The organism is Acinetobacter sp. 148 (genome assembly GCF_031196675.1).
GTDB lineage: Bacteria > Pseudomonadota > Gammaproteobacteria > Pseudomonadales > Moraxellaceae > Acinetobacter > Acinetobacter baumannii.
Window position 1 is genome coordinate 1 of record NZ_JAVIMT010000078.1, and the last position, 57,671, is coordinate 57,671.

A 57,671-nucleotide genomic window follows, 5' to 3' on the forward strand; every position below is an offset into this window, starting at 1 on the left:
TCAATCAATAGAGAATTATTTAAATATAGAACTACAAATCATTTTTGGATGCTTACTCGATTCTATGGATATAATGAGGAAGTTTTTTATTTTTGGTGTCCCCGTGAAAATTAATTCTTTCTCTCCCATACCTGAAGATGATGAAGAACTCTCTCTTCCAGAACTGATTTATTGGGCATCTTTAGGTGATCTAGAGCAAGTAAAACAATTATTAATAGATAGAGAAGACCCTAATCAGACTGATGATGAAGGGTATACTGCTCTACAAGCAGCGGCTGAGAATGATCATTTAGAGATAGTGAAGCTATTAGTTGAAAAAGGGGCGCATGTCACTTATAAAAGCGAATATACAGCACTACAGCTTGCAGAAATGGCGGGTAATACTGACATAGTGAATTATTTAAAAAGTTTATAAAATTAAAAAGCCCCTTTTATTTAAAAAGGAGGCTTTTTGTTCAATTTAAGACAAATGATATTTCTGTAGTTTCTCAACAATTGATTGAAGTCCTTTTACTTCAAATTCATTGGCTTCAAACTTTTCATCTTTATTGCGTTTGAAGATATCTCGTATTTCGATCACAGCATTTGGGTCAACAATACTTAAACTTGAAGTGACTTGGCGTATTTGGCTAATAGAACGAGAACCATTTGTTGAGCCATAACCTATAAATGCGGCTGGTTTGCCGCTCCATTCCTTACCGACATAGTCCAGTGCATTTTTTAAAGCTGGGCTGTAACCGTGGTTGTATTCTGGGCTAATAAAGATAAATGCATCAGCTTGGGCAATTTTATCAGCCCATTCTTGTTGTTTAGGTTGATCATAAATACCTGTAGCAGGTGGGTGAGAACCTGAAAATAAGGGTAGATTCCATTCTTTTAAATCAATTACTTCTGTTTGAAAATCTTTTAGATTAAATGAGGGTATTGTTGTTTCTAACCAATTGGCAATTTTAATAGCTGTGCGCCCTTCGCGAACACTTCCGACGATAATATAGACCAGCATATGTTTTTCCTAAGGATTTTTATCTTTATAACTTAATTCATTATATAGGTGCGTGAGAATATAGAATTTGTAAGGATTCTTATGTCATCAATAAAAGTTAAATAATAAAAAAGCCCTCAATCGAGGGCTTTTTTTACATGATCTTAATGCCTTGCTGACCAGCTGGAGTCACTTTAAATATTTCTACTTCAAAAGTAATATTTTTGCCGGCTAGAGGATGGTTGAAATCAATTTCAGTAATATCATCATTTACTGACTTCACAACTCCAAATAAAGTTGCTTTTGCTTTATCTTCAAACTCGATCATATGACCAGGAATAGGTCGTTGTTCGAATTTAACCGTATCAAAAGTTTGTATATTTTCAGGATTCCATGGACCAAAAGCATCTTCTGGTGGTAGATGTACTGTACGTCGATCGCCTGCACGTAAGCCAAGAAGCGCTTTCTCAAAACCTGGTAACAAGTTACCGTCGCCAATAGTCAAGCTAACAGGCTCTTCACGGCTTCGTGTATTGTCAATTTCTACGCCATTTTCAATAGCAACAGAAAAGTGTAGGTCAACTTTAGAACCGTTAGTAATACGAATTTCTTCATTAGGTTGAATAATTTCGGTCATATTATGCATCCGAATTTTTAGGTCTTTGCTTCTCAAGGAAGAATGTATCGATGAGTAGCAAAATGGTACCTAGAGTAATGGCACTGTCCGCAATATTAAAAGCTGGAAAGTGATGATTTTGGTAATAAACATGAATAAAATCGACCACATACCCTAAAGTAATACGGTCAATTAGATTACCAAGTGCTCCACCTAAAATTAAAGCGATAGCTACAGGTAGCACCACCATTTTTTTAGGCATACGTAGCAACCAAAATACAAAAAGTATTGAAACTAAGCCTGCCAAAGATGTGAAGAAATAGCGTTGCCATCCTCCAGCATCAGATAAAAAGCTAAAAGCTGCACCATAGTTATGTAATAGTGTCCAGTTTAAAAATGGAAGCACAGGTACAGGATCTGCGTAGTTCAGATGTGTACTCGCAATCCATTTTGTCCATTGATCCAACACAATGGCAAGGACAGAAAGTCCAAGCCAAATGAGGTTGTGAGGATAAAACTGGAATAAGCCTTTTTTAGCTTGTGAATTAGGCATATTTTCTCACTTCGCCACGACCAGTGACGTTCACAATACAACGACCACATAAACCAGGATGATCGGCATGTGTATTTACATCCGGAAGGACATGCCAGCAACGTGCACATTTTTCACCTTCAGCTGCAGATACTTGTACACGTAAGCCTTCCATTTCAGTTGCTTCACCTTGTTCAGCAAATGGATGTACTACTACTTGCGAAGTAATAAGAACAAAACGGAGCTCATCAGCCAGTTGGTTTAAAACTGTTTGTAATGATTCATTTGCCCAAAGTTCAACTTTGGCTGAAAGATTACTACCGACAAGTTTAGCGTTACGAGCTGCTTCAATCTGTTTATTTACTGCAGATTTTACGCTAATCAATGTTTGCCAGTCTGCTTCAGAAAGCAAGTTTGCTTTTGATGAAACAGGTAGGTCATACCATTCAGCTGTAAATACATACTTGTCAGTTTGTTCTGGGATAAGTGGCCACGCTTCTTGAGCTGTGAAGCTTAGAATAGGGCTCATCCAGCGAACAAATGCTTGTACGATATGGTAAAGCGCTGTTTGTGCGGAACGACGTGCTTGTGAGTCAGCCTTAGTGGTGTATTGACGGTCTTTGATGATGTCTAGATAGAAACCACCTAAGTCATTAATACAGAAGCTTGTTAACGCACTACACACGACGTGGAAGTTCATTTCTTCATAGGCCGCGATAATGGTCTGTTGTACTTCATTAGCACGTTGCAAGATGTATTGATCAAGAGCAATAAGATCATCTACTGCCAGAGCATCCGTACTTGGTTTGAAACCATTTAAGTTTGCAAGTAAGAAGCGTAGCGTATTACGAATACGACGGTAGCTATCACTTACACGGCTAAAGATTTCTTTCGATGCTGCAATTTCATAGCGATAGTCGCTAGATGCTACATATAAACGTAAACCATCGGCACCAAGTTGTTTGATGATTTCTTCAAGTGGAATATAGTTGCCTAAAGATTTTGATAATTTACGGCCATTTTCATCCACTGTGAAACCATGTGTTAACAAGGCTTTGTATGGCGCGCGGTTATGAATCGCCATAGACGTTAATAAAGAAGATTGGAACCAGCCACGGTGTTGGTCTGAACCTTCTAAATATAAGTCAGCAGGGCTTTCTAATTCTTCACGTTGCTCAAGTACAGCATAATGCGTTGTACCTGAGTCAAACCATACATCAAGCGTATCGCGAACAGCATTGTACTGTTCAGCATCTTCACCAATGAAGTCTTTCGCATCACGGTTAAACCATGCATCAATACCTTCTTTCTCGATAAGTTTGGCAACTTCTTCGATGAGCTCAGGCGTACGAGGGTGCAATTCGTTCGTATCTTTATGAACGAAGAAAGGAATTGGTACACCCCAAGTACGTTGACGTGAGATACACCAGTCTGGACGGCCTTCGATCATTGATTCAATACGGTTTTTACCCCAGTTCGGTACAAACTCGATATCGTTTTCAATGGCATTAAGCGCACCGTCACGTAAACCTTTTTGATCCATGCTGATAAACCATTGTGGTGTAGCACGGAAAATAATCGGAGTCTTATGACGCCAGCAGTGTGGGTAGCTGTGTTTAATCGGTTGATGAGCCCATAAGCGACCTACAGCACCTAAAGCTTCAATAATCTTTGGATTGGCTTTATAGATGTGCTCGCCAGCAAAGATTGGTGCGGTTGGTAAGTAAACACCGTTACCACCCACTGGGTTTTCAACTTTAAGGTTGTATTGAAGACCTACTTTATAGTCATCTGCACCGTGGCCAGGAGCAGTGTGTACAGCACCTGTACCGCTTGTTGCGATAACGTGTTCACCTAAAATTACCGGAACTTGGCGATCGGTAAGTAAAGGGTGTTGTAGGGTAAGATTTTCAAGAGCTGAACCAGTAAAGTCAGCTAAAATAACTGGATTTTCAAGCTTGTAACGCTCGATTGCAGAAGCAACTAAGTCTTTAGCAAGAATAAAGTTTTGCTTACCACGTTCAGTAGTCACTTGTACCAATTGATATTCAATTTCGGCATGCAATGCAACTGCTTGGTTCGCTGGTAACGTCCAAGGTGTAGTGGTCCAGATCACAATATCAGTTGGATCTTGAACGTCTACATTTACACGAGCACTTAAGTCTTTTAAATCTACAACGCCAAAACCAACGTCAATTGCGTCTGATTTTTTATCTTCGTATTCAACTTCAGCTTCAGCAAGTGCTGAGCCACAGTCCATACACCAGTTCACTGGCTTTAAGCCCGGCTGGATATGGCCATTTTTTTGGATTAAACCTAAAGCACGAACGATATCGGCTTCTTGTTTGTAGTTCATGGTGAGGTAAGGATTATCCCAGTCACCTAAAATACCAAGACGTTTAAAGTCAGTACGCTGTAAATCAATTTGCTTTAGCGCATATTCACGGCAGTGTTTACGGAAAGTGGCTGCGTCAACTTTCTCGCCCACTTTGCCTACTTTTTCTTCAACTTTTAGTTCGATTGGCAAACCGTGACAGTCCCAACCTGGTACATATGGCGCATCGAAACCTGCCAAAGTACGGCTTTTTACGATGATGTCCTTAAGTACTTTGTTAACCGCATGGCCCAAGTGAATTGTACCGTTCGCATATGGAGGGCCATCATGCAAAATATATTTTTTCTTGCCAATACGCGATGCACGAATCTGCTGATAAATGTTGTCGGTATACCACTCTTCTAACCATTTCACTTCACGTACTGCCAAATTTGCTTTCATTGCAAATTGAGTATCCGGCAGGTTTAGCGTGGCTTTGTAGTCCACTGCATTTTCAGTAGTTTGCTTATCGCTCATGCAAGTTGTCTTCCAGTTTAATCAGCTTGGGAGCCGACATGTTTTACAATCAAAATTCGAATTAAAAAGGAAATTGTGTCGTGTCGTTACGATATTGTCGTAATTGCTGCACGTCATTATCAATTCCTGCCTTAAGTGCTTCAAGCGAAGGGTAGTTCAATTCACCATGAAGATAGTGAAGAAAAGTCACCCGCATAAATAAGCCATACAGATTAGCAGAAACATCAGGGAAATGTACTTCTAATCTCCACTCTGGATGTTCTTGCTGAATGGCTGGACGAGTACCGACATGACCTGCACCATAGAGGCTGTTTTCATGATATCCGGCAATTCCTGGCTTTTCAGGATTATCCTGAAGCACTTTTTGAGTTAGCGAAGTTGTTTCGCAAATGACTTCAACGCCATAAATACCATTTAAACAAGGCTTATGGCGGTTGAGACGAACATTAATCGTTGGGAAATCTAAAGTTCGCCCAATTTGGTCGCCATATTGAACACGACCGGTAATACTGTACGGACGGCCTAATAATTTAGCTGCTAAAGCGAGATTACCCACTTGAAGCACTTGGCGAATACGAGTTGAACTGACGCGTTCACCTTCGAGTTCAATCGTATGTAAATTTGTGACTTGAAAGCCGTAATTCTTTAAAAATTCGCTATTGCCTTGACGGTCTTTGCCGAAATGAAAGTCATCTCCTAAAACCAAAGCTTGAGCATTTAATTTGTCTTTTAATAAATCTGCAAACTCAGAAGCACTCATGCTACGGAAATGCTGGTCAAACTTGGCAACCGCGATGTAATCCACCCCAAGTTCAGCTAGATATTCAACTTTTTCCCGTAATGAATTAATACGAGGTGGGGCATCGTAGCCTTTAAAGAACTCAAGCGGTTGGGGCTCAAAAATCATGACCAATGTTTTTAAGCCTTGTGCTGCAGCAATTTTTTTGAGTTGAGCAATCATCGCTTGGTGACCTAAATGGACACCATCAAAATTACCAATAGTTACCGCTGTTTGTGGTAACTGGAAATTGGGCGATAACGCATTAAGACGAAGCAGTTTCATGAACTTAAAATATGGCTATTTTTGCAAGGGCTATATATTGCCATAATCTCACAGATTCGTCTTGTTGTTGTGTTTTTACTCAGGTATTTTTCAATACGAATACTTTTTATATCTAAAAAATTGATGAATTAAATAAAAATAAATCAATTTTTCTTATTATTGGTTTATCCTACTATAGCCTCATCCACTCTTTGATTAGAGACTTAAGATGAAAAGACCCTTTTACCAATTAAATCAAAGTAAAGATGTTATACGGCATTTTACCCCAAATTGGTTTACAGCAACTATGGGTACTGGCGTGGTCAGTATGATTTTAATTCAGCTTCCATTTGCCAAATCATTTTTATTTATGCTGGCTACGCTGTTATGGCAATTTAATATTGTTCTATTTAGTGTTTTTTCAGTTCTCTATTTATTGCGGTGGTTACTCTTCCCGCATGAAGCGAAGCAAATATTTAATCATCCAAATATGAGCTTGTTTTTAGGTGCTATACCGATGGGGCTTGCAACCATACTAAATGGCTTTTTAAGCTTCGGAATCGGGCTTTACGGCGAAGTGGCAGTTCATATCGCCCAAGCTTTGTGGTACATCGACGTCTTTTTAGCACTAGCAATTGCGTGGATCATCCCATTTTGCATGTTTAACCGTCAGAATCATCAGCTACATACCATGACTGCAATTTGGCTTTTACCTGTAGTTGCATGTGAAGTCGCAGCAAGTTCTGCGGGCATGTTGGTTGCACATTTACCAGCAGATGTGCATGGCTTTCATTTATTGTTAGCAGGTTACGTACTTTGGGGAACCTCTGTTTTACCTGCATTTGCCATTTTAACGATTTTAATGTTACGTATGGCTTTGCATCAGTTACCAGAAAAAGAAGTCGCGATTTCTAGCTGGCTTTCTTTAGGTCCGATTGGGACAGGTGCTTTAGGTCTATTATTGCTAGGTGAGCAGGCACAAAGAGTATTTGTAAATGTTGGCTTTCCTGAGTTTGCCTATGTATTTCAAGCCTTGGGCGTTGTGGGTAGTCTAGTACTTTTAGGTTTTGGGTTATGGTGGCTTGGTCTTGCGATTTTAACAACACTTCGTCATGCAAAGACAGGTATTCCGTTTAACTTGGGTTGGTGGGGTTTAACCTTCCCATTTGGTGTGTTTATTTTGGCTTTATTTAATTTAGGTCATCAGATTGAAGTTGTATTTTTACAATACGTCGCTGTGGCATTCAGTATTTTATTATTAGTGATGTGGAGCGTGGTAATGAAGAAAACCTTAGCCGGAGCATACAGTGGCAAGCTATTCTTCTCTCCATGTTTGGTGGCTTTACAACAAAGAATGCAGTAAAGGTGAAAAGGTGCAAAAAGCTTTTGCACCTGATTTATACTTACTTTCTAATTTTGTTAATTCTGATTTGAGCTTTTTGAATGAACACAGATACCGCTTTAATTATGGCACTTCCCAACGAATCTAAAGGTTTATTCGAGCAAGCAGGTATCGAAGTCCATTACAGTGGTATTGGTAAGATCAATGCTGCTTTTAAAGCGTTTGAAGTTATTCAAAAAACAGGCTGTAAAACTTTAATTAACTTAGGTACAGCAGGAAGTTCATCTTTTAATCGGCACGATTTAGTAGAAATAAAAACTTTTGTACAACGTGATATGGACGTTTCACCTTTAGGATTTGAAGTTGGGGTAACGCCGTTAGATGACCACTTGGCGGCTGAAATTCATCTCCAAACGCATTTTGCGGATTTACCAAAAGGAATTTGTGGGACAGGGGACTCATTTGAAACGGGTCAGCCGAAGGTCGCTTGTGATGTAGTCGATATGGAAGGTTATGCGTTAGCAAAAGTTTGCTACAAGTTAGGTGTACGTTTAATTTCGGTGAAATATATTACTGATGGAGCAGATGATACGGCTCATTTGGATTGGGAAGAAAACTTATTATTGGGTGCACAAAAGCTTTTAGCACTTTATCAAAATCATTTCTAAAAAAAGATCGGCAAATTTGCCGATCTTTTTTATTTTAGCGAGGTAATACGCCGTATAGCATCATATGTACCGTATGCTCAATCGAACGCTGGAACATACTGCGGTTACGAAGCGTTTTCCCGGTTACCATTTCCATTTGAGTTGCAAAATCGGCATAGTTTTGCGTAAGACCCCAAATATTGAGAATTAAAAGTTCCGGGTCGATATCCGGTGAAATTTTTCCTTGCTCTTGCCAAGTTTGAATGACCTTAGCTTTGCGCTTAAATAGCTTTTTCAAGGGCCCTTTCAGTATAGGCAAAATATGCGGTGCCCCTTGAATAATTTCTAAAGCAAATAGTCGCGAAGCTTTTGGTTTGCTACGAGAAAGTTCGATTTTTTGAATTAAATAATGAGACAAGGCTTCGGCTGGTTCTAACTCAGCTTCTAAGGTTTGTAAGGGAGCTAGCCATTTTTGTAAAACTGTGGTCAGCACTTCCACATATAAAGACTCTTTATTTTCATAGTAATAGAAAATATTCGACTTATGCATGTCAGCGAGTTGGGCAATTTCATCCAGACTTGCGCCACTGAACCCATATAGTGAAAACACATCAAGGGCGGCAGCAAGAAGCTGATTGCGCTTTTGGGTACTCTTCTTTTGTTCCATTTGCTGCATAAATTAAAAAGATAGTGTTCCCATTGTAAGGTAAATCGTTTGATTTGTGCACAGGTGTCTCACTTTTTTAGTGAAAAAACGGATAGTTATTTGAGCAATAGATATACTATTGTGCAAAAAATAGAGAGATTCACTAGTTTATTGTTATTCTTAAAAATATTTTTTAATCTTCGCCCTAAAAAAGAGCAATAAATCATCAGTTTTATTGCTCGTTAATTGGGCATTTTTCGGTTGAATGGTTCTCATTACTCATCTCAACCTTAAGTGGCTAAGACTGCGTCGAGTACTTGTTGTTCAAGCTGAGCAAAAGTAATGCTCTTTTTCCGTGGGCGCGGCAAATTAACTTGAAAACTTTGAGCAATCTGACCTTTATCTAACAATATAATGCGGTCAGCCAGTTGCACTGCTTCACTTACATCGTGTGTAACTAAAATGGCAGTAAAACCTTGCTCTTTCCATAAACGTTCAATCAAGCTTTGCATCTCAAGACGAGTTAACGCGTCTAATGCACCCAAAGGTTCATCTAACAATAAAATACGGGGAGTATGAGATAACGCACGGGCTAGGGCGGTACGTTGTCGTTGTCCACCAGAGAGCTGTGAAGGCCATTGTCCCGCTTTTTCTTTTAAACCTACTTTCTCTAATAATTCTTCTGCCAAAGCATGTTGCGATTTTGGTAGCCCAAGTTGAACGTTCTGAAGAATATTTCTCCAAGGCAGTAACCGTGGGTCTTGAAACATAACCCGTATGTCATCGTTAGTAATACCTTCACGCAAATGTCGGGCAGATTTAAATTTGATTTCTCCAAAACTGGCTTTTTCAAGTTGGGCAATTAAGCGCAATAAAGTACTTTTACCGCAACCACTACGTCCAACAATAGCTAAAAATTCGCCCGGTTGAATATGAAGGTTAAGATCTTCAAGAACTTTAACTTCACCATAAAACTTATAAAGCTGTTCAATCAGAATCTCTGCGCCTACCACAGGTTCTTGTGACTCTGGATGGTTTTCTGGAATGAGCTCTACGTCATTCTGATTAATATTTAAATTCAGATTTGTCATATTTTAAGCTCCTTTATTTTTGATAACCAGCATGCCAGCGTAGTAAATAACGTTCCAAAAGTTGCGCTAGAACATCGGCTAATTTGCCTAATAGGGCATAAAGAAGAATACCGACCAGAACCACATCTGTTTGTAAAAACTCTCGTGCATTCATGGTCATATAGCCAATACCTGCTTGTGCTGAAATAGTCTCAGCTACAATGAGCAGCACCCAAACCAGACCTAAAGCAAAACGTAAACCAACTAAAATCGAGGGCATCGCACCCGGTAGAATAATTTCTTTGTAAAGCTGCCAACGTGAAAGACCATAGCTTTTACCCATCTCAATTAATTGTGGATCGACTGAACGGATACCGTGATAGGTGTTGATATAAATAGGGAAGAAGACTCCGACCGCCACCAAAAATAATTTGGCTGTTTCATCAATACCGAACCACAAGATAACCAGTGGAATAAGTGCTAATGCTGGGATGTTACGAATCATTTGCAAGGTTGTATCGAGCAGGGTAGAGGCGAAACGTGAAGACCCATTGAGCAGACCCAATAGCAAACCTAAACCACCACCAATAAATAGTCCGAGTAAGGCTCGTCCTGCACTGACTTTAACGTGTTGCCAAAGCTCGCCGCTAATGAGTAGATGCCAAAAAGCAGAAACGACAGCCGTAGGAGCCGGCAGAATACGATTTTCTAAAAGCCCTGAACTCGATGCAATTTGCCAGACAACCAATAGAACAATCGGAAAAATCCAAGGCAGCAGACGCTGCCCGACTTGTTTCGTTCCACGTGAAACAATATTTATATCTTTGCTCATGCAGGCTCCTTGACGGAACTATTTTGTTTCTTCTCGTCTGGAACATAGTTGTTGGCAATGATTTCACCGAATGGACCGGTTAAGTTTGGTTGAGCAAGTTTAGCTCGGGTCTCGATTGGTAATAATGGGAATACTAACTCTGCAAAACGGATTGACTCTTCAAGGTGTGGATAGCCTGAGAAAATAAAGGTATCGATACCTAAATCCGCATATTCCTGAATACGTGCAGCAACGGTTTCAGGATCGCCGACAAGTGCTGTACCTGCACCACCGCGGACTAGACCGATACCTGCCCAAAGATTTGGGGATACTTCAAGTTTGTCTCGATTACCGCCGTGTAGAGCCGCCATACGTTGCTGACCCACTGAGTCCATTTGAGCAAATTTTTTCTGTGCTGCAGCAATAGTTGCATCATCCAGATATTGGATAAGCTCGTTAGCTGCTGCCCATGCTTGTTCATTGGTTTCACGAACAATGACATGCAAACGAATGCCATAAGTTAATTTACGGCCCTTAGCCTCAGCTTTGGCACGAACATGTTCGATCTTTTCTTTCACGGCTGCAGGTGGTTCACCCCAAGTCAGGTAGGTGTCGACTTGCTCAGCCGCGAGTTCAACAGCAACATCTGAAGAACCACCGAACCAAAGAGGTGGATAAGGCTTTTGTACAGGTGGGTAAAGTAGCTTTGCATCATCTACTTGTAAGCGTTCACCGTGGAATGTAAAAGCTTCACCCGTATGTGAACGCGTCAAAATTTCACGCCAGATTTTTACGTATTCATTGGCTGTTTGATAACGCGTTGAGTGATCTTCATATAAACCATCCCCACGTAGTTCTGCTTCATCACCACCAGTCACTAAGTTGAGTAGAACACGACCATTCGACAAGCGGTCAAATGTTGCAGCCATACGAGCTGCCAACGCTGGTGTTGTTACCCCTGGACGTAATGCAACTAAAAACTTAAGGTGTTGAGTTGCATCGATTAGGCTAGCCGCCGTAATCCAAGGATCTTCACATGAACGACCTGTTGGAATAAGTACTCCTTCGTAACCCAAGTTATCTACTGCCACAGCAATTTGCTTCATATAGGCATGGTCAACCTGACGAGCGCCTTTACTTGTACCTAAATAGCGACTATCACCGTGGGTAGGAATAAACCAGAAAATTTTCATGTGCATTACCTATATATCTATTGAAATTACTTGGCACCCCAAACAGCTTGTTTAATGCTGATTGGTTTAGGGATGATGCCTTGTTGAGTAAAGATGTCTGCAAGCTGCTGTTGTTCAGCAATGACTTTGCTGTTAAGTGGAGCTGCCGATGATGGACGTGGACGGCGTTTAATAAATAAGTCACTGGTCGCAGGTTTTAGGCCTGTACTTTGGCCAATCGCACTTGCAGTTTCTGCTTGATGGCTTTGGACCCATTTGTCAGCTTGATTGATCTGCTTGATGAGTCCTGGAACAGCTTTTGGATATTGCTTAACAAAATTTGGAGCGGCTAAGTAAAAGGTATAGTTCGGGCTTAGGCCTTTACCAGATGCAAGAACACGAGCTTGGTCTTCTAGTTGTGCTGAAGCGTAGTACGGATCCCATATTGCCCATGCATCAACAGCACCCTTTTGGAATGCAGCGCGAGCATCGGCAGGTGTGAGCCAAATTGGGGTAATGTCGCTCCATTTTAAGCCTGCTTTACGTACGGCCTGTACAAGTAGGTAATGTGAGCTAGAACCTTTCTGTAGCGCAATACGTTTACCTTTTAGGTCCTTAAGCTGTTTTAGTTGTGAGTTTTTGGGAACTAAAATTGCTGAGGCCAATGGTTTGGCTGCTTCATAAGCAATGTAATATAAAGGCTTGCCAGCGGCTTGAGCGTAGACCGGGGGCGTGTCTCCAGTAACGCCAACATCGAGTGAGCCAACAGCTAAGGCTTCTAAAATTTGAGGGCCAGCGGGGAACTCATTCCAAGTGATTTTGGCATTTGGAAATTCTTGTTCAAATAGTTTTTGCTGTTTGGCAATCGCGAAGTTAATCGAACTTTTTTGAAAACCAATACGAAGTTCTTTCACTGTTGGGTCAATTGCCCAAGCAGGTGCTGCGATTGTTAAACCTAATACAGCGACCGCGCTAAAGCGCTTAACTAACTGAGTCCATTGACTCTTATTAAATAATGACTGATGTTGCATATTGATATCCTTGTTCCCTTAACACAAGGCACAGCATTTATATCGTTATTTAAGCTGTGCCCAAGCTGGGTTTATTTCAGTTTTAAAATGGCTTCTTGAATGGTGAGCTTGTTGGGAATGAGCTTTTGCGCGTAGAAGGCATCAGCTACATATTGTTGTTCTTGGGCTACCTTGTCAGATATTGGCTGAACTCCAAAACCCATACGTGAAATGGATGTTTTGAGTACATCAAACTCAAGTGCCGTAGGTTTTTCGAGTAGCTTGGCAGCCTCATCTTGGTGTGTGCTGACCCATTCAGTTGTCTGGTTTAGCGTTTGTACAACCGTGTTCAGAACTTTTGGATTATTTTCTGCAAATTTACGATCAGCTAAGTAGAACTGATGATTGCTTACCAAGTTTTCACCTGTTGCCAGAACGCGGGCCTGAATTTGATGTTCAGCTGCTGCAAAGAACGGATCCCAAATCACCCATGCGTCGACAGCTCCTTTTTCAAAGGCAGCACGCGCATCTGATGGTGGTAAATAAACAGGTTGAATATCACTTAAGCTCAAGTGATTTGCTTCTAAGACTTTTAATAAAAGGTAGTGAACATTCGAACCTTTATTCAGTGCGACACGTTTTCCTTTTAAGTCTTTAATAGACTGGATTGGAGAATCTTTTTGTACCAATAACGCTTCTGCTTTTGGTGCAGCAGGTTGATTTGCGACATAGACTAAATTTGGATTGGCTGCTTGAGCAAAAATAGGTGGTGCTTCACCTGCTTCGCCTAACGAAACACTTCCTACATTTAGGCCTTCAAGTAATTGAGGTCCCGCAGGAAACTCGACCCATTTCACTTGTACGCCTTGATCTTTGAGCGCTTTTTCTAAGTCACCACGTGCTTTTAGAATAGGAAGGATGCCATATTTCTGATAGCCGATATTTAAAGTTGTCGTGGTGTGCTCCTCTTTTTTGGCACAACCACCTAGCATCATCACTCCCGCAAGGCTGGCAGCAATGACTGAATATTTTGCCCATGAAGTGGAATTAAAAAGTGCCATGTGGTTTCGTGCTCCCCGAAAGAGAAAAAGAAAAATAATTGGATGAGCAGATACCCTAAAGGGATTTTTATTTCGTAAAAAATAAATATTCAGTCTTTATTTATGCAAAAAAAAGCTAAAAACTTTCGGCGATAAACTTATGCAAAAAAATGATTTATTGAACAGAATAATATTTATAAAAAGATATTTAAGTATATGTAAATAAAATAAAAATTATTAAAATAGCAAAATTTAAAGATTTAAAAAAAGTACAACCATACATTAATTACCTTTATGGTTGTACTTTTTAGACTAAGCTTATCTGAAATAAGAATATCTTAAAAAATGCATAGTCTAGGGAAGCAATTTTTTAAAGACTAAAGAATTTCTTTGATAGTTATAAAGTGCCTGACGGGCATTTGGTAAGTCATCCACACTCACCTGATGGAAACCGTGTTCTAAGAACCAGTGCGCGGTACGGGTGGTTAAAACGAACAATTGACGAATACCTTGTTGTTTGGCCTTTTCTTCGAGAAATTGCAGAATTTGGCTGCCACGGTTCGATTTACGATAACTTGGGTGTACTGCTACACAAGCAATTTCTGCTGAACGTGTCTCATTAAACTCAGTCGGAATTGGATAAAGGGCAGCGCAGGCCAAAATCATACCGTCTCGTTCAATGACAGCGAACTGGTTAATTTCTTGTTCTAAACGCTCACGTGAGCGATACACCAAAATGCCTTCTTCTTCTAATGGGCGTAAAAGGTTCATTAACCCGCCGACATCTTGAATATGTGCCATACGAACTTCTTCATAATGCGCATCGGTAATCATGGTACCCACACCATCACGCGTAAAGAGTTCTTCAATAAGTGCGCCATCATAAGAATAAGAAATTAGATGGACACGATGTACACCCGATAAAGATGCTTTTTTTGCTTCTTGCAAATGTAGGGTTAGGGTTGGGTGTGTGGTTTGGTATTGTTGAATATAGTAATCAAGCTGGTGTGGGCTTAATTCACGCAGTAATTGTCCATCTTCGTTAGGTAAACCTTGTTGCTCACCTAAAAAGATTAATTTATCTGCCTTTAAATAAGTCGCAGTTTTGGTTGCAACTTCTTCAGCTCTTAAATTAAATACTTCACCTGTGGTTGAATAGCCCGTTGGGCCAAGTAAAACAATATTATTGTTATCAAGATGACGTTCAATCGCGTCTGTATCTATTGAACGAACTTCGCCTGTAAGCTGAAAATCCATTCCTTCACGAATACCATAAGGTTTAGCGGTTACAAAATTACCTGATACGACATCTATTCGAGCGCCATACATTGGAGAGTTGGCTAAGCCCATAGATAACAATGCTTCGATTTCTAACCGAATAGATCCTACAGCACTCATAACACAGCTTAAAGATTCGCGTGTAGTAATACGGCAGTTATCATAAAAAGGGGTTTCAATCCCTTTTTCTTTAAGGTTGTGATTAATTTGTGGACGTGCGCCATGCACTAAGATTAAGCGAATGCCAAGAGAATGTAATAAGGCAATATCGTGAATAATATGTTCGAAATTAGGATCGCGGACTGCTTCACCGCCAAACATTAAAACAAAAGTTTTGTCACGATGCGCATTGATGTAGGGTGCTGAATGTCGGAACCAATGTACATAATGCTGGGTATTATTATGTGATTTCTCTAAAGACTTAGTTGGCATACCGATCTCGAATCAACAGCAAAAAGATATAAAGAGGATTCTAAACAAAAAAGCTCAAAGTCGCATGTTTTAGATAAAAAAACACCCAAATTAGCTTTGGGTGTTAGATGTTTTATGAACTTAACGAATTACTTTAATAATTTTATGGCTTTGCTCATTTACGAGTACATAATTTCCGTTCACCTTATACCATTTTTGATAACGACCTGGCTTAGTCAATTTCTGGTGTGAGCGGTAGTCAATGACATAACGTGGATGTTGGTATTGATGCGGTACGACTTGGCCTGCACGCCAGATATTCGCGTGGTCATCTTTATGAATGACTTTAACGGTTTTTGTCTCATATCCTTGGTGGTGATAATGGTCGTGAGGCGCAGCCATTGCTGTTGTTGCGATTAAACCACTCATTGAAAGAACAATTGCTGTTGTTATCTTTTTCATCGTAAACCTCGAATGATCTATTAAATTTCGATAATTGAAGATTAGTGAAAAATTACAGATAAATCGTGAAGGCGAAGAATAATAAATGTGAAAATTTTCTATGAAATAAGAAGAAATTTAGAAGATTTAAATTTCTATATCATATTGATATAAAAATAAAAAAAGGATAAAGCCGATCAGCTTCATCCTTTCCTACTAAGTGATAGTGAGGAGCTATCTATCTTAGAAACCGCGAATACTCACAATACTGTTAGAGTCCGTGTCGACTAAAATATAGTCATTGTTAATTTTGTACCACTGCTGGTTACGATCGGGTTTAGGTAAGTTATTGTCTTTATAGTCGACTTTATAACCATTACCACGATAGTGCTGTGGCATCACATAACCTGGCTGCCAACGATGTTGTTTCAGACGCTCAAAGCCACGTTCCTCACGCATACGGCGTTCATCGCGAACACGATCACCATTATCGTCACGGTCAAATTTATGCCCACGATCATTCCATTCACCACGAGGTCCGCCTTTAGGACCTTTCGGGCCATGTCCTCGGTCAAAAGGAGGATCAGCAAAGCTTGCCATACTGGTGGTCAGTACAGTGATGCAAAGGGCTAAGATGGTGAACAACTTTTTCATGATGCATCCTCGTTTACATCTGATGTCTCTCATGTTGAATACTGTACGCGCAAAATGCAGAGAAACTGTGAAGATCATTTAATGCTTCAATTAAAATTACGGATAAATCCAGCGTTTTTCTCAATAATAAAAAAGGCTTGTATATATCTTTTCAGGTATAGCCAAGCCAGATGTGATGATCGGCTATAAATTATTTTAGCTTTTCATCTGTAATTATTTAATCCTGTGCATCAATACTTTGTCCATTGAGCGTTAAGCTATCTTCACCCATTAAATAAAGATAAGCCGGCATGATGGACTCAGGTGTTGGTAATGTTTTCGGATCTTCTTCAGGATAAGCTTTAGCACGCATGGCAGTACGTGTAGCTCCTGGGTTAATACAATTAAAGCGAATATTTGGATAAGTATGCTCAGCTGCAAAAATCTTGCTCACCGCTTCTATCGCGACTTTCGAGACAGAATATGCCCCCCAGAGCGCGCGTGCCTCACGGCCTACACCTGAGCTGGTAAATACAACAGAAGCGTTTTCTGACTTTTGTAATAGCGGTAATAAAGCTTGGGTTAAAGCAAAAGGTGCACGTAAATTGACGGCCATCACATCATCCCATACTTCTGCTGGATAATGTGCAAGTTCTACTCGCTCACCCAAAATACCTGCATTATGCAAAATGCCATCCAGACGACCAAATTGTTTTTCTAGCGTACTTACTAAGAAATCATAATCGCGATCGGAAGCACTCGAAAGCTGGAGGGGTAAAATAGCAGGCTGAGGTGCGCCTAATCCTTCAATTTCATCATAAATTACTTCAAGTTTATTTAAGGTTCTACCATGCAAGACTACAGTTGCACCATGTAAAGCATAACTGAGGGCCGCAGCTCGCCCAATTCCATCACCAGCACCAGTGATTAAAATAATTCGATCTTTGAGTAGATCCGGACGAGGTTGATATTCTGAATATTTCATTGGTAAACCTCCTTCTTTTTATATTGATATAAGTAACCGTTAAAAAAACTTATAAAACTCTTGTGTTAACTTATCATACGCTGATTTTCCTGTAGAGCAGGAAGCTTTTGACGTAACAACTCGTGTAATTCTGTCACCGTATTTACAATCGAATCGGCTTGCCAAGCGTTTAAATCATCCCGATGTTCGATAGGTAAATAGCCATAAGCTGCCAAGATGGTATACATATCAGCATTGCGACCAGCATCGATATCACGTGGGTGATCCCCCACATAGATGATCTCATTTGCCGGGATATTTAACTGCTTTGCAGCCAAATACATTGGTTCCGGGTCTGGTTTAGTTTTACTGACATCTTCAGGACATACCAAAACCGCACAGCGTTCTGTCAGGTTTAACTTTTCTAGAAGAGATTCACTTAAACCACGTGGTTTATTGGTGACAATACCCCACGGAATTTGCTGAGCTTCTAACTCTTCTAAAAGTGGATACATCCCTTCAAATAGGTCAGTATCGACAACAATATTATTGCCATACAAATCTAAAAAATTTTGTCGATGTGCCAAGAAAATTGGATTGGTCACATCCAGCTCTGGGTAGACCAATTTGACCATCGCACGGGCACCTTCAGACACTTGTGTACGAATAAGATCGGCTTCTACAACAGGGCGTCTTGCATCACGGCACATTTGTTGAATAATACGAATAAAGTCGGCAGCCGTATCGATGAGCGTGCCGTCTAAATCAAATAAAACAGCCTTCATCATGCACCTGTCTTTACTGTATGAACCATATAGTTAACATCAACATTTGGCGCTAACCAATAACGCTTCGTAATTGGGTTGTAGTGTAAGCCCGTCATTTCTTTTAACGTTAAGCCTGCATTACGAATATCATGTGCCATTTCAGATGGGCGAATAAACTTGTGATAATCATGCGTACCTTTTGGCAGCATGCGCAGTACATATTCAGCACCAATAATGGCGAATAAATAAGATTTCGGGTTACGGTTGATGGTCGAGAAGAACACATGGCCCCCTGGTTTAACCAAAGTCTGACATGCTTTCACAATGGATGCCGGGTCTGGAACATGTTCCATCATTTCCATACAAGTGACCACATCATATTGGCCTGCTTGTTCTTGTGCCAACTCTTCAACTGGAATTTGACGATATTCAATATTTTGAACATTTTCTTGTTGAGCATGCAAACGACCTACGGCTAAAGGTGCTTCACCCATATCAATGCCCAGGACATCTGCTCCACGACGTGCCATGCTTTCAGCCAAAATACCGCCGCCACAGCCGACATCAAGTACTTTTTTACCGGCAAGGCCACCTGCGCGTTCATCAATCCAGTTCAAGCGTAAAGGATTGATTTGATGAAGTGGGCGAAATTCAGAATGTTGATCCCACCATTTGGCAGCAAGTGCTTCAAATTTTGCGATTTCTTGTAAATCAACATTCAATTGCGACATGGTGTCACCTCTAAACTTGGGTTATCTTTTTGATGTAGTTCGCCGTTAGTGTAGCGATTATTGGGAAAAAAGCGATAAACCCAATAAAAAACTTCACAGAAGCAAAACGAATTTAGCATATTTGTTTTATATTTAGGGCATAAGCTAATGCATAACAACTTAGAGGAAAAGCTGTAACAATGAAAAAATTGGTTTTGGGTGGTTTGAGTGCAGCAATTATGGCCGTATCGGGTAGTGCAATGGCAGCAGATTTTGTTGCTGGTAAAGACTACACCGTAATCGCCAATCCAGGCAAAGTGGAAGTACCGGGGAAAATCGAAGTTCGTGAGTTCTTTTGGTATGGCTGTCCGCACTGTTTTAAACTTGAACCACATATGCAAACGTGGTTAAAACAAATTCCGAGTGATGTACGTTTTGTGCGTACGCCAGCAGCCATGAACAAAGTATGGGAACAAGGGGCACGTACTTACTATACATCTGAGGCATTAGGTGTACGTAAGCGCACGCATTTACCATTATTCCATGCAATTCAGGTGAATGGTCAGCAGATTTTTGACCAGGCTTCTGCGGCTAAATTCTTTACTCGTTACGGTGTGCCTGAACAAAAATTTAATAGCACTTACAACTCATTTGCTGTAACTGCAAAAGTTGCCGAGTCAAATAAACTTGCTCAACAGTACCAATTAACAGGTGTTCCTGCTGTAGTGGTAAATGGTAAATATGTTGTACAGGGTGAAGATGGTAAAGTTACCCAAGTCCTTAATTACTTAATTGAAAAAGAACGTAAGGCAAAATAAAAGTTTATTGCTTTAAAAAGGGCTTCTTATGAAGCCCTTTTTTATAAAATTTATTTCATAATCACGAAATAATTCAATTAATTTTGAGAATTCTCGTCTTCTATCTGAAAATTTAGCGCATCAAAATTGGTGGTTTGGGTAGGTAGTGATAAGGCTTGGTTAATATATAAATTAATTAATTTTTGGCGAGAACCAATCGAGCGCTGATAATAAGTTGAGTTTAAAAGCAACGATGCACCGTAAGTGAGTGACCAGATATAAGATAAATAGTCACGAATCGACATATCATAATTTAATGATTTTAAATAACTTTCTGTAATGTCTTTAATCGCTAGAATACGTTGTTGACGAACTTCATAAAGCTCTTCAAAAAGATGCTTCAACTTAGACTCTGTCATCGTCAGATTTTCTTCAAGTTGATGCAATAAAATCGTTTTTCCCGGTGTGAGCAAATGGTGGAGCATGTACCGTGGTGCATACTCTTTAAAATCAGTATTATATTTTTGAGAAATTTCTAAAATTTGTTTTTCATTTTGAATAATCAATTCAAGCAGAAGTTCATTTTTACTTCTAAAGTGCTTATAAAGCGTACCTTTTGCAATATCTAGCTCGGCCACTAATTCATCTAGAGTAATTTCCTGATTGTTTTCTAGTAACAATTTTTCTGCAACGCTTAGAATTTTTTCTTTGCGCATCAAAAACTGTGTATGACGATCAAGATTCATAGGTATTCCCACACCAGTTTGGCCTAACGAATAGTTTACTTCCTGTAAAAAGAAAAAGACTTTTCTCGAAATTTTCGCCTTTTTCTTTCACTCTTTACGTATTAACACATAACCTGTTTTTTGTCATTTGCCAGTTTTACCGTTCCCAGTTAGCAATACCTCTAAACAGTAAGCGAACTTGTGTAGACGCATTTTCAATAAATGCAGTTTGTTGCTGCTTAAGTTGCTCACCTTGATATTGTTTGGCGAGGTTGAGCCACGTCATTGCCCATGTAAATGACATATTGGTCAAAATGGTAGATAAGACATTTAAGTCTTGAGGATTTTGAATATGTTTAAAATTTTCGAGTTTAGTCAGATCTGTTGTGAGATCTTCAATCAAAAATTCAATTTCTCTAGCAATGGCTGTACGGACCGTTTCTGAACCACCCCAACGTTCAGCAATCATAAATTGCCACTGTTTAGGGCTATGGTTCACTGCCTGTACAAATAGTTCAATACTGGTTTGGGTTTTTGCAGACTTGTGCTGTAAATAACTCTGGCCGAGTTGATGTAAAACGCTTTTTAAATGTAGGGCAACTTGGTCAACCAACTCTTTCCCGAGTTCATCCATGTCTTGAAAATGACGATAGAACGCTGTTGGCACTAAACCCACTTCACGTGCAACTTCACGCAAACTGATACTACTGAACGAACGCCCAGACGTGCTCAGATGCAAGGCTGCATCGAGAAGTGCCTGACGACTTTGCTGTTTTCGTTCATCCCGTATCGACATTAAAAAAACCTATTTAAACCGTGAGCCAAAGTCTAACAAAAAAGAGCAAACTTTCATAAAAAAAATAGTGAACAAGTGTTGACTGAGTGAACACTTATAAATATAGTGTACATATGTTCACTATACGAACATGTGTTCACTCAAATAAATAGCCAGAAACAAAAGAGGAACGTATGAACGCAACACTTAACTATCAACCACATTGGGTACGAGAAGATTTCGTTGATTTTGTTTTGCAGAAAATTAACGCGACTTGGGCTTGGAAAAGGGTACTTGCAGAAGTTACCGCTGTTCAGCCGCTTCATACCGATATGGTACTGATCAAGCTTAAACCAAATCGTAATTTTAATTTCGAACAGGTTTGTGCGGGACAAAGCATTCTATTGACGTTGCTTATCGATGGCGTTTACCAACAACGTAGCTATTCGATTATTGAAGTAACCACTCAAGGTGAAATCGCTTTAGGTATTAAAGTACAAGGCTTGGTGTCTCGTGCAGCTCAACTATTACATGTGGGAGAGTGTGTTGAAATTTCACAGCCACAAGGTGATTTTACTTTGCATCAAGGTCAGCAGCCTGCAATTTTAATTGCCTCAGGAAGCGGTATTACTGCAATTTATTCACTCTTGCAGCAAGCTTTGAAACAGCAGCTTGAACAAATCCATGTCATTTATTTTAATCGTGCGGAAATTTTTCATGCTGAATTAAAAGCTTTGGCAGAACAGCATCCACAGCTTCAATATCATTTTTTTAATACCAGCGAGCAAAAGCAGCATTTAACTGAAAGCTTACTGCAAAAGTTGGTTCCAGATTTTGCGCAGACTGCGACCTATATATGTGGGCACCACGGCATGATGCAGCAGGCGAATGAAATTTATGTGCAAAAAGGTGCTCAGTCTCAGCTTCATCAAGAATATTTCCAACCACTTCAAGTGACTGGTACACATGCAGCACAGCCTGTTATTTTCCGCCGTGCTCAACACGAATTTTTAGCTGAAACAAATTTACTGAGCAGTGCAGAGCAGGCGGGACTACGCCCGCAACATGGCTGCCGTATGGGTGTTTGTAATAAATGCAGTTGTACCAAAGTGAGCGGAGTTACTCAAAACCTGTTAACAGGTGAAATTGAAGACCAACCGAACCGTCCAATTAAACTATGCGTGAGCCAGGCATTAAGCCCAGTCACAATTGATCTATAAAAAGAATTAAAGAGGATTAACCCTATGAATATGGCATTAGAATTTTCTACTGTTTCTAAATCTGCTCATTTAACACCTGAACAGACTGAAGAGTTTGGTCGCCGTGTTGAGCAGATTCGTCAAGATGTTATGCAAAGTCTTGGTGAGCAAGATGCAAAATATATCTACAAAGTACGTAATTTTGTTCGATATACCGAAATCGCATCGCGTGGCATGTTGATGTTTGGTGGTTGGATTCCGCCAGTCTGGCTACTAGGCACAGGCTTATTAGGTATTTCTAAAATTGTAGAAAACATGGAACTTGGTCATAACGTCATGCACGGTCAGTTTGACTGGTTAAATGAACCAAGTTTGAACGGTAATACTTACGATTGGGATACCATTGCATCGGGTGATGACTGGCGTGAAACACATAACTATGTGCACCACACCTATACCAATATTGTCGGTAAAGACCATGATGTCGGTTATGGTATTTTGCGAGTAAGTGATCAACAGAAGTGGGAACCCCGCCACCTGTTTAATATTCCTCTAGGTCTACAGTTAATGTTTTTCTTTGAATGGTATGTGGGTGTACAAAACTTACATCTTGAAGATGCATTAGTTTATAAAACCAAGAGCTGGAAACAAGTTTGGAAAGATTCGGCTAAAGTCCGTAAAAAAGCCACACGCCAAGTTTTAAAAGACTATGTGTTTTTCCCTGTGATCTCTGGCCCTATGTTTTTACCAGTTTTTACAGGAAACGTAGTTGCGAATATTATTCGTAACTTGTGGTCATCTGCTGTGATTTTTAACGGACACTTTACAGAAGATGCAGAAACGTTTGAGCCTGATAATACCGACACTGAAACCAAGGCAGAGTGGTACTTACGTCAAATTCGTGGTTCAAGTAATTTTAGTGGTACAGAATGGCTGCACTTTATGAGTGGTAACTTAAGTCATCAAATTGAACACCATTTATTTCCAGATATGCCAGCTAATCGCTATAAAGAAGTAGCACCGAAAATTAAGGCACTTTGTGCAGAATATGGCATTAACTACAACGAAGCAAACTTTATGCGCCAGTTCTGGAGTGTATGGGTACGTTTAGCGAAATGTTCACTGCCAAACCATACCACTGGAAAAGTAATGCAGACATTGGAAAAGTTAAAAGCAAAATTCAAATTTGCGTAATTTAAATAATTTCAAAATAGCCCCTATTTAGGGGCTATTTTTATTTTTCAAGTCATGAAAATTGCAGACTTACATTTGAAAGTAGGGAATAAACTCAACCTGTCAAAATCCTTTGCTATACTATGCCCAAGTTTGTATTTAAGAGAAGTTAGGAAGGATTATGCGTATTGACCAACGTGCATTAGACCAATTACGTGAAGTGAAAATTACACGAAACTACACCCGTTATGCTGAAGGTTCTGTGCTGGTCGAATTTGGTCACACCAAAGTCCTTTGTACTGCAAGCATTGATAACTCAGTGCCACGCTTTTTAAAAGGCCAAGGCCAAGGCTGGGTAACGGCAGAATATGGTATGTTACCGCGTTCAACACATTCACGTTGTGACCGTGAAGCGGCTCGTGGTAAACAAACTGGTCGTACTCAAGAAATCCAACGTTTGATTGGCCGTAGCTTACGTGCAATGGTTGATTTGAAAAAGCTTGGTGAAAACACGATTACCATCGACTGTGACGTGATTCAGGCTGATGGTGGTACGCGTACTGCTTCAATCACTGGTGCTGCTGTAGCATTAGTTGATGCGATGAATGTTTTATTATCTCAAAAGAAAATTAAGCACGATCCGCTTAAAGGATTAGTTGCTGCAATTTCTGTTGGTATGTATCAGGACGAAGTACTGCTTGATCTTTGTTATGAAGAAGACTCGAACTGTCAAACTGACTTAAATGTCGTAATGACACAAGCAGGTGAGTTTATTGAAATTCAAGGTACTGCCGAAGACAAACCGTTTACCCGCGCTCAAAGCAATGCCATGTTAGAAATGGCTGAAAAGGGAATTGCCGAGCTCATTAAAAAGCAACAAGAAGCTTTAGGCTGGTAATTTCAAGTTATCTAAAAAACGCATCTTCGGATGCGTTTTTTTATACCTTCATCAAATCGACATAAAAACATCACTTGTCTGTCACCTTTTCACTTTATTAGTAGTTCGCATTTAAACCGTTTGGAAAAAACCAATGCGAAAACTTTCAATTTTATTAATTACATCTTTAGCACTCATGCTCAGTGCTTGTAACGATGATAACGACTCAGATAATTCATCGCCAACAACACCGCCTACCAGTAATTGCAAAATGCACTGTGCACCATAATAAGAACTCAGGATAGAACTAATGAATCGTCGCGAATTTCTTTTAAATTCTACAAAAACAATGTTTGGGACAGCTGCTCTAGCGAGTTTCCCGCTGAGTATTCAAAAAGCGTTAGCAATTGACGCCAAAGTTGAAAGTGGAACTATTCAAGATGTTAAACACATTGTGATTTTGACTCAGGAAAACCGTTCATTTGATAATTATTTTGGAACACTAAAAGGTGTACGTGGCTTCGGTGACCGTTTTACCATTCCTATGACAGAAGGCCGAAAGGTTTGGGAACAATATGATGCGAATAAAAAGAAAGTATTGCCATACCATTTAGATAGCCGCTTAGGAAATGCTCAGCGTGTTTCGGGTACACCTCACTCATGGTCTGATGGACAAGCAGCTTGGGACAACGGTCGTATGAGTGATTGGGTGGCATATAAAAAACCGCAGTCGATGGGCTATTACAAAAAGCAAGAAGTTGAATATCAATTTGCCTTAGCGAATGCTTTTACGATTTGTGATGCCTACCACTGTGCCATGCATGCAGGAACTAACCCGAACCGTAAATTTATCTGGACGGGAACCAATGGCCCTACAGGTGCAGGTGTTGCGAGTGTGGTCAACGAATTTGATGGGATTGGACCATCAACAGAAGGTTATGAATGGACGACGTATCCTGAGCGTTTACTGCAGGCTGGCGTGACATGGAAAGTTTATCAAAACATGCCGGATAACTTTACTGATAACCCTTTAGCTGGTTTCAAGCAATATCGCCGTGCAAATGAGCAATCTGGTCAACCTGTCAGTAACGACACACTAACGTGTCCAGCCTATGATGAAAAGATTGATGCGACTCAACCACTTTACAAAGGTATTGCCAATACCATGCCGGACGGTGGTTTTTTAGGAACTTTTAAAGCTGATATTGCGCACGGTAAATTACCGCAAGTGAGTTGGTTAGTTGCTCCGGCAACTTACAGTGAACATCCAGGGCCATCTAGTCCTGTACAAGGCGCTTGGTATATTCAGGAAGTATTAAATGCATTAACTGAAAACCCTCAAGTGTGGAGCCAAACCGTTTTATTGGTGAACTTCGATGAAAATGACGGTTTCTTTGACCATGTTCCTTCACCAAGTGCACCTTCTAAAGATATAAACGGTGTTGTATATGGAAAAACCACTTTAACGGACCAACAAGTGTCTTATGAGTACTTTAACCATCCAGCAGTAGCGACTTCAAAATCTCAACCTAAGCCAGATGGTCGAGTGTATGGTCCGGGTGTACGCGTTCCAATGTATGTGATTTCGCCGTGGAGCCGTGGAGGATGGGTAAATTCTCAAGTCTTTGATCATACTTCTATTTTACAATTCTTAGAAAAACGTTTTGGTGTGCAAGAACCTAACATTAGCCCATACCGCCGTGCTGTATGTGGTGATTTAACAACGGCATTTAATTTTAAAACACCGAATCTTTTGCCTGTTGCTGAACTAGATGGGAAGAAAACAAAAGCCGAAGCTGATGCGATTCGTGTCGCTCAAGCTTTATTGCCCCAAGTTCCTGTTCCGAGCCAGCAACAATTTCCTCAGCAGGAAATAGGAATTCGACCATCACGTGCTTTGCCATATATTTTGCATACTAGTGCCAAAGTCGATGTCACTCAAAAAACGGTTAAGCTGATGTTCTCCAATACGGGTAAACAGGCAGCTGTTTTCCATGTGTATAACCGATTAGATCTTACGGCAATTCCACGTCGTTATATGGTTGAGGCAGGTAAACAGCTTGATGACGTTTGGAATACTACAAATGGGCAGTATGATTTATGGGTACTTGGACCAAATGGTTTTCACCGTGCGTTTAAAGGTAATTTAAGTCAAGCTAATCAGACTCAAGCATTACCGGAAATTAGAGTATGTGTAGAAGAATGTGATGCGAATTTATATTTAAAAGTGCGTCATGATGGTAATAAGTCAGTCAAGCTCACTGTCAAGGCAAATGCTTATCTGCCAAACAAGACATGGGCGATAGAAACCAATAGTTCTGAAAAAGAACTGGTTTGGGATATGTCTGAATTTGGTGGTTGGTATGATTTTACGGTGACATTAGCGGACGATGCGACGTTTAGTCGCCGTTTTGCAGGACGTATAGAAACTCAAGAAGATTCAATTTCTGATCCATATATGGGTTATTTAGAGTCTTAAGTTATATAGTCTGAATTGGAATTGTTATTTAAAGCCGATTTAGATGACTTTGATAAAAAAGCACGGCCTCATATCACATGAAATTCAAATAGATGTTGTATAGGCTTCCTCACTTTTGAAAGGTCAAAAGTGACAAAAACCTCTGTTTCTCTGATGTTACCTCCATGTAACACAGAGAAACGGTGACATCCATGTCACCTGTCACGATAGTAAATAAAGGGAATAGGGTGTTTATATAAAATACTATGTGGGAAGATGCTGTCGTATAGATGAATAATAAAAATAAAGACTTACCTTTTGTAACAGAATCTCCTAAGCCTGGTCATATTTATCTTTTACCTTGAAACCCTAATTTTTTTAAAGTGATGGGGAAAATTTATGCTACAAGGTTTTATTGTATTATTAGCAGTAGTTACTTTTGTTTTAATGGCTGCCGATCCACGGGATAGTGGGGCACAAGCGACTCAGTCAGCATGGCAAAAAACACAAGCGGCAGACATGACCAAGTCGCAAAAAAATACCAATAATGATGCTGATTTTATTTAGGCATTAAAACGCATTGATAAATCAACGGCTTTGACATCTTTAGTCAACACGCCCATAGAAATATAGTCGACACCAGTAGTCGCTACTTCGCGTAAGTTTTCAATAGTGATATTGCCCGAAGCTTCGAGTTTACAGCGACCCGCCACGTGTTTTACAGCATCAATCATTTGTTGTTGGCTAAAGTTGTCGAGCATGACAATGTCCGCACCTGCTTCAAGCGCTTGGTTTAGCTCATCCCAAGTTTCAACTTCGACTTCAACAGGTTTACCTGGCGCAATTTGATGTGCTTTTGCAATCGCTTGGGCAATACCGCCCGCTGCCATAATATGATTTTCTTTAATTAAGAATGCATCAAATAAACCGAGGCGGTGATTTTGTCCGCCGCCGACGGTTACGGCATATTTTTGTGCAATACGTAAGCCTGGTAAAGTTTTACGTGTATCGAGAAGTTTTGTGTTTAAACCTTCAAGATGCTGAACATATTCAGCAGTTTTTGTAGCAACAGCCGATAATGTTTGAATAAAGTTTAAAGCAGGACGCTCTACAGTCAGTAAGCTACGTGCAGAACCAGCAAGCTTTAAAAAGGCTTCATTTGCAGCAACACGGGCACCTTCTTGTTTTAACCAAGTCACCTGTACAGTGTTGTCATAAGCTGAGATGAGCGCATTCACCCAAGGCTGTCCAGCTAAAACCATATCTTCACGGCTAATGATAGTTGCGGTAGCCTGTTCATCTTCAGGTGTGAGCATGGCAGTAATGTCACCGTCCCCAATATCTTCTTGTAATGCTTGTTGAATATTGATTTGAATTGACTGTTCAAGCAAAGACTGAGGTATGCTCATACGGTTTCCATTTTGTCGATGACCCTAAAACTTGCGATATATTAGCACCGTCGACTTTAAAAATAAGCTGTTTTATCAGATTAATCGCGATAAACAATCACATTTACTGCTTTGAAAAGTAGATAACTGCTTTAAACTAAAACAATTGGCAAGCAATTTATTGGCATCTCAATGAAGCAAATCACACCGTATGAAGTTATAGATGGACAATTAAAAGGGGCGAGACAAGTACCTTCTCCAAATTTTAACCAGCGTCCCGCTGGTACCGAAATACAAATGATTGTAGTTCATAATATTAGCTTGCCGCCTTCTCAGTTTGGGGGAGGCTATATTGAACAGTTTTTCCAGAATAAATTAGATTGGTCCGTTCATCCCTATTTTCAGACTATTGAAGGTATGCAAGTCTCTACACACCTGTTAATTTTACGAACAGGTGAAGTCCTACAGTTTGTTAACTTTAATGATCGTGCATGGCATGCAGGGCGTTCAAGCTACTTAGCCAAAGTTGAATGTAATGATTATTCAATTGGTATTGAGCTTGAAGGAAGTGATGACCTGCCTTTTGAAGAAGTACAGTACAGCGTACTAACCGATGTAGTTGCCGCTATTCGTCAGGCCTATCCTGAAATTAAAAAACATATTGCAGGGCATTCAGACATTGCACCGGGCCGAAAAACCGATCCGGGACCTTATTTTAAATGGCAGCACTTTAGGCAGTTGTTAGCACAGAAAAAAACTTGAGTTCATTCATCATTTCACAACGAAAAGATTTTCTAGTTTCATTACAATAGCGACTTTCGAATATAGCTGTAGGTGAGTACGATGGCATTATGGCGATCGACTTTTATTGTCAGTGCGATGACGATGTTGTCACGGGTATTGGGCTTAGTACGAGATGTCGTATTGCTCAACGTGTTTGGTGCGGGTAAAGATTTCGATACCTTCGTTGTGGCTTTTCGTATTCCCAACTTCTTTCGACGGTTGTTTGCCGAAGGGGCTTTTTCACAGGCTTTTATTCCGGTATTGACCGAATATAAAACAGGTCGTGCGCATGCAGAAGTACAGATCTTAATTAGTCGAGTATTTGGCTGTTTGCTGACAGTCATGACTTTACTGACTTTTGTGGCTATGGTTTTAGCTCCAGCAATTATCTATATGTATGCGCCGGGCTTCCATAATGACCCTGAAAAGTTTGATTTAGCGGTCAGTATGTTCCGTCTGACCATTCCATATTTAATGTTTATGTCGCTTACGGCTTTTGCCAGCAGCATCTTAAACAGTTATGGCTCGTTTGCCTCGCCAGCTTTTTCGCCTGTTTTACTGAACGTAGCAATGATTGCAGGGGCTTGGTGGCTTACACCGTATATGGCTGAGCCAATCAAAGCTTTAGGTTGGTCGGTTGTTGCGGCTGGTATTTTACAGTTAGCTATACAAATTCCTGAGTTATGGCGTAAAAACTTACTGATCCCACCGAAAGTTGATTTTAAACATGAAGGTGTAGAACGTATTTTAAAATTAATGCTTCCAGCATTATTTGGTGTATCTGTGACTCAGATTAACCTATTGCTAAATACGATTTGGGCATCTTTCATGCAAGATGGTTCAGTGTCTTGGCTCTACAGTGCCGAACGTATGACTGAGTTACCTTTAGGATTAATCGGTGTTGCGATTGGTACAGTGATTTTACCCTCACTGTCAGCACGTCATGCTGAACAAGACCAAGCGAAGTTTCGCAGTATGATCGATTGGGCAGCAAAAGTGATTGTGTTGGTTGGTTTGCCAGCAAGTATTGCTTTATTTATGCTTTCTACACCGATTATTCAGGCATTGTTCCAACGTGGTGAGTTTGATTTACGCGATACACAAATGACAGCACTTGCATTGCAATGTATGAGTGCAGGCGTAATTTCCTTTATGTTAATTAAAGTATTTGCACCAGGTTTCTATGCGCAGCAAGATACAAAAACACCGGTCCGTGTGGGTTTAATGTCGGTTGCTGCCAATGCGATTTTAAACGTTGTATTCATTGGATTCTTTAAATTAATCAATTGGCATGCAGAGCATATGGCGCTTGCATTAGCCTCTTCTGGTTCAGCTTTAGTAAATGCAGGTTTACTCTATTTCTACCTACATAAGCGTAATATTTTCCGATTTGGTGCACATTGGAAAAAACTGGCACTTCAATATGGCTTGGCTAATCTTGCGATGATTGCAGCGCTTTGGTTCGGGTTAAATTGGTATAACGGTGAACTCTCTCAATGGATTCGTGTTGCAGAGGTAGTAGGTTTATGCGTTGTAGGTGTGATCGCTTACATAATTGGCTTATTACTGACAGGCTTCAGACCGAGAGATTTAAAACACTAAAATAAAAAAGCGATCAATTTAGATCGCTTTTTTTATCTTCGAAAATTATTTTGGCAAAACTTGTAGCAACTCAATATCAAAAATTAAAGTACTATTTGGACCGATACTATCCCCAGCGCCAACTTCACCATAAGCAAGTTTTGCTGGAATGAAGAAACGGGTTTTACCGCCTTCTTTCATAGTTTGTAAGCCTTCAGTCCATCCGGCGATCACTTGATTTAACTGGAAATCAACAGGGTGATTACGTGCAATTGAGCTATCAAATACAGTTCCGTCGAGTAAACGTCCTTCATAGTTTACTTTTACACGAGAGGTGGCTTTAGGTGTTTTACCAGTGCCTTCTTTTAATACCTGATATTGCAGACCTGATTTAGTCGTAATCACACCAGATTTTTTAGCATTTTCTGCCAGAAAAGCTGCACCAGCCTGAGCGTTTTGTTGACCTTGTTTTTGAAATTCGACTAGCTGTTTAGCTTCTAATGTTTTTTTATAATCATTAATTGCTTTCGCCATTTCTTCATCAGTTAGGCGTGCTGTCTTATTTTGAGCACCTTCTTGTAAACCTTGGTAAAAAATATCAAGATTTAAATCTGTTAACGCATCAGTATTATTACGGCCCATTAAATAACCATAACTATAACTAAACTGATCTTTTGCCGGGCTTTTATTTGTTATCGGTGTAGCAGCAAAAACAGATAAACTCATCGTTGACGCTGCAATAACCAAACTGATTTTTTTCATGTCATTTTCCAAAAAAAAACAGGAGAGTATAACGACTCTCCTGGATTGTTATTATTTCACTGAAATGAGTTCTACATCAAAAATCAGTGTACTGTTTGCTGGAATTCCAGGAAGCTCTTGTGGGCCATATGCAAGATTTGATGGTATAAAGAAAGTCGCTTTTCCACCTTCTTTCATGAGTTGAAGACCTTCAGTCCAACCCGGAATGACCTGATTAAGCGGGAATTCTACTGGTTGACCACGTTTATAAGAACTGTCAAAAACCTGTCCATTAATTAAGCGACCTTCATAATGTACTTTAACAACAGACTGAGCGGTTGGCTGTTTACCAGTACCTTCTTTAGTAATGATATATTGCAAACCTGATGCAGTGGTTTTTACGTCAGCTTTCGTTTTGTTTTCTGCAAGGAACTGTGCATCTGCAGAGTCAGTAGCCGTACCCGCTTGCTCAGGTTTGTCTTGATGCTGCATTTTTTGTTGTAACTCTTTTTCATAAGCAGCAACGGCAGCTTTTAAATCTTCTTGAGTATAAGCACTAGGCTGCTTATTACGCGCATCATGGATCCCTTGAACAAATGCTTTGGTATCTAGTTCAGGAGGGGTTTGCTGAGCAACTTCATACCCAAGAACATAACTGATTTTTTGAATTGGAGAAGCATTTTTGTCTGCTTTACGTCCGACTTCTGTGGTCGGATGTTGAGTTGCATAATATACAGGTACAAGTGCAGCACCGCCTAAAACTACAGCGACAGCAATGGGTAAGGCTTTACTCATAAAAGGTTCCAAAAATAATCATTTGAGTCTAAAAGGCTGCTTCGATCTTAGCATGCTTCGACTTAAGCATAGAATGTTTAACAAAAAAAACGAGTGGTTTTTTACATATTTTAGTTAGTTTTAATGTGGCAAAACTTAAAAAGCAAATAAAAAAACCGGATCATTGATCCGGTTTTTATAAAGAGTTTTAATTAGTCTTCTTTTTGTGCCTTATAGGCATAAGCATAGTTATAACCATACCCACCCCCACTAGAGCGTTGAATATCGTTAAGGATAAAGCCATTCACCTTAACACCTGCTTGTTCAAAACGGTTAACGGTTAATTCAAGCTCTTTCATATGTGACTTAGCATAACGGGCAACGATCAAGTTTACACCAGTGTACTGAGAAATAATAATGCCATCAGTCACCGCAAGCACTGGTGGAGTATCAATAATGATATGGTCATATTGAGTCTGGAACTTCTCTAGTAAGTCTTTGAACTGGGTAGAGCTCAACATTTCTGAAGGATTGGTTGGGCTCTTACCACGGGTAATCACATCTAGATTCGTTACCTGAGTTTTGTGCAATACTTTTTGTAAATCAGCTTGTCCACTTAAAAGTTCTGATAGACCCGGTTTTACATCAACATCGAAATATTTATGCATATAACCACGGCGCATATCGGCATCGATCAATAGTACTCGTTTATTGCTTTGTGCAAAGATAGTCGCTAAGTTAGTTGAAATAAATGATTTACCGACTTCTGGCGATGGGCCAGCAATCATAATAATATTATTTTTTGCTGAGGTTAAGGCGAAATGAATAGCAGTACGAATACTACGTAAGCTCTCTATTGCAATATCATCACTACTTTTAACTGCCAGAATAGGAATACTCTTTTTCTTCTTCAAGATACTCATACGAGTCTCTTGAATAGGAGAACGAGGTACAGTTGCATAAACTGGAAGATCTAATTCATTTTCAATTTGAGTAGAATCATTAACTCCACTACGCATCATATTGCGTAATAATGCAATTAATACACCGATAAAACCACCAACAAAAATAGAAAGTATTAGAACAATCAATTTTTTAGGTTTAACTGGTTTAACTGGTTCTACGGCAGTATCGATAATGCGGACATTACCAATCTCCCCCGCATTAGCAATTTTGAGTTGTTGATAGCTATTCAATAACGATGTATATAGTTCCGTGTTTACTTTCACATCACGATATAGTTGTAAATATAAACGTTGAGTCTCAGGAAGTTGAGTTAAACGATTATTAAGATCAGCAATCTTTTTATTAATGTCTGTAATTTGTGCATCGATTTGGCGGATTAATGGATGATCATTGGTATATTTGGCAGAAAGTTCAGCTTGTTTCTGCTGTAACTCAATTTTGAGCTTTTCTAAATCAATATTTTGTTTAAGTAACAGCTCTGATTCAGCATTCACATCGACTGTTTTATACTTTTCACGGAATTGGTTAAATTTGATTTCAGAATCTTCTAGCTGCTTTCTAAGCTCTGGTAATTGTCTCTCAAGGAAAGCTAAAGTTTGCTTAGACTCTAAAGATTTTCGCTCAATATTTTGTTCATGATAAACATTTAGAACATTATTGAGCACTTGAGTAATATGTTCAGGATCTTGGCCTAAATAGCTTAAACCGATAACTCCGGTCATTTTACCTTTTTCATTAACTGAATATATTGAATTAAATTGATTTACAGCTGTTAAAAGAGCTAATTTAGTTAAAGTATAACTTTGATCTTTTAAATTGCCTTGTGCATTGATTTGAACTTGCCATAAACCTTTATTTGAATTTAATATATTTTTCTTGTTTAATTGACCATTAAATACAACTTGATCTTTATACATTAGAGTAAATTGATTTGTATCTTTAAACTCTAATTTCAAAGGTTTATCAAAATAATATTCAGGCACCTTAAATTCTTGAATAATCAAACTAGCGTTTAAGTTATTGTAAACTACTGATTCATGACGATATTCAATTTTACTCTTATCTTGTGAAATTAACTTATCAATCAATCCTGATTGATTATCTTTAATTTTAATATCAAGATTAAGGTTATGAATCACTTGCCCTAAAACCATACGAGATTTTAAAATCTCTATTTCTGGATCAGCTGGTGATTTTTGAGATATACCTCCAGTAACTTTAGAAAGGTCTCCCAATAAAGCAGCAGAGGCAGCGCCTTTACTGTCTTCAACTTGTACCATAGCATCTACAGAATAAGTATCTGTTGTTATGCGTAAATATAACAAGGCACAAATTAAACTTAAGATCACGCAGCATGCTATGATTTTCCACTGTGCAATCAATGAAAAGAATAACTCTTTTAAATCGATGCTATCTTCGTTAGTTTTAGAGTTTTGATTCATAAATTTACAACTAATATACAATTACAATTGAGTGCGCCAATCTTGCACATAGCTTTGAATGTTGCGGCAAGTCTGATCAAAAAAAGCTTGGTCATGCTGATAGGGGTCGGGTATATTTTGCCCTTGCCAATGGCCAAGCCTAAAAATTTTACCCTTAGCAAATGGCCAAGTTTGTTCAATATGCTTTTGCTGATTATTGCTCATTACTAAAATCAAATCATTTTGTTTGATCAATTCAGCGCTGAGCTGACGAGCCACGTGTGGTCTCATATCAATATTCAACTGATCCATACAATGAATAGCTTTTTCATCTGCAGTATGACCTACTAGGGCGGAAATACCAGCAGATGAGATATTTAAGGTAGGATGCTGGGCCTTTAAAAAGTACTCTGCCATTGGGCTGCGGCAAATATTACCAACACATACCACTAAGATGTTTTGTAATTGCATGCTAGTTTTTACCCAATTGATCAAAGGTATAAAGTGCACTTGAGAAAGGTACAATCTGGTTCATGATACGCTGCCAGCGTGTTAAACCAGTTGCATCGATATAAACAATATCATTTTTTTGCATTTGAAATTGATTAGATAATGCAAGGTTACCAATATTACTCAAATTAAGCTGATAAATTGTTGATTTTCTTGAGTTTAAATCAGTGCGCATGACATAAATACGAGCCGCACTTGCCGTATATGGGTTAACTCCTTCACTTTCACCCAATACATCGCTTAAGGTCATACCTTGATCTCGTAATGGAATTGCTGAGCTTTTATTAGACTCACCCATAACATACAGTTTTTGATTCTGTTTAGTATTTACATAAATCGTATCATTAGGTTGAACTAATAATTTGTGTAACGAGTAGCCTTGTTTCTCAAGTGCAACAACATTTAAGTTATAAACTTCACCATTACGAATAAGCTGAATATCAGTATTGTCACCAGATTCTTGATTTACACCACCTGCCATACTGAGGGCTGTATAAATACTGATAGGTTGATCATCTAAGGTATATTGACCACTTTTCATAACCTGACCATTAACAAAGTAGCGTTTTGCCTGATAAGACAAAACTCGAACTACAACGTCAGGCGTTTTTAAATATTTAGCAAATTGATTTCTTAAATATTTATTGGTCTCAGCCAGTGTTTTACCTGCAATATGAACTTGACCTACAAGTGGTAACTGTACATTTCCTGCAGAATCAATAGGGTAGCCAAATGCTTTAATATCACTTGAAGCTCCTTGAATAGGAGGAGTAATCTCAGGATATGCCCAAAGTTGAATAGATAACACATCCCCAGGGCTTAAGCGGTATTGATAAAAAGGAGTATTAAATAAGGCGCTTATATTTCCTTGTGGACGCAAAGATTCAGAGCTAATTTGGGGGATATTGTTTTGGGTCAGTTGCACAACAGAAACTTCTGCTCCCTGATCGGTTTTAAACGTCCCTTGTTCGGGTAAGTCGTAAGTTTGTAAGCCTGAGGTGACTGCACATCCTGTAAACGAAAGTGAAATGGCTAAAAATAATAATGTGCTCTGATACTTCACATTCAAACCCTTTATTGTTTGTAATCCAATGATACTTTGCATGAAGACACTGGATTGTAGTCTATAATTAACCCAAATCATACTTTATTTGCCGAACAGTGATTGTATATTTCAAGAAATTTTTTTTTAAAGTCTGCTATATTATCGTAGTAGGTCGTATCCATGATGTTTCCCCATTTAAAATTAAATGGTTAGGTTTTATATATGTTTCAGCTTGAGCAACTAAGAATAGCAATTATCGGCTTAGGGTATGTTGGATTACCTTTGGCAGTTGAATTTGGTAAACATAAACCTACAATCGGATTTGATATAAATGAAAATCGGATATTAGAGTTAAAAAATGGACATGACCATACATTAGAAGTCTCTTCAGATGAGCTAAAACACGTACAGCAGTTAGCGTATACAGCAAATATTCAAGACTTACAGAATTCAAACTTTTTTATTGTCACTGTGCCAACACCCATTGATGATTTTAAACAACCTGACTTGACCCCTCTTATAAAAGCATCACAAAGTATTGCGAAGGTTTTAAAGAAAGGCGATATCGTTGTTTATGAGTCAACTGTTTATCCCGGTGCTACAGAAGAGGTGTGCATACCTGAATTAGAAAAATATTCAGGCTTGATATTTAATCAAGATTTTTTTGTAGGTTACAGCCCAGAGCGTATTAACCCTGGTGATAAACAGAGACGTGTTACCAATATTTTAAAAATTACATCAGGCTCAACACCGGTAGTAGCTGATTATGTTGATCAAGTTTATAGCTTAATTATTGAAGTAGGTACATATAAAGCACCCACAATTAAAGTTGCTGAGGCTGCAAAAGTCATCGAAAATACACAAAGAGATGTCAACATTGCATTGATCAATGAATTGGCTCTTATTTTTAATAAAATGGGTATTGATACCGAAGATGTACTTAAAGCAGCAGGTACAAAATGGAATTTTTTAAACTTTAGGCCAGGTTTGGTTGGTGGTCATTGTATTGGTGTTGATCCATACTACTTAACGCATAAAGCAGAGTCAATTGGTTTGCATCCTGAGATAATTTTAGCAGCTCGGCGTTTAAATGATCGTATGGGAGAATACGTTGCAACCCAATTGATCAAAGAAATGGTAAAGAAGCGTATCCAAGTTGTCGGGGCACGTATATTAATTTTAGGTTTAAGTTTTAAAGAAAATTGTCCAGATATTCGAAATACAAAAATTATTGATATGGTAAGAGCACTAAAAGAATACGATTTAGATCTTGATATCTATGACCCTTGGGTAGATAGTGCTGAGGTTGAAGCAGAGTATGGGTTAGCTCCAATTATGGAATTAAAACAAGGTCGGTATGACGCTATCGTAATTGCGGTTGCACATGACCAGTTTAAAAAAATGTCTACACAGGAACTTGTTTCGTTGGGCAAAGAAAAACATGTTTTATACGATTTAAAATATGTTTTAGATAAAGAACAAAGTGATATTCGACTGTAAAGATTACTAACATAGGAATTTTATGAAAATTTTAGTTACAGGTGGAGCAGGTTTTATTGGTTCTGCTGTTGTTCGTCATATTATCAAAAATACTAATAACGATGTTCTTAATGTTGATAAATTGACATATGCAGGAAATCTAGAATCACTTAAAGAAGTTGACCAAAATTCAAGATATCAATTTTCTCAAACTGATATCTGTGACCGTAAAGCCTTGGATATTTTATTTAAAGAGTTTCAGCCAGACTTAGTTATGCATTTAGCAGCAGAATCACACGTAGATCGATCAATTACGGGGTCTGCTGCCTTCATTGAAACCAACATTATTGGCACATATCAATTATTAGAAGCTGCACGTCATTATTGGAATAATTTAAGTGACGATAAAAAAACAGTGTTTCGTTTTCATCATATTTCAACCGATGAAGTGTATGGTGATCTTGAGGGAACTGATGATTTATTTCATGAAACGACATCTTATGCGCCAAGTTCTCCATATTCTGCAAGTAAGGCGAGTTCAGATCATCTAGTACGTGCTTGGAATCGTACTTATGGTTTGCCAGTAGTAATTACAAATTGTTCTAATAACTATGGTCCATATCACTTCCCAGAAAAATTAATTCCTTTAGTGATATTGAATGCATTAAAAGGGAAAGCTTTACCAATTTATGGTAAAGGTGACCAAATTCGTGATTGGCTATATGTTGAAGATCATGCGCGTGCACTTTATAAAGTTGTTACAGAAGCTAAAGTAGGCGAGACTTATAATATTGGCGGCCATAATGAACAAAAAAATATTGATGTTGTAAAATCAATTTGCGAGTTGCTTGAAGAGCTTGCGCCAAATAAACCTGAAGGCGTGAATCATTACGTTGATTTGATTACTTATGTTAAAGATCGCCCTGGTCATGACCTGCGCTATGCAATTGATGCAACGAAAATTAAAGAAGATTTAGGTTGGGTGCCAGAAGAAAGTTTTGAAACAGGCCTGCGTAAAACTGTTGAATGGTACTTAAACAACCAAGAATGGGTTGAAAACGTACAAAGCGGTGAATATAAAAACTGGGTACAACAACAATATCAGGCCAAAAAAGCCTAAATTTTGAGTGATAACCATGAAAATATTATTGCTCGGAAAAAATGGACAAGTCGGTTGGGAGTTACAGCGTGCTCTGCAACCGCTTGGTGAAGTGATTGCACTTGATCGTTCTACAAGTTTAGATGGTTTAAGTGGTGATTTGGCTAATTTTGATCAAATTAAACAGACTATTGAAAAAGTTCAGCCAAATATAATTGTAAATGCAGCTGCATATACCGCGGTTGATAAAGCTGAATCAGATCAAGAAAATGCTGATTTAATTAATCATCTCGCTGTCAAAAATCTAGCTGAACTTTGTCAAACTCATCATATTTTACTCATTCACTATTCAACGGATTATGTTTTCAATGGTGAAGGAACAAAAGCATGGTCTGAGAGTGACTTAACGAATCCGATAAATTTGTATGGAAATACAAAGCGCCTTGGTGAAATTGCACTTGAGCAAAGTGGTTGTGCTTTTATTAATTTTAGAACATGTTGGGTTTATGGTTCGCATGGTAATAACTTTATAAAAACGATGTTGAAATTAGCTTCAAATCGTGAAGAACTAAGTATTATTCATGACCAGATTGGTGCGCCGACAGGGGCTGCTCTTATTGCGGATGTAACAGCACAAGCATTAAAGTATTATTCATTAATGGATGCTCAGCAACAAAAAGATTTATTAGGGCATTATCATTTGGCTGCTGCTGGTGAATGCTCGTGGTTCGACTATGCACAATTTGTTTTTGAGTTAGCTAAACAAAAAGGACAATCTTTAGCAATTCAAAAAGTAAATGCAATTGAAACGACTGCATATCCTACTCCAGCTAAACGACCTTTAAATTCCCGTTTAAATACAAATAAACTACAAGCAAATTTTAAAATACACCTACCGAATTGGAAGTTAGGTGTAGCACAAGTTTTAGAGGAAATTATTTAATGAGCCAAGTAAAACGTAAAGGTATTATTCTTGCTGGTGGTTCAGGAACTCGTTTATACCCAATCACAATGGGTACATCAAAACAATTATTGCCAATTTATGATAAGCCAATGATTTATTATCCATTGTCTGTGTTGATGTTGGCAGGAATTAACGAGGTTTTAATTATTTCTACTCCTGAAGACCTACCTAATTATGAAAAGCTTTTAGGTACTGGTGAAGAAATTGGTTTAAAGCTTTCTTATAAAATACAGCCATCTCCTGATGGTTTAGCTCAGGCATTTATCTTGGGTGAAAAATTTATAGGTGAGGATAATGTTTGCTTAATTCTAGGTGATAACATTTTCTATGGCCAAAGTTTTGGAGCTCAACTGAAGCGTGCAGCTGAAAAAGCGACTGGTGCCACTGTATTTGGTTATTATGTAAATGATCCAGAGCGTTTCGGAGTTGTTGACTTTGATGAGAATGGAAAAGCTTTAAGTATTGAAGAAAAACCTGAACATCCAAAATCACATTATGCTGTTACAGGTCTTTATTTCTATGACAATAAAGTAGTTGATATTGCGAAAAATATTAAACCTTCACATCGAGGTGAGTTAGAAATTACCGATGTAAATAATGTTTATCTTCAACAAGAAGAGTTGAATGTTGAGTTATTAGGGCGCGGATTTGCATGGTTAGATACAGGTACGCATGATTCATTGCTTGAAGCGAGTCAGTTTGTTCAAACTGTAGAGCATCGTCAAGGTTTAAAAATTGCTTGTTTAGAAGAAATTGCATTTAACAATAGTTGGATTGATGAAGAGCAACTTCTTAAACGTGCAAACTTCTTTAAGAAAACAGGCTATGGTCAATATTTATTTAAACTACATGCTGAGCATCAAAAAAAGTGATGTTCTCATAGTAACTTATAGTTAATTGTAAATATTTCAAAGTATAGAGATAAAAGAATGAATGTAATTGAAACAAAGATTAAAGGTCTTTTAATTTTAGAGCCTAAAGTTTTTGGCGATGACCGTGGCTGGTTTATGGAAAGTTTTAACCAAAAAGCTTTTGAGCAGGCCTTACATGAACGTGGATTAGATATTCCTCAATTCGTTCAAGACAATCATTCTTTATCTCAAAAAGGTGTTTTAAGAGGATTGCATTATCAACTTAATCCATATGCGCAAGGTAAGTTAGTTCGAGTTGTACAGGGTAAAGCTTGGGATGTTGCTGTTGATATTCGCAAAAGTTCTCCAACTTTTGGTCAATGGGTTGGTGTTGAACTAACTGGGCAAAATCATAAACAATTTTGGATTCCTGCTGGATTTGCACATGGTTTTGTCGCTTTAGAAGATAATACACAGTTTTTATATAAAACTACGAATTATTATAATAAAGAAAGCGAAGGAGCGATTGTTTGGAATGATCCATCTATTGCAATTGATTGGCCTTTAAGTAATATCAATCAAGTTTTAGTAAGTGATAAAGATAAAGTTGCATCGAAGCTAGAAGATGCAAAGTTATTTAAATAATTTTATAGCCTTATTCTCTAAGAATTAATTATCTTTAATTCTATTAAGTAGGCAATTATATCCAAAGTATAAAGCTTGAATTTTGTAGTAATAGCTTACTTAATGAGAGTAGAGTGGAAATGAATTGTTAATCTAATATTTTATTTTAAGGTTGGCAAATGCGATTTTAATTGAAACTATATATTGATGTTTTGATTGAAAATCAAAATTTATTTAATATATGGATTATTAAAATCATTTAAATTCATTGAATTGGTGCTTTTTAAATTATGAAGATTAACAATGAACAAAAAGATACATTATATCTGTTTGTTCTACAAGGTATGAATTATTTAATACCAATATTATTGATGCCTTTTTTAATGATTAAATTGGGGGTCAAGTCTTATGGGTTAATTGGATTTTCTACTGCAATAATCCAATTCTTAATTTTATTTGTTGATTTTGGTTTTAATATGAGCGCAACAAAAAGAGTTGCAGTTCATAAAGATAATAAGGTAGCTTTAAGCCGTATTTTTTTTTCAACTATATTTGCTAAGATAGTATTACTTAGTATTAGTATATTTGCTTTTATCATAATAATAAATATTTCAAAATTTCATGAATATCAAATAGCACTTTTGTGCACTCTACCAATGCTTATTGGAAATACTTTTACTTTTACTTGGTTTTATCAAGGAATTGGGCATATAAGATTTCTTTCTGTATTAAGCATGTGTTGTCGAATATTAATTTTACCGTCTTTATTTTATTTTGTGAAGGAAGCACAAGATTACATTTACGCAATACTTATAAATTCATCAGTTTATATAGTTATTTCTATTATATCAATTTATTGGATTTACAAAAATAAGTTAGTGATTTTAGAAAAATTCTCACTCCGCGATATGAAATTTGAAATTAAGGAAAGTTTCCCATTTTTTTTATCTACCGCTTCAATTTCCCTTTATACTCAGTTGTTTGTTGTAATTTTAGGTCTTTTTACAAATCCAGTAGTAGTTGGGGTTTATACGGCAGCTGAGAAAATAATTCGAGCTATAAGTTTATTATTTTACACACCAATTAATCAAGTATATTATCCAAAAATTGCTCATTTAGCATCACATAATAAGCAGTTAGCTCTTGATACAGTAGGGAAAGTATTTAAATTTAGTTTGTATTTAATGGTATTTTTATCTCTAACAATATTGCTTTTCTCATCATTTATTGAAAAATTTATTGGGAACGAATATGAGGGTATAAGTAATTTATTGATGATATTGTGTTTAGTTCCTATTTTTAGTGCAATAGGTGGGGTGGCTGGCCAAATGGGTCTAATTGCATATATTGATAGTGCAAAAGCTAAGAAAACTTTCCAAAATATATATATTATAGCCGGTCTTTTTGCTGTTTTTCAGGTCACTATTTTTACTTATTTATTTCAAGCAGAAGGCACAAGTTTTGCGGTCCTATCAACAGAAATGTTTGTAGCTGGATTGATGATCTACTATTTTAAAAAGTATTTAAAAATAGAAGAAAGAAACAAGACTTATATGTAGGAGGATGTCAGAATCATATATAATCGAACTTCTAGAGAAGTAAGGTGAAAGTTTTGTTTGGATTATCTTTTAAGATGAACAAACTAAAAAGTATGTTTTTTAAGATTAAAGAGCTTGAGTTTAAATTGCTTTTCAGTAATTGGAGTCTAAAAGATGGTTTTAGGTTGTGATGTTTCGATAATAATTGTGAACTACAATACATATAATTTGGTTTTGCAATGCATAGAATCGGTTATAAAAAATACAAAAAAAATAAGTTATGAGATTATAGTCGTAGATAATAATTCACCTAATCGTGAAATTGAAAAATTAAATGAGATTTATCCTAATGTAAAATTAGTTTTAAATACTAAGAATAGTGGATTTGGAATTGCAAATAATATTGGAAATAAATATGCTAATGGAAAATTCCTATTTTTATTAAATTCAGATACTATAGTTTTAGATAATTCAATTTATACATTATATAAATTTATGGTTGAGAATCCATGTGTTGGAGCATGTGGTGGAAATTTATGTGATATAGATTTAAAGCCGGCAACTTCATTTACCAGATTTATGCCATCGATACTGTCAGATATAGATAGTTTATTATTTAATGGTATCTCAAGGATTTTGTATAATAAAGATAGTTTTTATTCTACTGAAACATCCCCTTTTAAGATCTCTGGTAATATCTCCGGTGCGGATTTAATGCTCTCAAAAGCCGTGTTTGATGAATTAGGTGGATTCGATGAAAATTTTTTTATGTACTATGAAGAAACGGATTTGCTATTTAGATTACGGAATAAGGGATACCAAACTTATATTGTCCCGACAAGTAAAATTATTCATTTAGAGGGTGCATCAGAAACATTTAAACCAATTAAGTTGGATTGGACTCATCAAAGCAAAAAGAAATATTATATTAAAAATAAAACCAGATTTGAATTTATGCTTTCTAATATAATATTTAAATTAATGGTAATGCAAAGGTTGTTTATTTTTAAAATAATTAATAATGAAGGAAAGTATAGTTATTGGTTAAGCTTGTATAAGTGGTTAAGATCCAAAAATATGTAGTTTTTTTATTAATTTACATTTACTATCAATTTGAATTTGGCTCTATTTGTTGACTTGTAATTAAATGTCTACTTCATAGATTGGCTTTTTATAATGATTGTGATCTTTATAATAAAAGATCAAAAATATTTCTTATATACAAAGGATACTGCTCTAAGTTAAAATAGTTGCTGATTTGTATTGATTAAATGGCTTTAAAATAAACTTTTTAAGTTTTTAATTAATATGCTTATAATAATTAGCATTATCTTCAAGAAATGATATGTTGAATTTAAGTTTTGATTTTATAGATGATATGGTTGTGAAAATATATAAGTTTAAGTGTAATATTTCCATGAAAAATGCAGCTATTGTTAATAGAAGAATATATTTAGATTATCCGATCTAGCTGCTATCCTCTGATGCAATTCACAGCTTCTGGTACATAGCCATGTTTTAGAAAATTCGGTCATAAATAATTTGGTATATGCTTTTGATTGTTATGTAATTTAAGATTGAAATATTCTATGTTTTTGATGGGTGAATATGTAATGATTAAGACTAAGGCTTGAGAGTGGGATTGTTGAAATTTTTTGCATATATTATCAATTATAACAATTTTCATGTTTAATTTATCTAAATTTTTAGTGTATAGTTTTTTTAAAATTACTATGTCTTGCTTTGGTACTTGATGTATAATTTTATATTGATCAGATCTTGTTTTAAAGTCAAATTTGCTAAAGTAGTAAATCATAGCTTATTTTGTTATTCAGTAGAACTGTATCTTTTTAGTAGAATGGTATAATTTGGATATGTTGGATGACAATTGGTTTAGTCTTTTCTTTTAATATAATAATGTTGTTGTTGTGTAGTCTTTTCTCTGCAGCCAAGTCAAGCAGAGTGTTTAATGCTGTTTTTTTAATTATATCAAGCATCATAACTGCAGTATATGCAGTGCAAAGAGATTTTAATTACGGTGACACTGGTAATTATGTTAATTTTTATCAATTTGAATATATATATATAAAATTTGAGCCTTTATTTGATTTTATCGCAAGAGCTTTTATTCAGATTTTCCCGGGGGATCCTTTTTATTTTTTGTTTTTTTGTGCAGTAATAACATCTTTAATATTCTTTTTAGCTTATAAAAAATTAGTGGGTATTAAGTCTTCATATTTTGCCTATTGGATATTACTTTCAACTTTTTCATTTCATTATCTTTTGTTTGAAGTAATCAGACAGGGTATTGCAGTTGGATTATTAGTCTTAGGGATGTCTTATTTAGTTAAAGATAATAATTGGATTAAATATTATCTTTGTTTATTTTTAGCAATTGGTTTTCACTATTCTGTTGCACCCTTCCTTTTTTTGCCTTTATTATTTTTAATTAAAAAGAAATATTATTATTTTATAATATTTGTAGTTGTTGGCGTCTTAGGTAAGTTTTTGTTTATGAAAATAGGAAATATTATTGGAATAAGTGATATTTCTCAAAAACTCGAAATTTACTCTGGAATGACCTCTGAGTCACAAACGATCCTATTAAGAAATATCATGCTAATTTCTATAACTCCTTTGGTATATAGAATATCAAATAGTAAAGCCTATTTTAATATATATTTCTTATATGTTGTGATGTTAGCAATGACTTTAGGAATAGATGAAATCAATCGTCGGTATCTATTTGTTGGACCAGTTTTTCTAATTCCAGTTTTCTGGAATTATTTTAAAACTAAACGAAATGGTTCATTATTATTGATTATATATATGTTTATGTATTTCTATATATTTTTAATTAATTATTGGTCGATGTATGGTTTGTTAAACTATAAACCATTGTTTGAAATTATTTAGGTTTGAGAATGAAAAAAATACTTTTTTTTTTACAAGTATGACTCCAGCTGGAGGAATTGAAAGGGTAATTAGTACTCTTGCAAATCATTTTAGTGATTTTATGGAAGTGACTATTTTAGTTAAAGATCAAGCATATAGTCATTATCCGCTTTCAGATAAGGTTAAGCTTGTTTCTTTGAATTCAAGTCTTAACTTGGATATGAATAATAAATTTAAAAGGATGGGGCAGGCAGGTATAAACTTGCTTCAAAGTACAGCTAAATTAAAACAACATTTAGCTGTAAATGAATATGACTTATATTATTTAGCACATCCGATGAACGTTTTGGAGTTTCATCTCGCTAGAGGGATCGATAAAAAAGTTATTATTACAGAACATGGTGGAATTAATGCTTATAATTTTGTTTATAAAAAGATAAAACAATGGCTATATCCCAAGGCACGTTGTTATGTTGTTCCTACCACTAGTGATGCTAAAGCATACGCAGCTGTAGGTCTTCCTGTTGTTTATATTCCACATTTTAAATCATCTTTAAAGTATGTATCTAGTGATCTATCGAATAAAGTTGTTTTGTCAATTGGCCGTATGACAGAAGCTAAACGCCAATGGATTATGATTGATTTATGGAACAAAATTGTAAATGAGCATCATATAAAAGATTGGAAATTGCATCTAGTTGGAAATGGTAATTTATATGAGCAGTTGAGCAACAAAATACTAACCCTTGGCCTGCAAGAATATGTAAAAATATTGCCACCTATACAGGATGTTGAAAAGTACTATAAATCTGCATCAGCATTTATGTTGACTTCACATTCTGAAGGCTTTGGTATGGTCCTTTTAGAGGCTATATCATTCGGTTTGCCTTGTATTTCATATGATTGCCCTTCAGGCCCTAAAGATATCATTGAAAATGATGTGAATGGCTACCTGATTCCTATGGATGATTTTGAAGCTTTAAAAAAAGCTACATTGGATTTGCTGACTAATCCAGAAAAACTGAATAAACTTGCGGCTGGTGCTTATAGTACTAGTTTTAACTGGAATGATGAGGCTGTGTTAAGTAAATGGAAGAAAGTTCTTTATTAATTTCTGTCGTTATACCAATGTATAACGCTTCAAACACCATAGTGGATGTCTTAAATTCCGTTAAAGAGCAAACACTAAAATGTAATTATGAGGTATTAGTAGTCAATGATGGCTCTAAAGACAATAGTAAAGATATAGTTGAAAAATATATAGCAGAGAATAAAGACTTTAATGTAATTTTAATAGATAAGCCTAATGGTGGTGTCTCAACTGCAAGAAATGCTGGCTTAAGTCAATCCAAAGGCGATTTAATTGCTTTTTTGGACTCTGATGATAAATGGTTCTCGAATAAGTTAGAAAAACAATTGAATCTATTGAATGAGCATCCCGAAATAGATCTTTTAGGATGTGCTTTTGATGGTTTGTATTTGGAGAATGAGCCAGATGGCAAGTTATTGAAAATTGAAATTAATAATTTAATTTTTAAAAACTATTTTCAACCTTCTACTGTTATTATGAAAAGAAAAGTTTTTAAAGAAGTTGGTTATTTTGATGAAAATCAAAAGTATGCTGAGGAAGGCAATTATTTTATAAGAATATCAAATAAATTTAATTGCTTTTTCTGTAATATGAAAGTGATTAATTATGGTGATGGGAAATCTGGATTTGGTGCAAGTGGCTTAAGTGCGAACTTAAAAGAAATGCATAAAGGATTTATAAAAAATCTTAAATTTGCCTATAAAAATAACTTAATTACTTTCAATAAATATATATTAGCTCGAACAATTGAGCAATTAAAATATATACGTCGAATTGTCATAGTAGGGTTAAAAAAATGATTTCGACTTATGGACTAATAGGTAGCTTTAAGGTTTTATATTTTTTTTTAAAAACAAAAATTTTCTTTTCTAATGCAAGGTTAGTACGTTTTCCAATTGATATACGAAATAGAAAAAATATAGATTTTGGTGTGAATCTTACAACTGGTTTTGGTTGCAGAATAGAATGTTTTCCAATTAAACCAACAGATGATAAGTTATTAAAATTTGGTAAAAATGTACAACTAAATGATTATGTTCATATTACTGCAGCTCATTCAGTTGAAATAGGCAATAATGTGCTGATGGCTAGTAAAATTTATATATCAGATTGTTCACATGGTAGTTATATTGGTAATAACGATGATAGTGATCCAAGGATAATCCCTGCAGATCGTCCTTTATCTGTAAAACCCGTTAAAATTCAAGATAATGTTTGGCTTGGCGAGTTTGTATCTGTTTTACCAGGTGTAACTATTGGAGAAGGAACTATTGTAGGTGCAAATTCTGTAGTAAGCAAAAGTTTACCTTCTTATGTTATAGCTGTTGGATCACCAGCGAAACCTATTAAATTTTATAATTTCGATACTCAGAAATGGGAAAAATATGTTTAAAAATGTATTAATCACTGGCGGAGCAGGTTTTATTGGCTCAAATTTAGCATTAAAGCTTGTTTCAAAAGGTTATAATGTTACTGTATTGGATAATTTATCTCCCCAAATCCATGGTGATAATCCTCAAGAGTCATCACCATTATTTTTAAGTATTAAAGATAAAGTTAATTTTATCTTAGGAACAGTAACTAGTAAGTCTGATTGGGAATTAGCATTAAAAGATCAAGATGCTATTATTCATTTGGCTGCAGAAACTGGTACTGGGCAGTCTATGTACGAAGTACAGAAATATGTTGATGTAAATATTAACGGCACTGCTTTGATGTTGGATTTATTAGTAAATAACTCTTATACAGTTAAAAAAGTGATCGTAGCTTCTTCTCGTTCAATATATGGTGAAGGAAAATATATTAGTAAAGAACTAGGGGTTGTTTATCCGACTCAGAGGACCGCTGACTATATGGATCAGAAAGATTTTGAAGTCAAATATCATGGTTCTTCTGAATTAAAGCTAGTTGCTACAGATGAAGAGTCTAAGATTCACCCATCTTCAGTATATGGAATCACCAAGCAAAATCAGGAACAAATGGTATTAACTGTTTGTTCAAGTATGGGTATTGCTGGCGTGGCATTTCGGTATCAAAATGTATACGGGCCGGGCCAATCACTTAAGAACCCGTATACAGGTATTTTATCTATATTCTCTACACAAATTAAAAATGGCAATAAAATTAATATTTTTGAAGATGGTAAGGAGAGTCGAGACTTTGTTTATATTGATGATGTGGTCGAAGCAACAATTCTAGGATTAGAAAAGGAAGAAGCAAATAATCAGGTATTTAATGTGGGGACGGGTATCGCAACAAGTGTTTTAACCGTTGCTGATCAACTTGTCAAAAATTACAATATAGATGTGCCTATTACTATTTCAGGAAATTATCGCCTAGGAGATATCCGTCATAATTATGCTGATCTGAGCAAAATTAAGAAATATTTGGGCTTTGAACCCAAAGTTTCATTTGAAGAAGGCATAAAAAAATTTACGCAATGGGTGAATACTCAAGAAATTCAAGAAGACCGTTATCAACAATCTATCAATGAAATGAAAGAAAAAGGGTTATATAAGTAAATGAAAAAACTTGAGCACCTTACAGGTAAAAAAATATTGTTCTTATGTGTGCAAACTTTTGATTTAGAAAAAGGGATTGTTCAACAACTAGAAAAACATGGTGCTCAAGTAACCTATTTTGATGAAAGGCCCAAAAACAATAACTTTACTAAAGGTTTAATTCGTTTGAAAAGGGACTTGTTACAGCGTAAAATTAATAAATACTATAATAATATTCTAAAAAAACTTAAAAATGAAAAATTTGATTATTTATTAGTTAATCGTGGTGAAGTTGTACCTTCTTTTTTCCTAGAGAAATTTATACAACTTCAGCCTCAATGTGTTCGTATATTCTACACTTGGGATAGTTTCCATAATCATAGCCATGGTCTGAAAATTTTACATTATTTTCATAAGCGTTTTACTTTTGATAAAAAGGATGCTGAAAAATATAAAATTGGTTTTAGACCTTTATATTTTACCGATAAATATAGAGATATATACGATAATATGAATCAAAAAGAAATTGATGTATTATTTTTAGGTACTGCTCATTCTGATCGTTATATAATAAGTAATAAAGTAAAAGATTGGTGTACAGAAAATGGTTTAACTACTTTTAATTATTATTATATGCAAGGTAGGTTAGTATATTTTTATAAGAAATTTTTTGATAAAACATTTTATGATTTTGATTTTAGTAAACTAAGCTTTCGTGGCTTAAGTTTGGATGAAATTATTAAACTTTATGCAAAATCAAATGTCATCCTAGATATTAGTCATCCTGGTCAATCTGGATTAACAATGCGTACATTTGAAGCAATTGGAGCAGGAAAAAAATTAATTACAACTAACTTAAATATAAAAGAATATCCTTTTTATAATTCTGATAATATTTTTATAATCTCACGTGATAAACTTGTTCTTGAAAAAGATTTTTTCTTAAGGGAATATAGACCACTGGCAACAGAATTATATAATAAATGCTCAATTGATGGATGGTTAGAAGATATATTTTTGGGAGAGGAAAATAATTATTGGATGAATTTTAAATATTCATAAATCCTTTAGTTAAATTTAAGATTTCATGCTTAGCTTGTATAACAGGTTAAGCATGAAATCTTTTTTATAATCATGATTGTAAAATTATATTAATAATATGAATTTAAAATGTTTTATGTAGTTCTTTGTAACAATGAAGTTATTATGCGATTGTAAAAAACCATAAGTTTTTTGTTGAGTTGTAAAGAACTATTTAGAAAACCTGTTAGAATGCATGCGTATCTACTTTCACTACATTTCGTGGATAACTCAAGCTTCCGTGTACTTTACAGTAGAAATAAGAGCAAACAATGAAACGACTAATAGATATCGTTATCTCTTTGATAGCTTTGATTATTTTATCGCCAATTTTTATTTTGATCGCTTATAAAGTGAGTAAGAATTTGGGTTCCCCAATTTTCTTTCTTCAAGAACGTCCTGGCAAAAACGGTAAAATTTTTAAAATGATTAAGTTTCGCTCTATGAAAGACGGAGTAGATAAAGATGGGAATATCTTGCCAGATGAAGAACGAATTACCCCTTTTGGTCAGAAATTACGCTCTACTACCTTAGACGAAATGCCTCAACTGATTAATGTGTTAAAAGGGGATATGAGTATTGTTGGACCTCGTCCTCAACTTACTGATTTTATGCAGCACTATACACCAAGACAGATGCGACGCCATGAAGTAAGACCTGGCATGACTGGTCTTGCTCAAGTGAGTGGGCGAAATAATTTAAGTTGGGAAGAGAAATTCGAATTGGATGTTGAATATGTAGAAAACCATAATATTTGGTTAGATTTTAAAATTATGTTCAAAACCGTTTTAGTAATTCTAAAAAAAGAAGGTATTAATGCACCAGATCAGTTAGTGGGAGCAAGCCGTTTTTCAGGTTCATCACAAAAAGATGAAGTAAAATATTAATTGTCATTTATAAAGTTAGTCGCATGATCAAAAAAGCCATTTTACCTGTTGCTGGTTTGGGATCTCGTTTTCTACCAGCAAGTAAGTCAATTCCTAAAGAAATGGTTACGGTCGTTGACCGACCTGCTATTGAATACGTAGTACATGAAGCAATAAAAGCTGGAATTGAGCAAATTATTCTTGTGACTCACTCATCAAAGTCATCCATTGAGAATTATTTTGATCGAAACTTTGAGTTGGAAACTATTTTAGAAGAAAAAAAGAAGTTCGATTTACTGGCAGAAATTAGGCAGATTATTCCTGCTTATGTAAGTGTTGTTAGTATTAGACAGCCTCAACCTTTAGGCTTAGGGCATGCAGTATTATGCGCAAAAAGTGTGGTGGGACAAGACGATTTTGCGGTGCTATTACCAGATGTTTTAGTTAAAGACAATTCTAGTCAAAATGATTTAGCGCGTATGATTTCTCGTTATAATAAAAATCGAGCTGCGCAGATAATGGTAGAATCTGTACCTGACCATTTAGTAGATCAATATGGTATTGTAGATGTTGCGAAAAGCCCAAATATAGGGGAAAGCGTTGCTGTGCAGGGTATTGTTGAAAAGCCTGCGGTCGGTACTGCGCCCTCAAATTTATCTGTAGTTGGTCGATATATTTTGCCTGCAAAAATTATGCAATTACTCGAAAAGACTCCTAAAGGTGCAGGTAATGAAATTCAATTAACAGATGCAATAGCCCTGCTTCAACAAATTGAGACAGTTGAGGCCTATCGTATGCAAGGACAAACTTTTGACTGTGGTAGTAAGCTTGGCTATTTAAAAGCTGTACTACACTATGGTGTTGAGCATCCTAAATTAGGAAATGATTTTAAGCAATTGATTCAAGAACTAAAGTTATAAATTTTGTAGCTCAAATTAAATATTTGTAAAAATTAATCAATATGTGAGTTAAGCAATATATTCTCTTCCAGTAAATGGAAGAGAAATCTGCAGAGTATTAAAAAACAGGTGTGCAATGAAAATCGCGGTGTTTGGAACCACCTTACATGCTGGTGTAATGGCAGCATTATTAGCTGAATATGGCAATCAAATTTATTGGTGTACAAGTGTCACCTGCGAGGAAAATATATCTGTACTCTCATATCAAGATCAAGAAGTTAATCATTATTTAAATAAACAGAGAAAAGCAGGTTTTTTAAAAGAAAGCCCTTTTTCTGAAATTCCTTTAGATATTGAAGTTTACTTATTTTGTTTTAGTCCAACACAAATCGAGCTTGCTTTAAAAACAGTGGAAAAGTTGAGCGAGCGTCCGATCGTTCATCCTCGTTTAATGATTAATGGTTCTACTTTTGGCTTACATGGTACAGAAAAATTAAAACAAAATTTACCAAAAGATGAATGGGTTTATTTTCCTGATGTAATTCAGGAAGGAAATGCGATTAATAGTGTACTCAATGTAAAGCATGTCATTGTAGGTGTTGAGTCAAGCTATGCTCAAGACACTATTCAAGAGTTATTGCGTCCATTCTTTCGTTTTAGTCATCAATATTTATTTATGCCGATTTTAGATGCTGAGTTCACTAAACTCAGTATTTCAGGGATGTTGGCGACTAGAATTAGTTATATGAATGATCTTGCATTAGTTGCTGAAAAGTTGGGTATTGACATTGCGAATGTAAAGCATGGTATTGCAGCAGATACACGTATTGGGGCAGCTTATCTATCTGCAGGCGTGGGCTTTGGTGGTGAAAATTTTTCGCATGACATTCTAACACTTTCTAGTACAGTATCGAAAACAGGAGCAAAGAGTCGTCTTCTAGAACAAGTATGGTTGATTAATGAACAGCAAAAAGAAATTTTATTCCGTAAATTATGGAATTATTATCACTGTGACTTGAGTGGTAAAACGGTCGCAATTTGGGGAGCTTCATTTAAAGAAAATACTCCCAGCACTCATAACTCCCCTATTCATATTTTATTGGCTGCTTTATGGGCTCAAGGTGTAAAGGTACGTTTACATGATCCACAAGCCCTTAATGAAATTGCGGCTTTATATGGAACGCGTGAAGATCTGATTTTATGTGCTGATCCATATGAAGCAGCTCAAGGAGCACACGCTTTATGCCTAGTCACAGCATGGAAGCAGTATTGGAGTCCTGACTTTAAACAGTTACAACAATTGATGCAGCATCCTCTTATTTTGGATGGGCGTAATATTTATGATCCAGCATATGTGAAATCTAAAGGTTTTGCTTATGAAGGAGTAGGTCGATTATGAATAAATCTATCGAAAAGTTTCCCAAAGAGCTTATTTCACCTATTGCATTGCTTCATTCTTTAGTTGAGAAAAATTCGAATCTACATATAAAAGAACTATTTGCATCAGAGTCTGATCGATTTCAGCAATACTCTGTAAAGTTCGATCAATTGGTTTTTGATTATAGTAAACACCGAGTAACTAAAAGTGTTTTAGAGCAATTAGTTGCTTTAGCAAAGACAAAACAGTTAACTCATTGGATAGAACGGTTATTTTCTCAAGATAAAGTCAACTGTACTGAGCAGCGTGCTGCAATGCATTGGGCTTTACGTTTACCATTGGAATACTCTAAATTTCCGGAGTTAACTGAAAAGGTCCATAACCAATTACAACGTATGTACGCTTTGGTTGAAAAAATCCATGCTGGGCAATATCGTGGTGCTACGGGTGAAGTGATTCAGGATGTCGTTAATATTGGTGTAGGTGGCTCCGATTTAGGCCCACAAATGGTGACCCATGCACTATGCGATTTTAAAGTAAAGACTGCCAAACCTCTTAACGTACACTTTGTTTCTACTATGGATGGTAGTCAGTTATCAGACTTGCTTCATCAACTGCGTCCGGAAACGACTTTATTTATTGTTTCTTCAAAGTCATTTGGTACCATTGATACCTTATCAAATGCACAAACAGTTCGTCAGTGGCTTGAAAAAGCTTTAGGAAAACATGACCGCGTTGTAAAAAGTCACTTCATTGGTGTATCTACAAAAGCTGAAAAAATGACTGAGTGGGGTATTGCTCCTGAAAATCAGTTGTTGCTTTGGGACTGGGTAGGTGGACGTTATTCTCTTTGGTCTTGTATTGGTTTCCCTATAGCCCTAACGATTGGTATAGATGGCTTTCAACAGCTTTTGGCTGGCGCACATGCTGTCGATGAGCACTTTCAAAATACAAACTTTGAGCAAAATATACCGGTTCTCATGGCATTACTCGGTATCTGGAATAATAATTTTTTAAATATTCAAACCCATGCGGTATTACCTTATGACGGAAGATTAAAGTATTTTGCTGCCTATTTGCAGCAGCTTGAAATGGAGTCTAATGGTAAGTCGGTACAACGTGATGGCCAAAAAGTTGAATTAGATACTTGTCCGATTGTATGGGGTGAGGTTGGTCCAAATGCCCAACATGCCTTTTATCAGCTACTTCATCAAGGAACACAGGCTGTAAGCTGTGATTTTATTGCCCCTATACAACGTTACAATGCAGATCATTTTACTTATGTAGAAAATGCTGAAGCATTAGTTGAGCAACATCATCTTGCGCTTTCAAACTGTTTAGCACAATCACGTTTATTGGCTTTTGGTAACGAAGCTCTAGATACAAAAGAACTGGAGAGTTTACCTATTTATAAGCAATATGAAGGAAACCAGCCAAGTTCAACATTACTTTTAAAAGAGCTTAATCCTTATAGTTTAGGGATGTTGATTGCTTTATATGAGCATAAAGTATTTGTTCAGTCTGTAATCTGGAACATTAATCCATTTGATCAATGGGGTGTTGAAAAAGGTAAGCAGATTGCTGATCAGTTACTTCCAATTTTAAATGGTGCTCAAAATGATCTTTCAACACTTGATGCTTCAACACGTGGTTTGATTAAAATTTTATTAGAAAAAGTTGATGGATAAAATTTTAGAAAATCTTAGAGTAAGATATAAAAAATTGATTATTTAAATTTTCTAAATTCAAATATATAGCAGTTGTTGGCTAATAGGACGTGTGTTTTCTAAAAGAGGCTGCAGTTGTAGTGACTACTTTCATGCTAGTATTCGCCACTATTACGTTAGCCTCTTTTTGCAGTCATGGTTTTTCTACGTCAACAACTGTTATTTATCTTTATTGCCTTTTTATCTACCTGTATAGGTATATATGTTGCATGGGATATGAATTTAACTTGGCATAAGTTTTATACCTATTTGATTTCAGAAAAGGCTATTTTTTCAATTCTTTTTAACTATGCTGTCATTCAACTATTTTTTATTGTAGTTGGTCGTAAGTATACCGCTCTTTTTTTAAGCCAATTATTCGTTATATTTTTAAATTTTATTAATAAAAAGAAGCAACAATATTTATTTAGTAATTTAAGTCCAGAAGATATTTTCTTACTTCCAGAAGCAATGAAGGCCACCCCTTGGCACTTACAACTTATCTTTTTTACTCTCATTATTTTCTTTCTTATCATACTCCTCATTGCTGTACGCAAAGAAAGTAAAGCGACTTTTCATACTTATGTCCCTAATATTATTATCTTTGGACTAATCAGTAGTGGTTTAATTTACTTAAATTTTATTAGGAACCCTACAGGCGCTTGTTTTTCCGAAAATAAACCTATGATTTGTGCCAGCTTGCAGGAATTCCCGAATACCAGAAATGACTGGATCGGTGATTACCGAAAAATTCAAGATTATGGGTTTGTGACTTTTTACGTTTCTAAAGTATTGGATAATGTAACCAGCGTATTGTTACCTAGTCGTAAAGTATCTGAGCAAGACATACAGCAAATTCTGCAGCAACATCAGTTGGTTCAACCTTTAGAAAAGAATGAGAGAGAATATCCGAATATTATTATTGTTATGGAGGAGTCTTTTTGGAACTCTCATCATTTAGAAAATGGATTACCTAAAGATTTATTATCTTTTGTTCACCAAAATCAAGTTTCTAATTTATTGTCGCCTTCATTTGGTGGGGGTACGGCGAATGTCGAGTTTGAAGTGCTTACGAGTCTGAATACGACTTTTTTCCCAAATGAATTGTTATATGTCTCTAAACTAAAAAAACCAATTTATGCTTTACCTTATTATTTAAAATCAATTGGTTATCAAACAGTTGCAATGCATAATAACTACAGTTATTACTATAATCGTAATAAGGTATATCCAGAGTTAGGATTTGAGAAATTTATATCACTTGAAAATATGATCGCCCAAAAAGATCGGAGTAACATATTTAATCAAGGGGGCTGGGCCACAGATGATCTTATTTTTGATTCGATTAAGTCTACTTTAAAAGAAAATGAGCAGCAGCCAAAGTTTATTTATGCGATTACTGTCGAAAATCATCCAATGTATAATGATGATCGCTTTGGTAAACAAAATTATAAATTTAATAAAGAGTTGTCTGAAACTGAAAAACAAAAACTAAGTACTTATACTGCTGGAACTGTGCGTGCTAACCAAAAGTTAAAAGAACTCGCTGAATATTTAAAGACAATAGATCGACCAACAATTTTAGTGGCTTTTGGTGATCATTTACCGAATCTCCAAGAAGTTTATGATAGCTATGGTTTTTTTAAAGATGATCCCGAGCGAACTAATCTAAAAAATTACCAGACTCCGTTTGTAGTGTGGAGCAATTATAAATTAGATAAGAAGCCTTTGAAGCAACCTTATCTTGCTGCAAGTTTCGTTGCTCCAAAATTATTAAAGTTAGTAGGACTACCGTTGTCAGATTACTATCAATTTGTTGATGATGTTTCAAGTTGTTATAGCGCCATTCATCAAAAATTTATTAATGAAAATCCAACGTGTAATTTTGATAAAAAAGTATTGTTAAAAGATTATGAAAATCTAAATAAGGATGTTTTAGATGGGCATAATCATACTTATAAGATTATGCAAAATACTCAAATAGAGATGGAAAAGTAATTTCCATCTCTATTATATAGGAATTATTAAGACTGAATTAAGCCCGTCAACTCATCTACATAATGTTGCATTGACTGAGCTTGGCGATCTGCACGGCTTTCAATGTTGAGGCGTAGCAAAGGTTCAGTGTTTGAGGCGCGTACGTTAAAGCGCCATGCGCCAAAGTCGAGGCTTACACCATCAGTACGGTCAATTTGTGGATTTTGATCGGCATAAAAATCGAAAATCTTTTGAATAGTGATCTGTGTATCAGCCACTTTAAAGTTGATTTCACCACTACAAGGGAACTTGGCAATCATATTTTCAACGAGTGTTGAGAGAGATTGTCCTGTTTCAGAGAGTAGAGCAATGGTGAGTAACCAGGGAATCATACCACTGTCACAGTAAGCAAAATCACGGAAATAGTGGTGAGCACTCATTTCACCGCCATATACGGCATTGTGTTCACGCATAACATCTTTAATAAATGCATGCCCCGATTTTGACTGTACAGCAACACCTTTGTATTCGTCGACGATATCAAAT

56 protein-coding genes (1 of these 56 running past the window's edge) are annotated in these 57,671 nt (G+C 36.7%); 29 read left to right on the forward strand and 27 right to left on the reverse strand.

Annotated features, from left to right (window positions below; all coding sequences use genetic code 11):
* The first annotated feature begins 64 nt into the window (after positions 1 to 64).
* Positions 65 to 415 (forward strand): ankyrin repeat domain-containing protein, encoded by a 351-nt coding sequence (locus RFX69_RS13325; RefSeq protein WP_000353868.1) that lies wholly within the window; start codon positions 65 to 67, stop codon positions 413 to 415.
* Positions 416 to 460: 45 nt separating this feature from the next.
* On the opposite strand, the gene RFX69_RS13330 is transcribed toward RFX69_RS13325, so the two are convergent.
* The 5 genes from RFX69_RS13330 to ribF all read right to left on the reverse strand — a co-directional run bounded on the left by RFX69_RS13330 (position 461) and on the right by ribF (position 6,044).
* A complete protein-coding gene (locus tag RFX69_RS13330; protein ID WP_000964178.1) occupies positions 461 to 1,003 on the reverse strand; it encodes an NADPH-dependent FMN reductase in 543 nt (180 codons plus the stop codon).
* Positions 1,004 to 1,136: 133 nt separating this feature from the next.
* A complete protein-coding gene (locus tag RFX69_RS13335; RefSeq protein WP_016654454.1) occupies positions 1,137 to 1,619 on the reverse strand; it encodes a peptidylprolyl isomerase in 483 nt (160 codons plus the stop codon).
* A 1-nt stretch (position 1,620) separates the two neighbouring features.
* Entirely contained in the window at positions 1,621 to 2,151 is a 531-nt protein-coding gene (gene lspA, locus RFX69_RS13340; RefSeq protein WP_001133879.1) for a signal peptidase II, read from the reverse strand.
* The gene (ileS, locus tag RFX69_RS13345; protein ID WP_213702760.1) at positions 2,144 to 4,981 is read right to left on the reverse strand and encodes an isoleucine--tRNA ligase; all 2,838 of its coding nucleotides are present in this window, start codon (positions 4,979 to 4,981) and stop codon (positions 2,144 to 2,146) included. The genes lspA and ileS overlap by 8 nt, the downstream gene beginning before the upstream one ends.
* 61 nt (positions 4,982 to 5,042) lie before the next feature.
* Positions 5,043 to 6,044, reverse strand: a complete 1,002-nt coding sequence (gene ribF, locus RFX69_RS13350) for a bifunctional riboflavin kinase/FAD synthetase (RefSeq protein ID WP_000771825.1) — start codon at positions 6,042 to 6,044, stop codon at positions 5,043 to 5,045.
* A 208-nt stretch (positions 6,045 to 6,252) separates the two neighbouring features.
* On the opposite strand from ribF, the gene RFX69_RS13355 reads away from it, so the two are divergent.
* Both RFX69_RS13355 and RFX69_RS13360 read left to right on the forward strand, forming a co-directional pair.
* Entirely contained in the window at positions 6,253 to 7,386 is a 1,134-nt protein-coding gene (locus tag RFX69_RS13355; protein WP_289332799.1) for a TDT family transporter, read from the forward strand.
* An 80-nt stretch (positions 7,387 to 7,466) separates the two neighbouring features.
* A complete protein-coding gene (locus RFX69_RS13360; protein ID WP_289332800.1) occupies positions 7,467 to 8,033 on the forward strand; it encodes a 5'-nucleosidase in 567 nt (188 codons plus the stop codon).
* A 34-nt stretch (positions 8,034 to 8,067) separates the two neighbouring features.
* Here RFX69_RS13360 and RFX69_RS13365 read toward each other — a convergent pair whose 3' ends face one another.
* The 12 genes from RFX69_RS13365 to ubiG form a co-directional block, all read right to left on the reverse strand.
* Positions 8,068 to 8,688, reverse strand: coding sequence for a TetR/AcrR family transcriptional regulator (locus tag RFX69_RS13365; protein ID WP_289332801.1), 621 nt, complete (start codon positions 8,686 to 8,688; stop codon positions 8,068 to 8,070).
* Positions 8,689 to 8,948: 260 nt separating this feature from the next.
* Positions 8,949 to 9,749 (reverse strand): ABC transporter ATP-binding protein, encoded by an 801-nt coding sequence (locus RFX69_RS13370; protein WP_000183286.1) that lies wholly within the window; start codon positions 9,747 to 9,749, stop codon positions 8,949 to 8,951.
* Positions 9,750 to 9,762: 13 nt separating this feature from the next.
* Positions 9,763 to 10,560, reverse strand: coding sequence for an aliphatic sulfonate ABC transporter permease SsuC (gene ssuC / locus RFX69_RS13375; RefSeq protein WP_000031022.1), 798 nt, complete (start codon positions 10,558 to 10,560; stop codon positions 9,763 to 9,765).
* A complete protein-coding gene (gene ssuD / locus RFX69_RS13380; RefSeq protein ID WP_000689552.1) occupies positions 10,557 to 11,732 on the reverse strand; it encodes an FMNH2-dependent alkanesulfonate monooxygenase in 1,176 nt (391 codons plus the stop codon). The genes ssuC and ssuD overlap by 4 nt, the downstream gene beginning before the upstream one ends.
* 26 nt (positions 11,733 to 11,758) lie before the next feature.
* Positions 11,759 to 12,742 carry a sulfonate ABC transporter substrate-binding protein gene (locus tag RFX69_RS13385; RefSeq protein WP_001164677.1) on the reverse strand — a complete coding sequence of 328 codons (984 nt, stop codon included), beginning with the start codon at positions 12,740 to 12,742 and terminating at the stop codon, positions 11,759 to 11,761.
* Positions 12,743 to 12,813: 71 nt separating this feature from the next.
* Positions 12,814 to 13,782 (reverse strand): sulfonate ABC transporter substrate-binding protein, encoded by a 969-nt coding sequence (locus RFX69_RS13390; protein WP_001173275.1) that lies wholly within the window; start codon positions 13,780 to 13,782, stop codon positions 12,814 to 12,816.
* A gap of 333 nt (positions 13,783 to 14,115) precedes the next feature.
* Complete coding sequence (gene argA / locus RFX69_RS13395) at positions 14,116 to 15,471, reverse strand: amino-acid N-acetyltransferase (RefSeq protein ID WP_001142457.1); 1,356 nt, start codon at positions 15,469 to 15,471, stop codon at positions 14,116 to 14,118.
* A gap of 120 nt (positions 15,472 to 15,591) precedes the next feature.
* On the reverse strand, positions 15,592 to 15,912 hold the full coding sequence (locus RFX69_RS13400; protein ID WP_000724539.1) for an RcnB family protein: 321 nt from the start codon (positions 15,910 to 15,912) through the stop codon (positions 15,592 to 15,594).
* 222 nt (positions 15,913 to 16,134) lie between these two features.
* Positions 16,135 to 16,545, reverse strand: coding sequence for an RcnB family protein (locus RFX69_RS13405; protein WP_000732887.1), 411 nt, complete (start codon positions 16,543 to 16,545; stop codon positions 16,135 to 16,137).
* Positions 16,546 to 16,762: 217 nt separating this feature from the next.
* On the reverse strand, positions 16,763 to 17,509 hold the full coding sequence (locus RFX69_RS13410; RefSeq protein WP_000877608.1) for a YciK family oxidoreductase: 747 nt from the start codon (positions 17,507 to 17,509) through the stop codon (positions 16,763 to 16,765).
* A 65-nt stretch (positions 17,510 to 17,574) separates the two neighbouring features.
* The gene (locus RFX69_RS13415; protein ID WP_000973871.1) at positions 17,575 to 18,276 is read right to left on the reverse strand and encodes an HAD family hydrolase; all 702 of its coding nucleotides are present in this window, start codon (positions 18,274 to 18,276) and stop codon (positions 17,575 to 17,577) included.
* Positions 18,273 to 18,986, reverse strand: coding sequence for a bifunctional 2-polyprenyl-6-hydroxyphenol methylase/3-demethylubiquinol 3-O-methyltransferase UbiG (gene ubiG / locus RFX69_RS13420; protein ID WP_000080759.1), 714 nt, complete (start codon positions 18,984 to 18,986; stop codon positions 18,273 to 18,275). The genes RFX69_RS13415 and ubiG overlap by 4 nt, the downstream gene beginning before the upstream one ends.
* 179 nt (positions 18,987 to 19,165) lie before the next feature.
* On the opposite strand from ubiG, the gene RFX69_RS13425 reads away from it, so the two are divergent.
* Positions 19,166 to 19,783 carry a thiol:disulfide interchange protein DsbA/DsbL gene (locus RFX69_RS13425; protein ID WP_000737567.1) on the forward strand — a complete coding sequence of 206 codons (618 nt, stop codon included), beginning with the start codon at positions 19,166 to 19,168 and terminating at the stop codon, positions 19,781 to 19,783.
* A 77-nt stretch (positions 19,784 to 19,860) separates the two neighbouring features.
* Here RFX69_RS13425 and RFX69_RS13430 read toward each other — a convergent pair whose 3' ends face one another.
* Together RFX69_RS13430 and RFX69_RS13435 are read right to left on the reverse strand one after the other, a co-directional pair.
* Entirely contained in the window at positions 19,861 to 20,508 is a 648-nt protein-coding gene (locus tag RFX69_RS13430; RefSeq protein ID WP_001047027.1) for a TetR/AcrR family transcriptional regulator, read from the reverse strand.
* A gap of 136 nt (positions 20,509 to 20,644) precedes the next feature.
* The gene (locus RFX69_RS13435; protein WP_000027533.1) at positions 20,645 to 21,283 is read right to left on the reverse strand and encodes a TetR family transcriptional regulator; all 639 of its coding nucleotides are present in this window, start codon (positions 21,281 to 21,283) and stop codon (positions 20,645 to 20,647) included.
* Between the two features lie 173 nt (positions 21,284 to 21,456).
* On the opposite strand from RFX69_RS13435, the gene RFX69_RS13440 reads away from it, so the two are divergent.
* The 3 genes from RFX69_RS13440 to rph all read left to right on the forward strand — a co-directional run bounded on the left by RFX69_RS13440 (position 21,457) and on the right by rph (position 24,532).
* Positions 21,457 to 22,482 (forward strand): ferredoxin reductase, encoded by a 1,026-nt coding sequence (locus RFX69_RS13440; RefSeq protein ID WP_000994548.1) that lies wholly within the window; start codon positions 21,457 to 21,459, stop codon positions 22,480 to 22,482.
* A 30-nt stretch (positions 22,483 to 22,512) separates the two neighbouring features.
* Positions 22,513 to 23,655 (forward strand): acyl-CoA desaturase, encoded by a 1,143-nt coding sequence (locus tag RFX69_RS13445; protein WP_271056241.1) that lies wholly within the window; start codon positions 22,513 to 22,515, stop codon positions 23,653 to 23,655.
* Positions 23,656 to 23,815: 160 nt separating this feature from the next.
* A complete protein-coding gene (gene rph / locus RFX69_RS13450) occupies positions 23,816 to 24,532 on the forward strand; it encodes a ribonuclease PH (RefSeq protein ID WP_002120794.1) in 717 nt (238 codons plus the stop codon).
* A gap of 111 nt (positions 24,533 to 24,643) precedes the next feature.
* Here rph and RFX69_RS13455 read toward each other — a convergent pair whose 3' ends face one another.
* Positions 24,644 to 24,781, reverse strand: coding sequence for a hypothetical protein (locus RFX69_RS13455; protein WP_001176440.1), 138 nt, complete (start codon positions 24,779 to 24,781; stop codon positions 24,644 to 24,646).
* A 40-nt stretch (positions 24,782 to 24,821) separates the two neighbouring features.
* Here RFX69_RS13455 and RFX69_RS13460 point away from each other — a divergent pair, with 40 nt between their 5' ends.
* Both RFX69_RS13460 and RFX69_RS13465 read left to right on the forward strand, forming a co-directional pair.
* Positions 24,822 to 26,990 carry a phosphocholine-specific phospholipase C gene (locus RFX69_RS13460; protein ID WP_289332802.1) on the forward strand — a complete coding sequence of 723 codons (2,169 nt, stop codon included), beginning with the start codon at positions 24,822 to 24,824 and terminating at the stop codon, positions 26,988 to 26,990.
* Positions 26,991 to 27,368: 378 nt separating this feature from the next.
* Positions 27,369 to 27,536 (forward strand): hypothetical protein, encoded by a 168-nt coding sequence (locus tag RFX69_RS13465; protein WP_000938939.1) that lies wholly within the window; start codon positions 27,369 to 27,371, stop codon positions 27,534 to 27,536.
* On the opposite strand, the gene nadC is transcribed toward RFX69_RS13465, so the two are convergent.
* Entirely contained in the window at positions 27,533 to 28,378 is an 846-nt protein-coding gene (gene nadC, locus RFX69_RS13470; RefSeq protein ID WP_016685427.1) for a carboxylating nicotinate-nucleotide diphosphorylase, read from the reverse strand. The genes RFX69_RS13465 and nadC overlap by 4 nt on opposite strands.
* Positions 28,379 to 28,549: 171 nt before the next feature.
* On the opposite strand from nadC, the gene ampD reads away from it, so the two are divergent.
* Positions 28,550 to 29,119 (forward strand): 1,6-anhydro-N-acetylmuramyl-L-alanine amidase AmpD, encoded by a 570-nt coding sequence (ampD, locus tag RFX69_RS13475; protein WP_044431432.1) that lies wholly within the window; start codon positions 28,550 to 28,552, stop codon positions 29,117 to 29,119.
* 72 nt (positions 29,120 to 29,191) lie between these two features.
* On the forward strand, positions 29,192 to 30,742 hold the full coding sequence (gene murJ, locus RFX69_RS13480) for a murein biosynthesis integral membrane protein MurJ (RefSeq protein WP_289332803.1): 1,551 nt from the start codon (positions 29,192 to 29,194) through the stop codon (positions 30,740 to 30,742).
* A gap of 45 nt (positions 30,743 to 30,787) precedes the next feature.
* Here murJ and RFX69_RS13485 read toward each other — a convergent pair whose 3' ends face one another.
* The 5 genes from RFX69_RS13485 to RFX69_RS13505 form a co-directional block, all read right to left on the reverse strand.
* Complete coding sequence (locus RFX69_RS13485) at positions 30,788 to 31,483, reverse strand: FKBP-type peptidyl-prolyl cis-trans isomerase (protein ID WP_000724228.1); 696 nt, start codon at positions 31,481 to 31,483, stop codon at positions 30,788 to 30,790.
* A 51-nt stretch (positions 31,484 to 31,534) separates the two neighbouring features.
* Complete coding sequence (locus RFX69_RS13490; protein ID WP_057053917.1) at positions 31,535 to 32,257, reverse strand: FKBP-type peptidyl-prolyl cis-trans isomerase; 723 nt, start codon at positions 32,255 to 32,257, stop codon at positions 31,535 to 31,537.
* Positions 32,258 to 32,448: 191 nt separating this feature from the next.
* Positions 32,449 to 34,644: a polysaccharide biosynthesis tyrosine autokinase gene (locus tag RFX69_RS13495; protein ID WP_032059378.1), complete on the reverse strand. Its 2,196-nt coding sequence runs from the start codon at positions 34,642 to 34,644 to the stop codon at positions 32,449 to 32,451.
* A gap of 21 nt (positions 34,645 to 34,665) precedes the next feature.
* Entirely contained in the window at positions 34,666 to 35,094 is a 429-nt protein-coding gene (locus RFX69_RS13500) for a low molecular weight protein-tyrosine-phosphatase (RefSeq protein WP_001176903.1), read from the reverse strand.
* A 1-nt stretch (position 35,095) separates the two neighbouring features.
* Positions 35,096 to 36,238 (reverse strand): polysaccharide biosynthesis/export family protein, encoded by a 1,143-nt coding sequence (locus RFX69_RS13505; RefSeq protein ID WP_171071456.1) that lies wholly within the window; start codon positions 36,236 to 36,238, stop codon positions 35,096 to 35,098.
* 162 nt (positions 36,239 to 36,400) lie between these two features.
* Between RFX69_RS13505 and tviB the strand changes: the two genes are divergently transcribed.
* From tviB to RFX69_RS13595, 18 genes are all read left to right on the forward strand, one after another.
* Positions 36,401 to 37,678 carry a Vi polysaccharide biosynthesis UDP-N-acetylglucosamine C-6 dehydrogenase TviB gene (gene tviB, locus RFX69_RS13510; protein ID WP_032059380.1) on the forward strand — a complete coding sequence of 426 codons (1,278 nt, stop codon included), beginning with the start codon at positions 36,401 to 36,403 and terminating at the stop codon, positions 37,676 to 37,678.
* Between the two features lie 22 nt (positions 37,679 to 37,700).
* Positions 37,701 to 38,777 carry a dTDP-glucose 4,6-dehydratase gene (gene rfbB / locus RFX69_RS13515; protein ID WP_079547943.1) on the forward strand — a complete coding sequence of 359 codons (1,077 nt, stop codon included), beginning with the start codon at positions 37,701 to 37,703 and terminating at the stop codon, positions 38,775 to 38,777.
* A 16-nt stretch (positions 38,778 to 38,793) separates the two neighbouring features.
* On the forward strand, positions 38,794 to 39,699 hold the full coding sequence (gene rfbD, locus RFX69_RS13520; protein WP_000698333.1) for a dTDP-4-dehydrorhamnose reductase: 906 nt from the start codon (positions 38,794 to 38,796) through the stop codon (positions 39,697 to 39,699).
* Positions 39,699 to 40,592: a glucose-1-phosphate thymidylyltransferase RfbA gene (rfbA, locus tag RFX69_RS13525; protein ID WP_032059384.1), complete on the forward strand. Its 894-nt coding sequence runs from the start codon at positions 39,699 to 39,701 to the stop codon at positions 40,590 to 40,592. The genes rfbD and rfbA overlap by 1 nt, the downstream gene beginning before the upstream one ends.
* 57 nt (positions 40,593 to 40,649) lie before the next feature.
* The gene (gene rfbC, locus RFX69_RS13530) at positions 40,650 to 41,216 is read left to right on the forward strand and encodes a dTDP-4-dehydrorhamnose 3,5-epimerase (RefSeq protein WP_032059385.1); all 567 of its coding nucleotides are present in this window, start codon (positions 40,650 to 40,652) and stop codon (positions 41,214 to 41,216) included.
* Between the two features lie 269 nt (positions 41,217 to 41,485).
* Complete coding sequence (locus RFX69_RS13535; RefSeq protein WP_000700632.1) at positions 41,486 to 42,754, forward strand: oligosaccharide flippase family protein; 1,269 nt, start codon at positions 41,486 to 41,488, stop codon at positions 42,752 to 42,754.
* 153 nt (positions 42,755 to 42,907) lie between these two features.
* Positions 42,908 to 43,816: a glycosyltransferase family 2 protein gene (locus tag RFX69_RS13540; RefSeq protein ID WP_032059386.1), complete on the forward strand. Its 909-nt coding sequence runs from the start codon at positions 42,908 to 42,910 to the stop codon at positions 43,814 to 43,816.
* A gap of 798 nt (positions 43,817 to 44,614) precedes the next feature.
* Positions 44,615 to 45,649, forward strand: coding sequence for an EpsG family protein (locus tag RFX69_RS13545; protein WP_079547944.1), 1,035 nt, complete (start codon positions 44,615 to 44,617; stop codon positions 45,647 to 45,649).
* Positions 45,650 to 45,686: 37 nt separating this feature from the next.
* On the forward strand, positions 45,687 to 46,739 hold the full coding sequence (locus RFX69_RS13550; RefSeq protein WP_289332804.1) for a glycosyltransferase family 4 protein: 1,053 nt from the start codon (positions 45,687 to 45,689) through the stop codon (positions 46,737 to 46,739).
* The gene (locus tag RFX69_RS13555; RefSeq protein ID WP_289332805.1) at positions 46,718 to 47,518 is read left to right on the forward strand and encodes a glycosyltransferase family A protein; all 801 of its coding nucleotides are present in this window, start codon (positions 46,718 to 46,720) and stop codon (positions 47,516 to 47,518) included. The genes RFX69_RS13550 and RFX69_RS13555 overlap by 22 nt, the downstream gene beginning before the upstream one ends.
* The gene (locus RFX69_RS13560; protein ID WP_000626194.1) at positions 47,515 to 48,111 is read left to right on the forward strand and encodes an LPS biosynthesis protein; all 597 of its coding nucleotides are present in this window, start codon (positions 47,515 to 47,517) and stop codon (positions 48,109 to 48,111) included. Before RFX69_RS13555 ends, RFX69_RS13560 begins: the two co-directional genes overlap by 4 nt.
* Positions 48,104 to 49,240, forward strand: coding sequence for an NAD-dependent epimerase/dehydratase family protein (locus RFX69_RS13565; RefSeq protein ID WP_000475974.1), 1,137 nt, complete (start codon positions 48,104 to 48,106; stop codon positions 49,238 to 49,240). The genes RFX69_RS13560 and RFX69_RS13565 overlap by 8 nt, the downstream gene beginning before the upstream one ends.
* On the forward strand, positions 49,241 to 50,281 hold the full coding sequence (locus RFX69_RS13570) for an LPS biosynthesis protein (protein WP_000732251.1): 1,041 nt from the start codon (positions 49,241 to 49,243) through the stop codon (positions 50,279 to 50,281).
* Positions 50,282 to 50,571: 290 nt separating this feature from the next.
* Entirely contained in the window at positions 50,572 to 51,186 is a 615-nt protein-coding gene (locus RFX69_RS13575; protein WP_000825496.1) for a sugar transferase, read from the forward strand.
* A 23-nt stretch (positions 51,187 to 51,209) separates the two neighbouring features.
* Positions 51,210 to 52,085, forward strand: coding sequence for a UTP--glucose-1-phosphate uridylyltransferase GalU (galU, locus tag RFX69_RS13580; protein ID WP_000591183.1), 876 nt, complete (start codon positions 51,210 to 51,212; stop codon positions 52,083 to 52,085).
* A 115-nt stretch (positions 52,086 to 52,200) separates the two neighbouring features.
* Positions 52,201 to 53,463, forward strand: coding sequence for a nucleotide sugar dehydrogenase (locus RFX69_RS13585; protein ID WP_000686144.1), 1,263 nt, complete (start codon positions 52,201 to 52,203; stop codon positions 53,461 to 53,463).
* A complete protein-coding gene (pgi, locus tag RFX69_RS13590; RefSeq protein ID WP_001043172.1) occupies positions 53,460 to 55,130 on the forward strand; it encodes a glucose-6-phosphate isomerase in 1,671 nt (556 codons plus the stop codon). The genes RFX69_RS13585 and pgi overlap by 4 nt, the downstream gene beginning before the upstream one ends.
* 174 nt (positions 55,131 to 55,304) lie before the next feature.
* Entirely contained in the window at positions 55,305 to 57,146 is a 1,842-nt protein-coding gene (locus tag RFX69_RS13595; protein ID WP_079547948.1) for an LTA synthase family protein, read from the forward strand.
* Positions 57,147 to 57,172: 26 nt separating this feature from the next.
* Here RFX69_RS13595 and RFX69_RS13600 read toward each other — a convergent pair whose 3' ends face one another.
* Positions 57,173 to 57,671: the end of a phosphomannomutase CpsG gene (locus RFX69_RS13600; protein ID WP_289332806.1), read on the reverse strand. The gene runs 872 nt beyond the window's last position; only the last 499 of its 1,371 coding nucleotides appear in the window; the start codon falls outside the window, past its right edge; its stop codon occupies positions 57,173 to 57,175.

Coding starts and splice junctions, on each gene's coding strand:
- RFX69_RS13325 (WP_000353868.1), top strand. CDS start 65: ATGGATATAATGAGGAAGTTTTTTATTTTTGGTGTCCCCGTGAAAATT.
- RFX69_RS13330 (WP_000964178.1), bottom strand. CDS start 1,003: ATGCTGGTCTATATTATCGTCGGAAGTGTTCGCGAAGGGCGCACAGCT.
- RFX69_RS13335 (WP_016654454.1), bottom strand. CDS start 1,619: ATGACCGAAATTATTCAACCTAATGAAGAAATTCGTATTACTAACGGT.
- lspA (WP_001133879.1), bottom strand. CDS start 2,151: ATGCCTAATTCACAAGCTAAAAAAGGCTTATTCCAGTTTTATCCTCAC.
- ileS (WP_213702760.1), bottom strand. CDS start 4,981: ATGAGCGATAAGCAAACTACTGAAAATGCAGTGGACTACAAAGCCACG.
- ribF (WP_000771825.1), bottom strand. CDS start 6,044: ATGAAACTGCTTCGTCTTAATGCGTTATCGCCCAATTTCCAGTTACCA.
- RFX69_RS13355 (WP_289332799.1), top strand. CDS start 6,253: ATGAAAAGACCCTTTTACCAATTAAATCAAAGTAAAGATGTTATACGG.
- RFX69_RS13360 (WP_289332800.1), top strand. CDS start 7,467: ATGAACACAGATACCGCTTTAATTATGGCACTTCCCAACGAATCTAAA.
- RFX69_RS13365 (WP_289332801.1), bottom strand. CDS start 8,688: ATGCAGCAAATGGAACAAAAGAAGAGTACCCAAAAGCGCAATCAGCTT.
- RFX69_RS13370 (WP_000183286.1), bottom strand. CDS start 9,749: ATGACAAATCTGAATTTAAATATTAATCAGAATGACGTAGAGCTCATT.
- ssuC (WP_000031022.1), bottom strand. CDS start 10,560: ATGAGCAAAGATATAAATATTGTTTCACGTGGAACGAAACAAGTCGGG.
- ssuD (WP_000689552.1), bottom strand. CDS start 11,732: ATGAAAATTTTCTGGTTTATTCCTACCCACGGTGATAGTCGCTATTTA.
- RFX69_RS13385 (WP_001164677.1), bottom strand. CDS start 12,742: ATGCAACATCAGTCATTATTTAATAAGAGTCAATGGACTCAGTTAGTT.
- RFX69_RS13390 (WP_001173275.1), bottom strand. CDS start 13,782: ATGGCACTTTTTAATTCCACTTCATGGGCAAAATATTCAGTCATTGCT.
- argA (WP_001142457.1), bottom strand. CDS start 15,471: ATGCCAACTAAGTCTTTAGAGAAATCACATAATAATACCCAGCATTAT.
- RFX69_RS13400 (WP_000724539.1), bottom strand. CDS start 15,912: ATGAAAAAGATAACAACAGCAATTGTTCTTTCAATGAGTGGTTTAATC.
- RFX69_RS13405 (WP_000732887.1), bottom strand. CDS start 16,545: ATGAAAAAGTTGTTCACCATCTTAGCCCTTTGCATCACTGTACTGACC.
- RFX69_RS13410 (WP_000877608.1), bottom strand. CDS start 17,509: ATGAAATATTCAGAATATCAACCTCGTCCGGATCTACTCAAAGATCGA.
- RFX69_RS13415 (WP_000973871.1), bottom strand. CDS start 18,276: ATGATGAAGGCTGTTTTATTTGATTTAGACGGCACGCTCATCGATACG.
- ubiG (WP_000080759.1), bottom strand. CDS start 18,986: ATGTCGCAATTGAATGTTGATTTACAAGAAATCGCAAAATTTGAAGCA.
- RFX69_RS13425 (WP_000737567.1), top strand. CDS start 19,166: ATGAAAAAATTGGTTTTGGGTGGTTTGAGTGCAGCAATTATGGCCGTA.
- RFX69_RS13430 (WP_001047027.1), bottom strand. CDS start 20,508: ATGAATCTTGATCGTCATACACAGTTTTTGATGCGCAAAGAAAAAATT.
- RFX69_RS13435 (WP_000027533.1), bottom strand. CDS start 21,283: ATGTCGATACGGGATGAACGAAAACAGCAAAGTCGTCAGGCACTTCTC.
- RFX69_RS13440 (WP_000994548.1), top strand. CDS start 21,457: ATGAACGCAACACTTAACTATCAACCACATTGGGTACGAGAAGATTTC.
- RFX69_RS13445 (WP_271056241.1), top strand. CDS start 22,513: ATGGCATTAGAATTTTCTACTGTTTCTAAATCTGCTCATTTAACACCT.
- rph (WP_002120794.1), top strand. CDS start 23,816: ATGCGTATTGACCAACGTGCATTAGACCAATTACGTGAAGTGAAAATT.
- RFX69_RS13460 (WP_289332802.1), top strand. CDS start 24,822: ATGAATCGTCGCGAATTTCTTTTAAATTCTACAAAAACAATGTTTGGG.
- RFX69_RS13465 (WP_000938939.1), top strand. CDS start 27,369: ATGCTACAAGGTTTTATTGTATTATTAGCAGTAGTTACTTTTGTTTTA.
- nadC (WP_016685427.1), bottom strand. CDS start 28,378: ATGAGCATACCTCAGTCTTTGCTTGAACAGTCAATTCAAATCAATATT.
- ampD (WP_044431432.1), top strand. CDS start 28,550: ATGAAGCAAATCACACCGTATGAAGTTATAGATGGACAATTAAAAGGG.
- RFX69_RS13485 (WP_000724228.1), bottom strand. CDS start 31,483: ATGAAAAAAATCAGTTTGGTTATTGCAGCGTCAACGATGAGTTTATCT.
- RFX69_RS13490 (WP_057053917.1), bottom strand. CDS start 32,257: ATGAGTAAAGCCTTACCCATTGCTGTCGCTGTAGTTTTAGGCGGTGCT.
- RFX69_RS13495 (WP_032059378.1), bottom strand. CDS start 34,644: ATGAATCAAAACTCTAAAACTAACGAAGATAGCATCGATTTAAAAGAG.
- RFX69_RS13500 (WP_001176903.1), bottom strand. CDS start 35,094: ATGCAATTACAAAACATCTTAGTGGTATGTGTTGGTAATATTTGCCGC.
- RFX69_RS13505 (WP_171071456.1), bottom strand. CDS start 36,238: ATGCAAAGTATCATTGGATTACAAACAATAAAGGGTTTGAATGTGAAG.
- tviB (WP_032059380.1), top strand. CDS start 36,401: ATGTTTCAGCTTGAGCAACTAAGAATAGCAATTATCGGCTTAGGGTAT.
- rfbB (WP_079547943.1), top strand. CDS start 37,701: ATGAAAATTTTAGTTACAGGTGGAGCAGGTTTTATTGGTTCTGCTGTT.
- rfbD (WP_000698333.1), top strand. CDS start 38,794: ATGAAAATATTATTGCTCGGAAAAAATGGACAAGTCGGTTGGGAGTTA.
- rfbA (WP_032059384.1), top strand. CDS start 39,699: ATGAGCCAAGTAAAACGTAAAGGTATTATTCTTGCTGGTGGTTCAGGA.
- rfbC (WP_032059385.1), top strand. CDS start 40,650: ATGAATGTAATTGAAACAAAGATTAAAGGTCTTTTAATTTTAGAGCCT.
- RFX69_RS13535 (WP_000700632.1), top strand. CDS start 41,486: ATGAAGATTAACAATGAACAAAAAGATACATTATATCTGTTTGTTCTA.
- RFX69_RS13540 (WP_032059386.1), top strand. CDS start 42,908: ATGGTTTTAGGTTGTGATGTTTCGATAATAATTGTGAACTACAATACA.
- RFX69_RS13545 (WP_079547944.1), top strand. CDS start 44,615: ATGACAATTGGTTTAGTCTTTTCTTTTAATATAATAATGTTGTTGTTG.
- RFX69_RS13550 (WP_289332804.1), top strand. CDS start 45,687: ATGACTCCAGCTGGAGGAATTGAAAGGGTAATTAGTACTCTTGCAAAT.
- RFX69_RS13555 (WP_289332805.1), top strand. CDS start 46,718: ATGGAAGAAAGTTCTTTATTAATTTCTGTCGTTATACCAATGTATAAC.
- RFX69_RS13560 (WP_000626194.1), top strand. CDS start 47,515: ATGATTTCGACTTATGGACTAATAGGTAGCTTTAAGGTTTTATATTTT.
- RFX69_RS13565 (WP_000475974.1), top strand. CDS start 48,104: ATGTTTAAAAATGTATTAATCACTGGCGGAGCAGGTTTTATTGGCTCA.
- RFX69_RS13570 (WP_000732251.1), top strand. CDS start 49,241: ATGAAAAAACTTGAGCACCTTACAGGTAAAAAAATATTGTTCTTATGT.
- RFX69_RS13575 (WP_000825496.1), top strand. CDS start 50,572: ATGAAACGACTAATAGATATCGTTATCTCTTTGATAGCTTTGATTATT.
- galU (WP_000591183.1), top strand. CDS start 51,210: ATGATCAAAAAAGCCATTTTACCTGTTGCTGGTTTGGGATCTCGTTTT.
- RFX69_RS13585 (WP_000686144.1), top strand. CDS start 52,201: ATGAAAATCGCGGTGTTTGGAACCACCTTACATGCTGGTGTAATGGCA.
- pgi (WP_001043172.1), top strand. CDS start 53,460: ATGAATAAATCTATCGAAAAGTTTCCCAAAGAGCTTATTTCACCTATT.
- RFX69_RS13595 (WP_079547948.1), top strand. CDS start 55,305: ATGGTTTTTCTACGTCAACAACTGTTATTTATCTTTATTGCCTTTTTA.